General features: G+C 70.5%; 53 protein-coding genes (2 of these 53 only partly in view). 21 read left to right on the top strand and 32 right to left on the bottom strand.

The window, feature by feature from the left end:
- From ACLHRZ_RS00750 to ACLHRZ_RS00735, 4 genes are all read right to left on the bottom strand, one after another.
- On the bottom strand, positions 1-193 hold the beginning of the coding sequence (locus ACLHRZ_RS00750) for an RICIN domain-containing protein (protein WP_490416181.1). The gene continues 365 nt to the left of window position 1, outside the view; only the first 193 of its 558 coding nucleotides appear in the window; its start codon is at positions 191-193; its stop codon lies off the left edge, out of view.
- A gap of 192 nt (positions 194-385) precedes the next feature.
- Positions 386-1,039, bottom strand: a complete 654-nt coding sequence (locus tag ACLHRZ_RS00745) for an FAD-dependent monooxygenase (protein ID WP_490416443.1) — start codon at positions 1,037-1,039, stop codon at positions 386-388.
- 34 nt (positions 1,040-1,073) lie between these two features.
- Positions 1,074-1,784, bottom strand: a complete 711-nt coding sequence (locus tag ACLHRZ_RS00740) for an AraC family transcriptional regulator (protein WP_490416180.1) — start codon at positions 1,782-1,784, stop codon at positions 1,074-1,076.
- A 24-nt stretch (positions 1,785-1,808) separates the two neighbouring features.
- Positions 1,809-2,243, bottom strand: coding sequence for a MerR family transcriptional regulator (locus ACLHRZ_RS00735; protein ID WP_490416442.1), 435 nt, complete (start codon positions 2,241-2,243; stop codon positions 1,809-1,811).
- Positions 2,244-2,312: 69 nt separating this feature from the next.
- Between ACLHRZ_RS00735 and ACLHRZ_RS00730 the strand changes: the two genes are divergently transcribed.
- The 4 genes from ACLHRZ_RS00730 (at position 2,313) to ACLHRZ_RS00715 (ending at position 5,638) form a co-directional block, all read left to right on the top strand.
- On the top strand, positions 2,313-3,296 hold the full coding sequence (locus tag ACLHRZ_RS00730; RefSeq protein WP_490416179.1) for an SDR family NAD(P)-dependent oxidoreductase: 984 nt from the start codon (positions 2,313-2,315) through the stop codon (positions 3,294-3,296).
- Positions 3,297-3,374: 78 nt separating this feature from the next.
- Positions 3,375-3,848: a hypothetical protein gene (locus ACLHRZ_RS00725; RefSeq protein ID WP_490416178.1), complete on the top strand. Its 474-nt coding sequence runs from the start codon at positions 3,375-3,377 to the stop codon at positions 3,846-3,848.
- 43 nt (positions 3,849-3,891) lie between these two features.
- Positions 3,892-4,590, top strand: a complete 699-nt coding sequence (locus ACLHRZ_RS00720; protein WP_490416177.1) for an esterase/lipase family protein — start codon at positions 3,892-3,894, stop codon at positions 4,588-4,590.
- Between the two features lie 49 nt (positions 4,591-4,639).
- Positions 4,640-5,638 carry an NAD-dependent epimerase/dehydratase family protein gene (locus ACLHRZ_RS00715; protein ID WP_490416176.1) on the top strand — a complete coding sequence of 333 codons (999 nt, stop codon included), beginning with the start codon at positions 4,640-4,642 and terminating at the stop codon, positions 5,636-5,638.
- Positions 5,639-5,653: 15 nt separating this feature from the next.
- Here ACLHRZ_RS00715 and ACLHRZ_RS00710 read toward each other — a convergent pair whose 3' ends face one another.
- The gene (locus ACLHRZ_RS00710) at positions 5,654-6,493 is read right to left on the bottom strand and encodes a DUF4344 domain-containing metallopeptidase (protein ID WP_490416175.1); all 840 of its coding nucleotides are present in this window, start codon (positions 6,491-6,493) and stop codon (positions 5,654-5,656) included.
- A 60-nt stretch (positions 6,494-6,553) separates the two neighbouring features.
- On the opposite strand from ACLHRZ_RS00710, the gene ACLHRZ_RS00705 reads away from it, so the two are divergent.
- Complete coding sequence (locus ACLHRZ_RS00705) at positions 6,554-6,883, top strand: hypothetical protein (RefSeq protein ID WP_490416174.1); 330 nt, start codon at positions 6,554-6,556, stop codon at positions 6,881-6,883.
- Between the two features lie 82 nt (positions 6,884-6,965).
- On the opposite strand, the gene ACLHRZ_RS00700 is transcribed toward ACLHRZ_RS00705, so the two are convergent.
- Positions 6,966-7,286, bottom strand: coding sequence for a GatB/YqeY domain-containing protein (locus ACLHRZ_RS00700; RefSeq protein WP_490416441.1), 321 nt, complete (start codon positions 7,284-7,286; stop codon positions 6,966-6,968).
- Between the two features lie 162 nt (positions 7,287-7,448).
- Between ACLHRZ_RS00700 and ACLHRZ_RS00695 the strand changes: the two genes are divergently transcribed.
- Complete coding sequence (locus ACLHRZ_RS00695; protein ID WP_490416173.1) at positions 7,449-7,883, top strand: MarR family winged helix-turn-helix transcriptional regulator; 435 nt, start codon at positions 7,449-7,451, stop codon at positions 7,881-7,883.
- 743 nt (positions 7,884-8,626) lie between these two features.
- Complete coding sequence (locus ACLHRZ_RS00690) at positions 8,627-10,504, top strand: ricin-type beta-trefoil lectin domain protein (protein ID WP_490416172.1); 1,878 nt, start codon at positions 8,627-8,629, stop codon at positions 10,502-10,504.
- Positions 10,505-10,546: 42 nt separating this feature from the next.
- Here the strand turns inward: ACLHRZ_RS00690 and ACLHRZ_RS00685 are convergent, their stop codons facing one another.
- Positions 10,547-11,209 (bottom strand): TetR/AcrR family transcriptional regulator, encoded by a 663-nt coding sequence (locus ACLHRZ_RS00685; protein ID WP_490416171.1) that lies wholly within the window; start codon positions 11,207-11,209, stop codon positions 10,547-10,549.
- A 26-nt stretch (positions 11,210-11,235) separates the two neighbouring features.
- Here ACLHRZ_RS00685 and ACLHRZ_RS00680 point away from each other — a divergent pair, with 26 nt between their 5' ends.
- Together ACLHRZ_RS00680 and ACLHRZ_RS00675 are read left to right on the top strand one after the other, a co-directional pair.
- Positions 11,236-12,120, top strand: a complete 885-nt coding sequence (locus ACLHRZ_RS00680) for an amidohydrolase family protein (protein WP_490416170.1) — start codon at positions 11,236-11,238, stop codon at positions 12,118-12,120.
- 42 nt (positions 12,121-12,162) lie between these two features.
- On the top strand, positions 12,163-12,318 hold the full coding sequence (locus tag ACLHRZ_RS00675) for a hypothetical protein (protein ID WP_490416169.1): 156 nt from the start codon (positions 12,163-12,165) through the stop codon (positions 12,316-12,318).
- 12 nt (positions 12,319-12,330) lie between these two features.
- On the opposite strand, the gene ACLHRZ_RS00670 is transcribed toward ACLHRZ_RS00675, so the two are convergent.
- From ACLHRZ_RS00670 to ACLHRZ_RS00640, 7 genes are all read right to left on the bottom strand, one after another.
- A complete protein-coding gene (locus ACLHRZ_RS00670; protein WP_490416168.1) occupies positions 12,331-12,954 on the bottom strand; it encodes a LysE family translocator in 624 nt (207 codons plus the stop codon).
- Between the two features lie 102 nt (positions 12,955-13,056).
- Positions 13,057-14,157 carry a calcium:cation antiporter gene (locus ACLHRZ_RS00665; protein WP_490416167.1) on the bottom strand — a complete coding sequence of 367 codons (1,101 nt, stop codon included), beginning with the start codon at positions 14,155-14,157 and terminating at the stop codon, positions 13,057-13,059.
- Positions 14,158-14,263: 106 nt separating this feature from the next.
- Positions 14,264-14,488, bottom strand: a complete 225-nt coding sequence (locus ACLHRZ_RS00660) for a ferredoxin (protein ID WP_490416440.1) — start codon at positions 14,486-14,488, stop codon at positions 14,264-14,266.
- A gap of 22 nt (positions 14,489-14,510) precedes the next feature.
- Positions 14,511-15,602 (bottom strand): cytochrome P450, encoded by a 1,092-nt coding sequence (locus tag ACLHRZ_RS00655; RefSeq protein ID WP_490416166.1) that lies wholly within the window; start codon positions 15,600-15,602, stop codon positions 14,511-14,513.
- A gap of 66 nt (positions 15,603-15,668) precedes the next feature.
- Positions 15,669-16,964, bottom strand: a complete 1,296-nt coding sequence (locus tag ACLHRZ_RS00650) for a lanthionine synthetase C family protein (RefSeq protein WP_490416165.1) — start codon at positions 16,962-16,964, stop codon at positions 15,669-15,671.
- Positions 16,954-20,010: a lantibiotic dehydratase gene (locus ACLHRZ_RS00645; RefSeq protein ID WP_490416164.1), complete on the bottom strand. Its 3,057-nt coding sequence runs from the start codon at positions 20,008-20,010 to the stop codon at positions 16,954-16,956. Before ACLHRZ_RS00645 ends, ACLHRZ_RS00650 begins: the two co-directional genes overlap by 11 nt.
- Positions 20,011-20,156: 146 nt before the next feature.
- A complete protein-coding gene (locus ACLHRZ_RS00640) occupies positions 20,157-20,288 on the bottom strand; it encodes a hypothetical protein (RefSeq protein WP_490416163.1) in 132 nt (43 codons plus the stop codon).
- Positions 20,289-20,523: 235 nt separating this feature from the next.
- On the opposite strand from ACLHRZ_RS00640, the gene ACLHRZ_RS00635 reads away from it, so the two are divergent.
- Both ACLHRZ_RS00635 and asnB read left to right on the top strand, forming a co-directional pair.
- Positions 20,524-21,525, top strand: coding sequence for an NAD(P)/FAD-dependent oxidoreductase (locus tag ACLHRZ_RS00635; protein WP_490416439.1), 1,002 nt, complete (start codon positions 20,524-20,526; stop codon positions 21,523-21,525).
- Between the two features lie 63 nt (positions 21,526-21,588).
- A complete protein-coding gene (gene asnB / locus ACLHRZ_RS00630; protein WP_490416162.1) occupies positions 21,589-23,445 on the top strand; it encodes an asparagine synthase (glutamine-hydrolyzing) in 1,857 nt (618 codons plus the stop codon).
- A 181-nt stretch (positions 23,446-23,626) separates the two neighbouring features.
- Here asnB and ACLHRZ_RS00625 read toward each other — a convergent pair whose 3' ends face one another.
- The 3 genes from ACLHRZ_RS00625 to ACLHRZ_RS00615 all read right to left on the bottom strand — a co-directional run bounded on the left by ACLHRZ_RS00625 (position 23,627) and on the right by ACLHRZ_RS00615 (position 25,782).
- The gene (locus tag ACLHRZ_RS00625) at positions 23,627-24,427 is read right to left on the bottom strand and encodes a glycine betaine ABC transporter substrate-binding protein (protein ID WP_490416161.1); all 801 of its coding nucleotides are present in this window, start codon (positions 24,425-24,427) and stop codon (positions 23,627-23,629) included.
- Positions 24,424-25,407, bottom strand: coding sequence for an alpha/beta hydrolase (locus ACLHRZ_RS00620; RefSeq protein WP_490416160.1), 984 nt, complete (start codon positions 25,405-25,407; stop codon positions 24,424-24,426). The genes ACLHRZ_RS00625 and ACLHRZ_RS00620 overlap by 4 nt, the downstream gene beginning before the upstream one ends.
- Positions 25,408-25,482: 75 nt before the next feature.
- On the bottom strand, positions 25,483-25,782 hold the full coding sequence (locus ACLHRZ_RS00615) for a hypothetical protein (protein ID WP_490416159.1): 300 nt from the start codon (positions 25,780-25,782) through the stop codon (positions 25,483-25,485).
- Between the two features lie 130 nt (positions 25,783-25,912).
- Between ACLHRZ_RS00615 and ACLHRZ_RS00610 the strand changes: the two genes are divergently transcribed.
- The 4 genes from ACLHRZ_RS00610 to ACLHRZ_RS00595 all read left to right on the top strand — a co-directional run bounded on the left by ACLHRZ_RS00610 (position 25,913) and on the right by ACLHRZ_RS00595 (position 30,086).
- A complete protein-coding gene (locus ACLHRZ_RS00610) occupies positions 25,913-26,839 on the top strand; it encodes a LysR family transcriptional regulator (protein ID WP_490416158.1) in 927 nt (308 codons plus the stop codon).
- A 264-nt stretch (positions 26,840-27,103) separates the two neighbouring features.
- Positions 27,104-29,242, top strand: a complete 2,139-nt coding sequence (tap, locus tag ACLHRZ_RS00605) for a telomere-associated protein Tap (RefSeq protein ID WP_490416157.1) — start codon at positions 27,104-27,106, stop codon at positions 29,240-29,242.
- 10 nt (positions 29,243-29,252) lie between these two features.
- The gene (gene tpg / locus ACLHRZ_RS00600; RefSeq protein ID WP_490416156.1) at positions 29,253-29,807 is read left to right on the top strand and encodes a telomere-protecting terminal protein Tpg; all 555 of its coding nucleotides are present in this window, start codon (positions 29,253-29,255) and stop codon (positions 29,805-29,807) included.
- A gap of 78 nt (positions 29,808-29,885) precedes the next feature.
- Positions 29,886-30,086 carry an SCO3870 family protein gene (locus tag ACLHRZ_RS00595; RefSeq protein ID WP_490416155.1) on the top strand — a complete coding sequence of 67 codons (201 nt, stop codon included), beginning with the start codon at positions 29,886-29,888 and terminating at the stop codon, positions 30,084-30,086.
- Between the two features lie 81 nt (positions 30,087-30,167).
- On the opposite strand, the gene ACLHRZ_RS00590 is transcribed toward ACLHRZ_RS00595, so the two are convergent.
- From ACLHRZ_RS00590 to ACLHRZ_RS00580, 3 genes are all read right to left on the bottom strand, one after another.
- Positions 30,168-30,506 carry a hypothetical protein gene (locus ACLHRZ_RS00590; protein ID WP_490416154.1) on the bottom strand — a complete coding sequence of 113 codons (339 nt, stop codon included), beginning with the start codon at positions 30,504-30,506 and terminating at the stop codon, positions 30,168-30,170.
- Between the two features lie 74 nt (positions 30,507-30,580).
- On the bottom strand, positions 30,581-31,246 hold the full coding sequence (locus ACLHRZ_RS00585) for a hypothetical protein (protein ID WP_490416153.1): 666 nt from the start codon (positions 31,244-31,246) through the stop codon (positions 30,581-30,583).
- 154 nt (positions 31,247-31,400) lie between these two features.
- Positions 31,401-32,663 carry an MFS transporter gene (locus ACLHRZ_RS00580; protein ID WP_490416152.1) on the bottom strand — a complete coding sequence of 421 codons (1,263 nt, stop codon included), beginning with the start codon at positions 32,661-32,663 and terminating at the stop codon, positions 31,401-31,403.
- 86 nt (positions 32,664-32,749) lie between these two features.
- On the opposite strand from ACLHRZ_RS00580, the gene ACLHRZ_RS00575 reads away from it, so the two are divergent.
- The gene (locus ACLHRZ_RS00575) at positions 32,750-33,349 is read left to right on the top strand and encodes an ArsR/SmtB family transcription factor (RefSeq protein ID WP_490416151.1); all 600 of its coding nucleotides are present in this window, start codon (positions 32,750-32,752) and stop codon (positions 33,347-33,349) included.
- A 79-nt stretch (positions 33,350-33,428) separates the two neighbouring features.
- Here the strand turns inward: ACLHRZ_RS00575 and ACLHRZ_RS00570 are convergent, their stop codons facing one another.
- The 4 genes from ACLHRZ_RS00570 to ACLHRZ_RS00555 form a co-directional block, all read right to left on the bottom strand.
- Positions 33,429-34,388, bottom strand: coding sequence for a carbohydrate kinase family protein (locus ACLHRZ_RS00570; RefSeq protein WP_490416150.1), 960 nt, complete (start codon positions 34,386-34,388; stop codon positions 33,429-33,431).
- 137 nt (positions 34,389-34,525) lie between these two features.
- Positions 34,526-35,311: a hypothetical protein gene (locus ACLHRZ_RS00565; RefSeq protein ID WP_490416149.1), complete on the bottom strand. Its 786-nt coding sequence runs from the start codon at positions 35,309-35,311 to the stop codon at positions 34,526-34,528.
- Positions 35,312-35,495: 184 nt separating this feature from the next.
- Positions 35,496-39,002, bottom strand: a complete 3,507-nt coding sequence (locus tag ACLHRZ_RS00560) for a S8 family serine peptidase (RefSeq protein WP_490416148.1) — start codon at positions 39,000-39,002, stop codon at positions 35,496-35,498.
- A gap of 232 nt (positions 39,003-39,234) precedes the next feature.
- The gene (locus tag ACLHRZ_RS00555; protein WP_490416147.1) at positions 39,235-40,527 is read right to left on the bottom strand and encodes a hypothetical protein; all 1,293 of its coding nucleotides are present in this window, start codon (positions 40,525-40,527) and stop codon (positions 39,235-39,237) included.
- A 148-nt stretch (positions 40,528-40,675) separates the two neighbouring features.
- Here ACLHRZ_RS00555 and ACLHRZ_RS00550 point away from each other — a divergent pair, with 148 nt between their 5' ends.
- Positions 40,676-40,810, top strand: a complete 135-nt coding sequence (locus ACLHRZ_RS00550) for a hypothetical protein (protein ID WP_490416146.1) — start codon at positions 40,676-40,678, stop codon at positions 40,808-40,810.
- Between the two features lie 77 nt (positions 40,811-40,887).
- On the opposite strand, the gene ACLHRZ_RS00545 is transcribed toward ACLHRZ_RS00550, so the two are convergent.
- From ACLHRZ_RS00545 to ACLHRZ_RS00535, 3 genes are all read right to left on the bottom strand, one after another.
- Positions 40,888-42,450 (bottom strand): nitroreductase family protein, encoded by a 1,563-nt coding sequence (locus ACLHRZ_RS00545; RefSeq protein WP_490416145.1) that lies wholly within the window; start codon positions 42,448-42,450, stop codon positions 40,888-40,890.
- 67 nt (positions 42,451-42,517) lie between these two features.
- On the bottom strand, positions 42,518-44,512 hold the full coding sequence (locus tag ACLHRZ_RS00540; RefSeq protein ID WP_490416144.1) for a TOMM precursor leader peptide-binding protein: 1,995 nt from the start codon (positions 44,510-44,512) through the stop codon (positions 42,518-42,520).
- Positions 44,509-46,308: an NAD(P)-dependent oxidoreductase gene (locus tag ACLHRZ_RS00535; RefSeq protein WP_490416143.1), complete on the bottom strand. Its 1,800-nt coding sequence runs from the start codon at positions 46,306-46,308 to the stop codon at positions 44,509-44,511. Before ACLHRZ_RS00535 ends, ACLHRZ_RS00540 begins: the two co-directional genes overlap by 4 nt.
- A gap of 154 nt (positions 46,309-46,462) precedes the next feature.
- Here ACLHRZ_RS00535 and ACLHRZ_RS00530 point away from each other — a divergent pair, with 154 nt between their 5' ends.
- Positions 46,463-47,422, top strand: coding sequence for a phosphotransferase family protein (locus ACLHRZ_RS00530; protein ID WP_490416142.1), 960 nt, complete (start codon positions 46,463-46,465; stop codon positions 47,420-47,422).
- Positions 47,423-47,560: 138 nt separating this feature from the next.
- Here ACLHRZ_RS00530 and ACLHRZ_RS00525 read toward each other — a convergent pair whose 3' ends face one another.
- The 3 genes from ACLHRZ_RS00525 to ACLHRZ_RS00515 form a co-directional block, all read right to left on the bottom strand.
- On the bottom strand, positions 47,561-48,223 hold the full coding sequence (locus tag ACLHRZ_RS00525; protein WP_490416141.1) for a class I SAM-dependent methyltransferase: 663 nt from the start codon (positions 48,221-48,223) through the stop codon (positions 47,561-47,563).
- 83 nt (positions 48,224-48,306) lie between these two features.
- Positions 48,307-48,789, bottom strand: coding sequence for a hypothetical protein (locus tag ACLHRZ_RS00520; protein WP_490416140.1), 483 nt, complete (start codon positions 48,787-48,789; stop codon positions 48,307-48,309).
- A gap of 55 nt (positions 48,790-48,844) precedes the next feature.
- A complete protein-coding gene (locus ACLHRZ_RS00515; protein ID WP_490416139.1) occupies positions 48,845-49,024 on the bottom strand; it encodes a hypothetical protein in 180 nt (59 codons plus the stop codon).
- Positions 49,025-49,661: 637 nt separating this feature from the next.
- Between ACLHRZ_RS00515 and ACLHRZ_RS00510 the strand changes: the two genes are divergently transcribed.
- On the top strand, positions 49,662-50,981 hold the full coding sequence (locus ACLHRZ_RS00510; protein ID WP_490416138.1) for a tetratricopeptide repeat protein: 1,320 nt from the start codon (positions 49,662-49,664) through the stop codon (positions 50,979-50,981).
- A gap of 366 nt (positions 50,982-51,347) precedes the next feature.
- Here the strand turns inward: ACLHRZ_RS00510 and ACLHRZ_RS00505 are convergent, their stop codons facing one another.
- Together ACLHRZ_RS00505 and ACLHRZ_RS00500 are read right to left on the bottom strand one after the other, a co-directional pair.
- Positions 51,348-52,133 (bottom strand): hypothetical protein, encoded by a 786-nt coding sequence (locus tag ACLHRZ_RS00505; protein WP_490416137.1) that lies wholly within the window; start codon positions 52,131-52,133, stop codon positions 51,348-51,350.
- Positions 52,134-52,257: 124 nt separating this feature from the next.
- Positions 52,258-53,526 (bottom strand): chymotrypsin family serine protease, encoded by a 1,269-nt coding sequence (locus tag ACLHRZ_RS00500; RefSeq protein ID WP_490416136.1) that lies wholly within the window; start codon positions 53,524-53,526, stop codon positions 52,258-52,260.
- Between the two features lie 375 nt (positions 53,527-53,901).
- On the opposite strand from ACLHRZ_RS00500, the gene ACLHRZ_RS00495 reads away from it, so the two are divergent.
- The gene (locus tag ACLHRZ_RS00495; protein WP_490416135.1) at positions 53,902-54,261 is read left to right on the top strand and encodes a hypothetical protein; all 360 of its coding nucleotides are present in this window, start codon (positions 53,902-53,904) and stop codon (positions 54,259-54,261) included.
- Between the two features lie 179 nt (positions 54,262-54,440).
- On the top strand, positions 54,441-56,074 hold the 5' portion of the coding sequence (locus ACLHRZ_RS00490) for an alpha/beta fold hydrolase (RefSeq protein WP_490416134.1). It continues 421 nt past the right edge of the window; the window shows 1,634 of its 2,055 coding nt (coding positions 1-1,634); it begins with the start codon at positions 54,441-54,443; its stop codon lies off the right edge, out of view.

The raw sequence follows: 56,074 nt of genomic DNA, 5'->3' as shown, positions 1-56,074 counted from the left end.
GGCCGAAGTCGTTGGAGTCGTCGAGGCACCCGCCCGACCAGTGCGAGCCGATGATGTAGTCGTGTCCGACCTGCCAGCCGTAGGCCGTACCGCCGTCGGCGTGGGCAGCGGTGGCGCCGGTGAGAGTGGCTCCGCCGGCGACCGCCAGTGCGGCGGCCGCTCTTGTGAGGCGCTGTCTGAGTCTTTTGACCATGGTGCCCTCCTCTGTGAAGGCAGGGGCCCACGCTGACGAGCCGGGCCCCCTGCATCCGGTCGGGCCGTGAACCTACTCTTGGCCGGGGCATGCCTCAAGAGCCGAGGTGCGTCGAGATCCGGAACCGGAGCATCGGCCGCCGGATGCGTCGTGCAACTCCTCGACGTCCCCGGATACCGGTCGGGGCGCCGGCTAATTCAGCCCAGCGATGAACTCGCTCAGCAGACGGTTCGCCGAGCCGGACTTGAACAGGCGCGCAAGGTCCGCCCGGGCGACCTGGTGCCGGAACTCGCCCTGGTGCGTGGCGTCACCGGCGTTGTGTATCAATTCGGTCCACCATGTCGCGAACGCCTGGTAGTTCCACACATGACGAAGACACGTCGCCGAGTAGGAATCGAGCAGGGCCGAATCGTGATTGTCGGCCTGGTAGTGGATGACGGCGTTAGCGAATATCTCGGCATCGTGCAGGGCCAGGTTCATTCCTTTCGCGCTCATCGGAGGAACGATGTGGGCGGCGTCCCCGAGCAGATACAGTCGGCCGTGGCTCATCGGGCTGTACACCACGCTTCGCAATGGCACCAGTTGTGTGCTGGTGATCCGCCCCCTGGTGGCCATGGGTTCGCCGAAGCGGATCTCGAGCTCGTGCCAGATCTGTTCGTCCGCCCACTGTGACATGGAGCTGTCGAGCGGGCACTGCAGATAGAACCGGCTCGCGTGGGGGCCGCGGGCGAACTGCCCGGCGAATCCATGTGGATGCAGCGCCATCATGGACTGGTGGTTGGCGGGAACCTCCGCCAGAACGGTCAGCCATGCGTACCCGTGATCGTGGGAGTACCGGGTGAGGATCTCACTGGGTATGGCTGCCCTGCTCGCACCGCGGTCACCGTCGCAGCCGGCGACGTGGGTTGGCCCACCCCAGCCGGGTGGCCGTGTCGATGACCGCGTCCCCCTCGGCCAACCCGACCAGCGCGTGCTGGATACGCAGCAGGCTCCGCCACCGATGGAAGCTCATTCCCAACTCGGTCTGGAACAGGCGGCTCAGGGTCCGCTCGCTCGCCCCCACCGTCCGCCCGAGTTCCGCCAACGTCGAAGGGGTCGCGGGGTCGGCGTGGAGAAGGTCCGTGACTGCACGAAGACGGTCATCGGCCGACTCCGGAAGGTACAGGGCTTCATCGGCAACGTCGACGAGCTCGTCGACGGCCACCTCTCGAAGCCGGTCCCGCGCATCCGGCCGCAGCTCGCGACCGCTGGTGAGGACCAGCAGTACTTCCCGTAAGAGCGGTGACACGGCGAAGACCATGGGCCGGTCCGGCAACGAGGCGCACAATGCGCCGGAGACCTCCACCACCCGGACCTCCGTCCGCCCGTACGCGCGGTGATAATGCTCGAAACCAGGCGGCGTCCACGCGGCACGGTCGGGCGGGGCGACGCACGTGCCTCGCTCCGTCGTGGTGGCAAGGACGCCCGCAGAGGGGTACAGCAACTGCCCGTCGGTATGACGGTGGGGTGCCACACCGTCTCCATGAGCGAGCAGTCCGCGCTTGTCATCGAACGCGGTGACGAGCCGGGACTTCTGGTAGATATCGGGCACGGTATCGCAACTTCCCATAGCTACCTAGGCGTTGCCTCCGGACGTCGGGTCCCAGAGACCGCCGGCCTCGCCGCGGGCGAGGTGCTCGGCGTAGACGCCGACCTTCCAGGCGATGACCGAACGGCACTCCTCCAGCGCTGCGATCTGCGCATCGACGCGCTGCTGGTGTGCATCGAGGAGCTGCAGACGCTCCGCCTCGTTGCCCGGGCCCTGTCGCACCAGCTCGGCGAACCGCTTGAGGTCGGCCAGCGGCATGCCGGATTCCCGGAGCCTGACACAGATCTGCAGCCAGTCGACGTCGGGTTCGGTGTAACGCCGCAGTCCTCCCGCGGTGCGCCGGACCGGACCGACCAGCAGGCCTTCGCGCTCGTAGAAGCGCAAAGCGTGCACGCTGAGCCCGGTCCGCTCGGCCACCTCGCCGATGCTCAGCGGCTCTTCACGCACTCCGGTCGTCGACATGGTCATGCCGCCCAGCCTACGGCTTGTTCGACTTGATCTAGACCTCGCTCGAGATCGTAGCGTCGCGGCATGACCACCACTGAACAGCGGCCGCTCGGCTCGCCCTTCTCCGCCGCAAGCACTGCCGAGGCCGTCATGGCCGGCCTCGCCCTCTCCGGCACGACCGCCGTCGTGACCGGGGGCTACTCCGGACTCGGCCTGGAAACCACCCGGCGCCTGGCAGCCGCGGGGGCCCGGGTCGTCGTCCCCGCGCGCCGGCCCGGCATCGCCCGCACCGCGCTCGCTGACGTGGCAGGCTGCGAGGTCGTCCCCATGGACCTGGCCGACCCCGGCAGCGTGCGAACCGCCGCCGCACGGATCGGCGACCGCCTCGGCCGGCTCGACCTCCTGATGGCCGTCGCGGGCGTCATGGCCACCCCGGAGCGCCGCGTCGGACCCGGCTGGGAAAGCCAGTTCGCCGCCAACCACCTCGGACACTTCATCCTCGCCTGCGAGCTCTACCCGCTCCTGGCCGCCGCTGCAGCCACCGCCGACGGTGCACGCGTTGTCGTCAACAGCTCCGCCGGGCACGCCCTGACCGACATCCGCTGGCACGACCCGCACTTCCGCACCGGCTACGACAAGTGGCTGGCCTACGGCCAGGCCAAGACCGCCAACGCCCTGTTCGCCGTGCACCTCGACGCCCTCGGACGTGACGACGGCGTCCGCGCATTCGCCCTCCACCCGGGCAAGATCATCACCGGCCTCCAGCGGGAGATGATGCTCCAGGAGCAGATCGACCGCGGCTGGGTGGACGAACACGGCACCGTGACCGGAGCCGACTTCAAAACATCGTCCCAGGGCGCCGCCACCGGTCTGTGGGCGGCCACGTCCCCGCTCCTCGACGGCCGCGGCGGGCTGTACCTCGAAGACTGCGACATCGCGCGCGTCTCCGCCCCCGACGCACCTATGGACGACGGCGGCGTCCGCGCATACGCCGTCGACCCCGGCGCGGCTGCACGGCTCTGGGACCTGTCCGTCGCGGCGACCGGTGCCGTGCCCATCGCCCGATGACCGCATGCTGCGACCGGCCGAACGCCGTCTAGGGTTGAGCGTGCCGACGAGATCGCAGGGGGAGTAGAGGGAGAGGCCGTGGAGATCACCGTCCAGTGGATACGGACGTCCTGGACGAAGGAGTCCCGAGGAGGCGAAGCCGCCGCACGCAGGAACGCGGCTCCCGTCGGCTTCGCGCTCCCCGCCATGACGCCCTCCCTCGCACACGTCGTGCGCATGCACGAGCGAGACGACTTCGCGCCCTACGACGGCCAGGAGGACCTGCGCAGGGTCAACGTCCAACTCCGCGAAGCCGACGGCCGGCTGCGCGTCCAGCCCCGTGTGGAGCCCCTGTGTGCCATACCGCCGCGGCCGCGCAGGCCCCCGGCCGTTCACCTCGTTCCCGGACAGTGGATCCGGTGGCAGCTCAACTACCGTTTCAGCAGTACGTCGGGGATGCAGGACTGGTCGTACTGGATGGACACCTTCAACATCGCCTACGGTCCGGTGGCCGCAGACGTGTTCCTGTCGGAGCCGACCGTGTACGTCGACGAGCGCGGTCCGGTCCGGTGACTCCGCTCCGGAACACCGGCAGGCCCCGAGGAGTTGTACGCGCATGCGCAGACGCCACGGAACCGCCATCGTCTCAGCCTTCTTCGCCCTCTTAGCCTCCTTAACCCTCGCCACTGCAGCCCCGCCCGCGCAGGCGGCCGCAGCGCCGAATCCGGTGATCTTCATTCACGGGCGCAACGCCGACCCCGGTGTCTGGGGGCGGATGCGGGCGGACTTCACGGCTGCCGGATACCCCGCCGACCGCCTCTTCGCCTGGAGTTACGACACCTCGCAGTCGACGAACGAGGTTCTTGCCGCCCGACTGTCCGCCTATGTCGACGACGTGCTCACGCAGACGCACGCGTCGAAGGCCGACATCGTGGCCCACAGCCTCGGCAGCCTGCCGTCCCGCTGGTACCTCGAATTCGGCGGCGGCACCGCGAAGACCGCCCACTGGGTCTCGCTCGCCGGCCCGAACCACGGCACGCAGACCGCCTGGCTCTGCGCGCTCTGGGACCAGGGCTGCAAGGACATGACCCCGGACTCCTACGTCCTGCGCCACCTGAACCAGGGTTCCGAAACACCCGGCCCCACCCGGTACGCGACCTGGTGGTCCTCGTGCGACGAACAGATCACGCCTGCCGCGAGCACCGAACTCGCCGGTGCCGCCAACACCCGCACCGCCGCCTGCCTCCGGCACAACGACTTCCTGACCGACCCCGCGGTCTCCCGGGGCGTACGCGACTTCCTCGCCACGCCGTAGCCGTAGTCATGAACAGGCAGCCACAAACGAACAGAAGGAGAAGAAAGGTATGGAAACGGTGAGACTGCTGCTGCTCGGCGGCACCGACTTCGGAGGCCGCGCCGTGGCGGAGGCCGCGCGGGACCGGGGCTGGGACGTGACCGTCTTCCACCGGGGCCAACACCCCGCGCCGCCCGGCGTGCACGTCCTCAACGGTGACCGCACCGCCCCGGACGGGCTCGCCTCCCTGGCCACCGGCACGTGGGACGCGGTCGTCGACACCTGGACGTCCGCCCCGCGCGTCGTACGCGATGCGGCCCGGCTGCTCTCCGGCCGCGTCGGCCGTCACGTCTACGTCTCCACACGCTCGGTGCACACCTGGCCCATGCCGGCGGGCCTGGACGAGAACGGGCCGGTGGTGGACGGCGACCCGGACGCCGAGTCGGCCGACTACGCGACCGACAAGCGCGGCGCGGAACTCGCCGTGCTCCGGGAGTTCGGCGACAGGCGCAGCCTCCTGGTCCGCGCCGGCCTGATCCTGGGCCCCTGGGAGAACGTCGGCCGCCTGCCGTGGTGGCTGTCCCGGATCGCCCGCGGCGGCCGCGTCCTGGCACCGGGCCCGCGGTCGACCCCACTGCAGTACGTCGACGTCCGCGACATGGCCACGTGGATCCTCGACGCCGTCGAAGCGGAACTCCACGGCCCGTTCAACCTCGTGAGCCCGCCGGGACACACCACCATCGGCGAACTGCTGGACGCCTGCGTCCAGGTGACCGGCTCGGACGCGGAACTGGTGTGGACCGATCCCGAAGTGATCGAGAAGGCCGGCCTCTCCGGCTGGAGCGACCTGCCCGTCTGGTGCCCGCCGGGCAGCGAGGGCCACGAGGCCATGCACTGCGCCGACGTCTCCCGGGCCCTGGCAACGGGCCTGCGCTGCCGCCCGGTCGCGGACACGGTGAGGGACACGTGGGCTTGGCAGCAGACCCTCCCCACCGGGAGCGTGGGGTGGCCGGGCGTCGGCCTCACGGAAGAGGCGGAGGCGAGGGCGCTGGCCCTGCACCGAAGCTGACACGGTCAGGCGACGTCAGGCGGTGTGGGGTGCGAGGAGTTCGTCCCAGCCGTGCCGCAGAGCGCGGTACTCGTCCCGGCACCGCCCGGCCCGTTCGCTGCTCAGCAGCCGGCCGTCGACGAGTTTCACGTCCCGCTCCGGCCCCGACGCCACGGAACCGTGCAGATAGCAGCGGTAGTTGGCGGCACGCACCGCGTCCGGTGCGTGCTCGTCCGAGGAATCGTCCTCGTCGTCGGCCTCGTCCTCGGGACCGGCGTCCTCCTGCGCCTCCCAGGCGTAGTTGTCGGCGGCGGCGAGCAGTCCCGCCCGGCCCTCGGCGCCCTGCGGGATCATCCGGTAGGCCGCGAACCGGTCGGCGACGTCCTCCTCCGACCCGTCGAAGTCCAGCTCCAGCGTGTCGACGAGCGCGTGGGCGGCCTCGTGGTAGAGCGACTCGGTGACGACGCCCGCCGTCCGCACGTCGGGCTCGGAGGCCCCCGCCTCCTGGAAGGACGCGCGCACCCGGCCGACGTACTCGTAGCACAGGACGATCCGGCGGGTGTTCGGGTCGTACTCGGGGTAGTCGTCCTCGCCCCTGCAGCTGCGGTTGACGATCTCGATCCGCTCGGGCAACTGCAGCGCGCCGTTGAGGTCCTCGGCGACCCGCTCCGGCAGCGCGCGCGTCCGCAGGAACGCCCGCTCGTCGGCTCTGCCGGGTGCGGGGACCTTGTACGAGACGGACACGCCGCCGTCGGGACCGGCGGACGCGCCGCCGCAGCCCGTGACGAGGAGCGCACAGGCGGCCGTGACGGCGAGAACGCGGACGCGCCGGACACGGCCCGACCTGTGGGGAGCGGCCCCGGCGTGATGAGACATGAGGAAGACTTTGCCTGACGGCGGGCCGCCTCACGAAATCCGGCTTTCGGTGGTTCAGGTGTGCCGCAGTGTCGTGGTGGCGATTCGTGGACGGGGACGGGCGAGGTCGCGGTGCTGGGCCTCGAGGACCTTTCGCCGAACGACCAGGCGCGCATCATGTCCGAGGTGCTCGGCCGCCCGATCCGCTGCGAGCGGCAGACGCTCGACGCAGCCCGCACCGCACTCACCGGACACAGCAACGGGGGCGCGTACGTACAGGGCTACCTCGACATGATGGGTGCCAAGGACGACGGCTTCGATGACGGAGTGCGGCGCACTCCACAGTCCGCGAGTCCGACGACGTTCCGCACGTGGTGCGAGCAGGTCCTCAAGCCGGCGGTCCAGGCGTGAGCATCGTAACCGCCTTCATCGTCGGGGCATCCCGGCCCCAGGGCTCGGCCTGGATTCGTCTCCGGGGGCGTCATCGGTTCGCTTATGCGGTACAGGGATCTTCGAGGAACCGGAACAGCACGGCGGCCTCTGCACGCAACTCGGCTGCCCGGTCGGCGTGTGCAGGAGCCGTCAACTCCGCTGCAGCGTCCAGCCGTTCCCTGGCCTCGGCCCGCACGATCTCCACAACGCTGCGCTCACTCAGCTCGCGCCGCACCGCCTCGGTGGCACCCGCACCGACCGGCGAATGCTCCAGGGCCGAGCCGCGCAGCTCCGCCTCGGCCACGGGCACCGCCTCGGCATTGTCCAGCGCGGCGAGGGCCGAACGCAGCACCCTCACCGTGACCTTGTCGCGGGCGCGCATCGCTTCCGGCAGCGCTTTTCGTATACGAACACGCAACGGCATGTCGTTGATCATAGGGAGGCGGTCCCGGATCGACAACGGAATACCGGCACGGTCTCCGCCAACCCGGGCCCCCGTCCCCGGGTTTGCCCCCGATGCGACGGAACCGTACGATCCGGAACCGTGAAATCCGAGTCCGTTCCGTCGGAGCGGTCCGCGCTGCTCGCCCTGCAGCGGGCGACCCATGCCACGCTCCAGCTGATTGCCGCCGAGCTCGTCGATCTCGATCTGACCGCTTCCGAGATCAACGCCCTCGCCAACCTCGCCGACGGACGCGGCCGTACCGTCTCCGAGCTCGGCGCCGCCGTCGGCACCCGGCCCACCACGCTGACCGGCGTGCTGGACCGGCTGGAACGGCGCGGGCACATCACCCGCGGCACCCGCGCCGGGGACCGGCGCTCCGTGTTCGTCGAGCTGACGCCCGACGGGCGTCTGACCGCCGACACCGTCCAGCAGACCCTGGCCGATCTGGAACACCGCGCCCTGGGCAGGCTCTCCGCCGCCGAGGTGGCCGGCTTCCACGCCGTCCTCCGGGCCCTGACCAAAGTGTCCGCATGAGCACACACCCGTCCGCGTTGTCTGTGTTCACGGAGCTGATGCGTGAAGCGGTGGCCGGAACGGCCTGCTTCGGCCACCGCCGGCACGTCCGGCCGACCTGGTCGGCGGTCCGTACGTACGGCACGGCCGCGGCCGTGCCGATGAGTCGGGCGTGGGTTCGCCATCCACGCGGGCCGGTCTCGGCGGTCGGCCACGAAGCCGAAGGAACTGGCGTGATCCCCACCGGCGGCTGCGGAGGTGCAACGCATCAGTGCCGCCGGTCGGCCGCTCTCCCGGAGCGCGGGGACGAGGCCCTTCCCGGCAGATGACGTGCCCGCCCACTTTGAGCCAAGTGCCCGGGGACGCCAGCGGGATGAGGCGGTCCGGGAGGACCATCTGCGTGGAACCGGACGCAGGCGCCGGTCCAGGGCAGTGCGGCCCGCGCGCTCCCGGTCTCACCTGCCGGCCGTCCAACAGCCGGCACGGTCCCGGGCGCTGTGGGAACGGCCGGATACCGATGACGCGGTGAACCGCGCGCGGCCGGGCTCCGTTCACCCCCGACTGACGGGCCGACGGCTGCTGGAGCGGCGGCCCGTGAACCACCCGCACGACAGCGGATCGGGAGCATCCCCGGCCTCACTGCTGCCGATGCGGCAGCTCGGTGCCGTCGCGGGAAGTCCGCGGCGTTGGCAGTCCTCCGGGCCGCCCGGGCCCGGGGACCGACGTGAGAGGTTCTCTCCTTGACAAGACACAGCCATTTAGCGATGCGGGACCACGGGCGGCGGTGGATCACCGCCCTGGTCGCCGTGCTCAGCGGGCTGGCGGCGCTGGTCACCGTGCCGCTGACCGCCACCGTGGCATACGCGGTGAACGGTGACGGCAGTTCGCCGTTCGCCACGTACAACATGCACGGTTCGGACAACGGTTCGCGGTGGACGTCGGAGGTCCAGCGGCTGGTCGCGAACAATCAGGTGGTGATGCTGCAGGAGGCGGGTGCCGGGCCGCCGCTGCCGGCGCACGACAATGACCGCAGAGAGTTCCTCCAGATCCGGCTCACACCGAACCGCAACCCCCAGCCCAGTTCCGTCCAGCGGGTGACCTGGCCGGGCGGCCCCAACGGCAGCAACCGGTACGTGTACTACCTGCAGACCGACCCCCGCCGGATCGCCGGCACGACCCAGGACATCTGGGACGGCGGCCAGATGAACCTGGCGACGGTCACCGACACCCCGGCCGACCAGGTCCGGGTGCTGGAGAACGCCTTCTACAACCCGGACCCCAACGCCCCCAACAACCGCTACCGGGCACGCCCGTTGCTCGGTCTGCGCTTCGGGAACACCTGGTACTGGAACACCCACGCCCGCGGCGAGGACGTGACCGGACGACAGGGCTTGCCCGGACTGCTCGACCGGGTCCGTGACTTCGCGGCCAACGACCCGGCGGGCCAGAACCGCAACTGGGTCCTGGGCGGCGACTTCAACGTGAACATCCTCAACCGCACCAACGACCAGGCCCGCAACCAGACCCTGCACCTGCGAGGCGACGAGACCCTGCTGCGCACCGGCCGGCCGACCTACATCGGCGGCGACGAGCCCAGCGAGCTGGACTACGCGGTCACCCGTGGCCTGCCGGGCGGGTTCACCGCGACCATTCCGGGCGGCGGCGGATCCGACCACGTGCCGGTGCTCTTCACCCGGACCCCGCCGCAGGCCCAGCCGCCGCGTCCGTCCCATGTCTTCCACAGCGTGCTGGCCACCCCGACCGGGCGGCTGCTGCAGGAGAATCCGGACCGCTCCATCGCGGTCGGCGACGCCCGCTACAACGGCAACCAGACGTGGGGCATGTTCACCACCGACGCGCTCACCCACTACCTCCAGAACATCGGCACCGGCGACTGCATCGCTCTGGCGCCCAGTGCCCGCCGGGACGCGGCCTCCTCCCCGATCGTGGCGGGCAAGTGCGAGGACCCGCGGGCCCAGTGGACGATCAGCCACCTGGAGGACGATGCGGCACCCGACCAGGACAGCGGCGGCCCGCAGCGCTGGCGCAACGTGGCCGACCCCGGACTGTGCCTGACCCCCTCCGACAACGCGGTGAGTGCCACGCCGTGCACCGAGGACCCGGCCCAGCGGTGGTGGGACAGTCCCGCCTCCACCCCCGCGAGCTGGCAGACCACCGGCGACAACGTCCGCCTGGAATCCGCGTTCCTGGGCGGCCGGCTGCGCCGGGCCGGCAGCGTCCCCGGGACCTTCACCTACACCGCGCCCACCCCGCCCCGCTGGTGGTGGATCTACTGGCTGTTCTACGAGAAGCAGGACTTCGGCTGGAACATCCAGCGCATCAGCCCCAACGACAACCTGGTCCGCATCAAGAGCCTGAACGGTGACAACGTGTGCCTGGGCAGCAAGGACGTTCACGCCGCCACCCAGACGGACGCCTTCCTCTACCGGTGCGACGATTCCCGTGACGTCGCCGGGGCCGGGCAGCGCTGGCTGGCCGAGGCGTACGCGGACGGCAGCGTCCGCTACCGCAACGAAGCCAACCACCTGTGTCTGCTGTCCCCCGACGGCGACCGTGGCCGCGTCACCCTCTATTCATGCGAGGACATTCCCGCCGAACGCTGGAATGTGGTCAGTCCCTGAAATCCTGAACCACCCGAAGGCCGACCCGTAAGGGCATCCAGGCTATGCCTCGGCGGCAAGGCGATCGAGCCATTCACCGAGGAGGTGTTGCTCGGCGCTGCTCAGCGTTGTCTGTTCGGGCAGGAGGGTACGCAACGCTCGGGCGGCGCCGGCAGGGCTCGCGTCGTGCACGGCGGGTTTCTCGTTCGTGACGGCGGTGACCATCGACTCGCGCATCGCGGTCAGCAGGGCCGGGTCGCGTTGATCGTCGGGGAGCGAGAGCCAGGTGAGCACGGCGCCGCGTGCGGTCGCGTGGATCAGGGCGGCCGCGAGTTTCTCCTCGACGCGCAGCCGGCCGCCGGCGGCGAGGCGGCGGATGCGTCCCGTCAGGATCTGCATGCCGGCCGCGAACGCCGCTGACGTTGTGCCGCGTTTGGGCTCGCCGTACATCAGCGCGTACAGCGCGGGGTTGGAGAGCCCGAACTCGACGGCGAGGTCCCATCCCGCGCGCAGGTCCTCGACGGGGTCGCGTGGATCGGTGTCGAGGTGCTTGGCCGCCAGGAACGTGGCGTAGCCGTGCTCGGCCACCGCCTCGAGCAGCCCGTCCTTGTCGCCGAAGTGGCGGTAGATCACCGGCGGTTGCACCCCGGCTGCCAACGCCACCGCGCGGGTCGTCAACGCCTCCCGCCCTTCGCGTGCGAGCAGGTCCGCAGCGACCTCGACCACTCGCCGGCGAACGGCGGCTGGCCGACATGGACGACCAGGGCCTGGACGTCGCGGTGCTGTCCCTGGCCTCACCCGGCGTGCAGAACCTCCCGGCCGCGGATGCCATGAGCGTCGCACGTGAAGCCAACGACGCCCTGGCCGACGTCGTCAACAGCAACCCGGACCGGTTCCAGGCGTTCGCGGCCATCCCGACGCCGGCGCCCGAGGCCGCCGCGGCGGAACTGGAGCGCGCGGTCACGCAGCTCGGCTTCCGCGGCGCAATGCTCTACGGGCGCACCGGTGACAAGCTGGCCGACGCCCCGGAGTTCGACGACCTCTACGCCACTGCCGAACGGCTGCGAGTCCCGCTGCACTTCCACCCGCAGACCCCCGTGCCCGCGGTCCTGGACGTGTACTACTCCGGCTTGGGTCAGGTCGGCATGGGACTCGCGACCGCCGGTCCGGGCTGGTACTACGACCTGGGCGTGCAGTACCTGCGGATGATCTTCTCCGGCGTGTTCGACCGCCACCCCGGGCTGCAGGTCATCGCGGGGCACTGGGGCGAGGTCGTGCTGTTCCACCTCGACCACATCGGGATCATGGCGCACAACGCGAAGCTCGAGCGGCCGCTGGCCGCCTACTTCCGCGAGAACTTCTGGGTGGCCGGCAGCGGCACGGTCAGCGAACGCTACCTGCGATGGACGGTGGAGGTCGTCGGCACCGACCGCATGCTGTACTCGACCGACTACCCCTACACCTTCGGGACGCGGCTCGGCGGGTTCCCCTTCCTCGACACCAGCAGCGGGATCGCCCGGTCATTCCTCGAACAAGCACCCTTCACCGAGGCGGAGAAGGCCGCTGTCGGCTCCGGCAATTGGGAGAGACTGACGGGACACCCCGCAGCCCACCACGGACACCAGCAGCCGGCTTGATGCGCGCCTGGCATGAAGTACGCGTGCAGGACTGTCCGGAAAGTGTGTCCCCGCTCCGAACTCGACAAAGCCCTCCTCGTCGCCCACGAGGGCGACCAACCCCCGGGAAACGTCCTTATGGACGCCTGGCAGACGGCCGAGGCCGCGCTGGACTTCACGTCGGTGGCCCTGCCGGCGTTCGCCCTCACCGCGAGCTGACGGGTACGGGACCTACGCCGTTGCGACGCGTATCGCGACTCCCGCGAGCACCACACCCATCACCGTGCGCTGGGTGCGCAGCCAGGACGGACGTTCCTGCAGGAACCCGGCGATGGTTCCGGCGGTGAGGGCGATCAGGCCGTTGACGGTGACCGCGATCGCGATCTGGACCAGCCCCAGCTCCAGGCTCTGTGCCGACACCGACCCGCGTCCCGGGTCGACGAACTGGGGGAGGATCGAGACGTACATGATCGCGATCTTGGGGTTGAGGAGATTGGTGACCAGCCCCATCGTGAACAGCTTGCGGGGCGGGTCCGGCGGCAGCGGCTGCGGGGTGAAGGCCGACGTGCCGCCCGGCTTGAGAGAGCACCACGCCAGCCAGCCCAGGTAGGCGGCCCCGGCCAGTTTGAGAACCGTGTAGAGGGCGGGCACGACGGTGAGGAGCGTGGCGAGGCCGGCGGTCGCGGCCAGCAGGTAGAAGAGGAACCCGGTGGCGACGCCGAGGAGTGATATCAGTCCTGCGCGTCGCCCCTGGGTCACGGATCTCGACACCAGGTAGAGCATGTTGGGCCCGGGGGAGAGCACCATCCCGAACGCCACGATCGCGATGCCCGTCAGTGCCTGCGTGCTGATCATGGGAAGAAGCATCGGCTGCCACGACCGTGCAGCACCAGCGCGCGGTTCTTCACCGTGGGATGAAGCAATGCTGAATCCACGTCACACCGGTGCTGCTGCGGCTCACGGGCTGACGGCGAGCACGATGTAGGCCCCGAGGAGCGAGAGGTGCACGCCGCCCTGGAGCGGGGTGGCGCGGCCCGGGATGACGGTGAGGGTGCCGACGACGACCGTGAGGGTCAGCAGGACCATGTGCGTCGCGCTCAGGCCGAGGAGCAGCGGGCCGTTGAGCCAGACCGAGGCGACGGCGACGGCCGGAATGGTCAGTCCGATGCTCGCCATGGCCGAGCCCAGCGCCAGGTTGAGGCTGGTCTGCACGCGGTCGCCGCGCGCGGCCCGGACGGCGGCGATCGACTCGGGCAGCAGGACCATCAGCGCGATGACGACGCCGACGACCGATGCGGGCAGCCCCGCCGCCGACACCGCCGACTCGATCGTCGGCGAGACGACCTTGGCCAGGCCGACCACGGCGATCAGCGCGACGAAGAGCAGGCCCAGGCTGACCAGGGCGGCCCGTGCGGAGGGCGGTTCGGCGTGGTCGTCGGTGTCGATGACCTCGCCCTCGGCCGTCACCGGCAGGAAGTAGTCCCGGTGCCGCACGGTCTGCGTCGCCACGAACAGCCCGTACACGACCAGCGCGGCCAGCGCGGCGAAGACGAGTTGCGGAGGGGAGAAGCGGGGGCCCGGGGTGCTGGTGGTGAACGTCGGCAGGACCAGGCTCAGGCCCGCCAGCGTCGCCACCGCCCCGAAGGCGGCTCCCGTTCCCTCGGGGTTGAACACGGCGACCCGTCGGCGCAGTGCGCCCACCAGCAGGCACAGTCCGACGATGCCGTTGCAGGTGATCATCACGGCGGCGAAGACGGTGTCGCGGGCCAGGGTGCTGCTTTTGTCGCCGCCGTCGGCCATGAGCGTCACGATCAGGGCCACCTCGATGACGGTCACCGCGAGCGCCAGCACCAGGGACCCGAACGGCTCCCCGACCCGGTGCGCGATCACCTCCGCGTGATGCACGGCGGACAGCACGGCTCCCGTCAGCGCGCACCCCACGAGGATCAACAGCCCCGCCGACAACGACTGCCCCCAGGACAATGCCAGGTCGACGGCCGCCACCACTGGCACGTACACCGGCCATTGCGAAACAAACGAGCGGAACTGAGCATTCATGCAGTAAGCGTCGCATATCCCCTGGTCATGACCATCTGTGACTTACTGACCACCGGTCATCTATCACCGTGCACCCGCAGCGGTCGATGAAGCGGTGCCCACAACATCACGGAGTGTCGTTGTCGTGGATGGGGCGGAGACGCCGCACATGGATGGCTGCGGCGGGACACAGGTACGCGGCCTCCTCCACCGCTTCGTACTGATCCGGCGAGGGCGCCGGTTCGAGGAGCGCGACGATGCCGTCCTCGTCCCGCTGGTCGAAGACCGCGGGCGCGATCATGACGCAGCTGCCGACTCCCATGCAGCGTTCCTGATCCACGGCGACCCGCAGCTGCTTCTCGGCGCTCATCGCGCTACCACCGCACCGGGAGAGATGTCACGCCGCCGACGAATCCTCCGCTCCGGTATCGGATGTCACGCTCCGGCACGCCGAGCCGCAGTCCGGGGAAACGGCCGAAGAGGGCCGGAAACGCTGTTCTGAGCACGGTTCGGGCGAACTGCTGCGCCAGGCACTGGTGAATGCCGTGGCCGAAGGCCAGGTGTCGGGTCGCCGGGCGCTCCACATCGAACTCCTCCGCGTCCTGCAGGAAGTTCGGGTCGTGGTTGGGGGCGACCAGCGCGGGAACGAGGACATCGCCCGGTTTGATCTTCTGTCCGCCGACGGTCAGTTCGCGAGTGGCCCGTCGCGGCGTCGCGTGGTGAATCAGGGACTGGTACCGAAGAATCTCCTCCACGGCCGTACGACGGACATCGCCCTCGTTCCGCCTGAGTGCGGCAAGCTGGTCGGGGTGCTGGAGCAGCAGCAACGTACCGAGTCCCAGGCTGTGTGCGGTCGCCTCGAATCCGCCTATCAGCAGGAAACAGCCGACACCGATCATTTCCTCGTCCGTGACGGCATCCGAATGTTCGTGAACCAGCTTGCTCAGTATGTCGTTTCCCGGGTTCTGCCGGCGCTCGGACAGCAGACCGGCGATGTAGCCGAGCGCCTCCTGGTAGGCCTTCGCGCGGCGTTCACCAGGCAGTGTCAAATCGAAGAGGTCTTCGCCGATGCGTCGAAGCTCGGCCTGCTCCTGGCGGGGCACGCCGAGGAGCTCCCAGACGGCAGATGAGGCAACAGGCAGCGCGAAGTGCCGGATGAGGTCGGCCGGTGGCCCCACCTGCTCCATCTCGTCGAGTTGCGCCGCGATCGCCTCTTCGAGCCGCGGCTGCAGCGCTTGGATGCGCTTGACCGTGAACTCGCGGGTGAGGAGACGGCGGATGCGCGTGTGGTCCGGCGGGTCCATCGACACCAGAACCCCGGGCTGCCCTCCGCCCACGCCGGTCCCGTCGGGGCTGATATTGCTCACGTCCGGGCTGGCCAGCACTTCCCGTACGGCGTCGTAGCCCGTGACCAGCCAGGTGTCACGCGATGCGCCGTGCGCGGACCCGCTTGCCCTCTTGAGCACGGTGTTCTCCGTCCTTCGGCGAGAAATCGGTCTTCTTGGACATGGGGGAGAGGATCGGTCCGGCTGTCAGCGGACCAGGAATACGCTGCTCCAGGGGGTCTTCGTACGGGCGTGGACCGCGTAGGTGTGCAGGGCCAGCGCTGTTCCCGCGGCGCCGCAGAGCAGGCCGGGGTCGTCCGAGACCGGTCCGTCCGGGCCGCTCCAGCGCGCCCGGAATCCGAAGACCGCGTCAGGGTCGTGGCGGGCGATGACCTTGCGGGCCATCCGGTCGGTGGCCGCCTCCAGACCGGGGTCCGACGCGTCCGCGGCCATGCGCTGGGCCACGTGCAGCAGCCCGCCCCAGCCGTGGCACAGACCTGTGTCGTGGTTGCGGTGCTCCTCGACCGCGTCGAGTGCGCTGCGCAGGACGTCCGTTGCCGAGGTGCACAGGGTGGGGCAGCCCAGGGTGCGGCCCGCTGCGTACAGGGCTGTGGAGATGCCCGAGACGCCGGAACACCAGCCCGGCAACAGCCCGGCCGAGGACGCGGACGACGACGGGGCACCGGGGTGCGGCCGACGGGGTGGACCGTTGCCGAGACGCTCCAGGAGCCAGGCGGCCAGGTGCTCCGTTGCCTCGATCTGGCCGGGGCGGTGGACGCCGCGTTCGGCGGCGGCGCAGAGGAACCCGAGCAGGCCGGCGATGCCGTGCGCCGTTCCGAGGCGGAAAGCGTCGTTCGGGACACCGGGGGGCGGGGTGGCGGCCCACGCCGTGGCGCCGGGGCGGTTCCCGCGGGGGAGGGCCAGGGCGATCGTGCTGTCGACGGCTCGGCCGACCGCATCGCTCTCCAGGGGCGTTTCGTGCAGAAGGTAGACGGCCTGCCCGGTCATGCCGTGCAGAAGGTCGTACTCTTCTGCAGCCGGAGCCGCGTCGGACGTACGAGCGTGTCCGAGCAGGCGTGCGGCTTGCGCGGTGACCAGCCCGGCTGTGTGCGCACGAATGCGTCCCCGTGCCTCGGCATAGCCGTCCTCGGCCCGGGAGGCCATGCGGCAGGCGAAGCCGACGGCGGCCGGGCCGGTGAAGAGGCCCTGGAGGAAGGGGGAACGGGCCGGGCCGAGGGCGGAACCTGCCGCGCGCAGGTGCGCGTGGGCCGCGGGCCGGAAGTCCGTGTCGTGCAGGGCGAGTTCGGTGAACAGCAGGGCGATGCTGGCGTGGCCGTCGAAGAGAGGCCCGTGAGCCTGCTCCGGAGTGCGGGTGCGCGAGCGGACCAGCTCGGGATCGCTGAGCCGGTCCGCGATGTCCCGGACGATCTCGGCCGCCCGTACACGCAGTGCGGTGCTGCCGGAGGTGTGGTCGTCGGCCGTGTCTGTGATGTCAGCGGTCATCGGGAGCCTTGTGGTGCTTGCGGGCGCGGCGGCTGTGCAGGAGGTCTCCGAGCAGGGCGAGACTCTCCTGCTCCCGTTGGGCACCGGAGACGAGCCGGTTGTGGTGCATGTGCATCAAGGGCATCAGGACGCGCACGGGTGCCTCGGAGGCGTCGTGGCCGGTGGCACGCAAGGCCTCGCCGTAGGCGGTGAACGCCGCGGCGCGCTCGTGCCAACTGCGGACGATGCGTTCGCCACCGGGTACCTGGCGCAGGGCCTTCCAGCTGGGAGGGTCCTCGGCCAGCGGTGTGATCAGGGCGCGCTGCCTGCGCAAGGCTGCTCGGTCGGGATGGGAGCGAGGACCGGGCAGTGCGGAGAGCACGTCGGTGGAGCCGGTGAAGGCCTGCGCGAGGTCGAGGTGGCTCAGACAGCTCAGCACGGTGGTGTCGAGGAGAAAGGACGGGTCGGCGAGGACCTGGAGCTGCTCGAGTACGGCCAGGCTGTCGGCGTGGAAGGCGGCTTCGGCCGCCTCGATCACGTCCGGTCCGCCGTAGCGGTTGGTCTCGGGCGCGTACTCGTCCAGCAGCAAGGTGCGGGCGAGGCCCCGCTCGCGCAGGTCGGCCGCCCATGCGCCGAGGACCGGCAGCAACTCGCCGGTGGCCACGCCGGGGCGGGGGCGGAACCGCAGGCGCAGATGGGGATCGGGATCGGCGTAGCGCAGGAAGAACCAGCGGTCCGCGGAGTCGGACACCTCGTCGAGCAGACGCGGCAGACGGCGGGTGAGGATCTCGTCGTGCCGGGCGCTGGATGCGTACAGCTTGGCACTCAGCCAGCCGGTGCCGTGCGGGTGCGGCCGTGCGTCGGGGGCGAGGGAGGGACGGTTGCGGCGCGTGGTGGGCGCGGGGGCGGGCTTGGCGGGTCTGTCGGCGTGCAGCGGGATGACCAACTCGCAGGCGCGGGGGGAGCCGCCGAGCCAGCCCGAGGTCTCCTGGGTGAGCCCTGCGGCCTCGTGCAGGGTGCTCTGCGGGGCATGGCGCAACTCCTCCCGCAGCAGCCGCAGATGCATCGGTTTGCGCAGATCGAGCGGCAGGCGCCGGTCGCCCGTGCCGACGTGGATCCGGTCGGGGACGTCCCAGGCCGCACGCCAGGCGTCGACCTGCGCGCGCCACTCGTCCCAGGTGCCGTCCTCCGGGGACAGGAGCCGGCCGTTCCAACGGGCCGGGGACAGGACCGTACGGCCGTACCGCACGCGGGGCAGCCGGGGCAGATCGGCGGCGGGGCCCCAGCTCCACATGTGGAAACCCGTGCGGCCGGCGGTGGCTCCGATGGCGTGCAGGAGCCGTACGGCGGGGTGTTCGTGCTTCGTGTCGAGCATGTCCAGGGAAGCGGGCAGTACTTCACGGCCGAGTGCGCGGGAGTAGAGGTACAGCCGGTCGTGGTGGCAGCCCACGTACAGGTCGCGCACGCTGAGACGGTCCGGCTCCTGGGGGTGGAAGGTGCCGATGTGGACCGTCGGCATTCCGTGGGTGCCGGTGCGGGCCACGTTCCGATGCCGGTGTGCGCGCGGGGAGAAGTCGAGGGCGACGCGCACGGCGTCGGGGGTACCGCGGCGGGCTTCCCGGCGGCAATGTGCCGCCACCGGGTCGCCCAAAAGGTGCGCGAACCGACCGTTGAGGGCACCCGCCTGATGACTGCCGGATCCCAGTACGAGCAGGAAATCCCCGGCGTCCACGGCCTCGGGGGAGGCGGCCGAGAGTGTCGCCAGCACGTCCATGGATGCGGGTGGTGCGCCCTTGCCGCCCACGGCGAGCCGGTCGAGCCATCTCCGGTCGAGGACCACTTCGGCGTGCCCGTCGCGCACGGCGCTCGCGGCGAGCTCGGCCAGTGCCGCGTTTCTGAGCGGGAGTTGGGTGAATGGCCGGTTCGTCCCGTCTTCCTCGGGCAGCGGACCCAGGCCGCGTTCGGGGTCCACGACCTCGGTCAGGCGCACCAGGCGCGCACTTCCGTAGCGCTCCGTGAAACGCCGTACGTACGTGTCCAGGCCGGGGAACTGGTATCCCGGCGGGGTGATGCCCCACAGGACACCGACCGCCCGGGCCGCTTCGTCCGCGACGGCCCGGGGCAGTGTGATCCGGGCGTCGAGGGCGACATCGACATGCAAGTACTGGTTGCTGTCCTGGACTTGACGCATGCCGTTGACGATGGCGCGCAGTTGTTGGGCGCCCTGCCCGATCGGCGACGAGGCGTAGTCGGCCATCGCCTCCCGCAGGGCTCCCAGGGCGCGCACATGCTCGGCGTCGGGAGTGAGCTTCTCCAGGCGCTCCAAGGCGTGGTCGAGGGGGGAGACAGAGCGCATCGGGGGGTGCAGCTCGGTGAGCAGGAACCCGTGGGTGACGAGGGAACGCACCATGCCCTCCGCGAGCGCACGGGGCCGTTCGGGGCAGGCGGCGTGGAGCCGGTCGACCAGCTCGGCCAGAACGACGGGAGACTGTGCCGCCTCCATCACCAGGGCGACTGCCGCGGTGTTGCGGACCGACGTCTCGCTCCTGCCGCCCTGAAGCGGCAGTACCAGCCTGTCGCCCCGCACCTCGGACAGCGGATGGGCGCGTACCTGCAGACCCTCCATGAGCCGGGGGTCGGCTTCCCGTGCGCTCAACACCTCGTGCAGCCATGCCGCGTCGGGTCGTACGGCCTTGCGGTGCCCTTCGCCGACCCTGACCTCCGTCGGCCCTTCGCCGACCGGCGCGACGCCGGCGAAGAGGCCGAAGGGCACTGAACGGCCGGTCATCCGCAGGTGGTAGCGGAGCAGGGAGAGCAGGGCGCGGCGTGCTTCGCGCGGGGAACCGAACTCTCCTCGTGCGACCTGGTGAGCGGCCTCGGACAGCGAGGGCGAGGCAAGGTGCAGCGCTTCCCGGAACACCGGGTCCGCCAGGGCGGCCCTTCCCGCCGCCGCCGGCTGTCGGCCCGATGCGTCCGCGGCGCAGGGGTCGTCGTCGCAGGGCCACAGGCGGCTGTGGGGCAGCACCGACATGCGGGCCACCACGGGACCACGGGCGAAAAAGCGCATGTGTCGATCGGGCTCCTCGGCCTGCAGGGCCTTCCGGTCCGGGACGGGCAAGCGCCCCGGACCGGAAGACCCGGTACATGTTACGACCGCCGCTCAATTCCCGGGGCGCCCCGCGGGGCTGTGCCTACGGGAACGCCTGGCCTTGGTCAGAACGGGCAGCACTGGCAGCCGATTCCGGTCGGAGCCTCGGGGCCTTGATTTCCGGCACCGGAATCCGACTGCAGGTCCGCCGTCGTACCGAGGTCGAGGTCGAAGTCCGCCAGTTCAATGCGGTCCATTTGTCCTTGCCACCTTCCTGGTTCTGCCTGTGGGTATCCCGAACGACCATGGGATCCTGTCGCGAAGAGCACGCTATCCATCCGTTCGCTGCCGACCAAAGGGTCTTTGGTCTAATGCGCGCAGAGATTCGCATCGAAAGATGCAGCCACGGTCAACTTTCGTTTATCCACCTCGCAACCCCAAGGGGCGGACGCCTGATGGAAATCGAATCAGGGTGTGTGGATCCGCATGCTTATGATGAATGCGGAGGTGGCTGCAGTGATTTCTCGCCTGATGATTCCTGAATTCTTCGATGTCGCGGTGATCGGCGGCGGCGTGGCAGGCCTGAGCGGAGCCTTGACGCTGGCCCGGTCCCGGCGTTCCGTCGTGGTGGTCGACTCGGGCGCCCCGCGCAACGCCCCGTCCCCGGCGGTCCATGGCCTGTTGGCCCTGGACGGGGTCCCGCCGGCACAGATCCTGGAGCGGGGAAGGGGTGAAGTGGGGCGCTACGGCGGCCACTTGGTGAACGGTGAGGTCACCGCGGTGACGCGGGACGAGACGGGCCTGTTCACGGTGACGTTGGCCGACGGCGACGCGCTGCGTGCCCGGCGGCTCCTGGTGGCCTCCGGCCTGGTGGACGAGCTGCCCGAGGTGAAGGGGCTGGGCCGGGGCTGGGGCACGCACGTGCTGCACTGTCCCTACTGTCACGGCTGGGAGGCTCGCGACCGGGCCATGGGGGTGATCGCCACCGGCCCGTTCTCGGTACAACAGGCACTGCTTTTCCGGCAGTTCAGCGAGGACGTCACGTACTTCACCCACACCAACCCGGCGCCGGCCGCCGAGGAGCGGGAGACGCTGCTCGCGCGCGGCATGCGCGTGGTGGACGGCGAGGTGGTCGCTGCGGAGTGGGACGGCGACCTGCTCACGGGCGTACGGCTGGCTGACGGCAGCCGGTTCGGCCGCGAAGTGCTGGTGGTCTCCTCGCGGTTGGCGGTTCGCGCGGGCTTCCTGAGGCCGCTGGGGATCGAGCCGGTGGCGCACCCCTGGGGCATCGGCGACCACATTCCCTCTGATGACAACGGACGAGTCGAGGTTCCCGGTGTCTGGCTGGCGGGCAACGTCGGGAGCGTGACCGACCGGGCGGCAGCGGCGTCCGCGGCGGCGGTCTCGGCTGCCGCCCAGATCAACGCCGACCTCCTCGCCGAGGAGACCCGAGAAGCGGTCACCGCCTACCGGTCGGCACGCGCCTCCTCCTGAAGCGCCTTTCAGTGCCTTTCAACGCGAGTCAGAGCAGAGACGAGCCAAGGGAGACAGCCCCGCATGTGCGGCATCACCGGCTGGGTCGACTACGACCGCGACCTCACCGCCGAACGCAGGACACTGGATGCGATGGCCGAGACCATGGCCTGCCGCGGCCCGGACGCCGGCGGGCTCTGGCTCGACACCCACGCCGCTCTCGGTCACCGGCGCCTGGCCGTCGTTGACCTCGAAGGCGGCAGGCAGCCGATGGCCGTGCAGAGCGATGGCCACACCCTACTGGTCACCACGTACAGCGGCGAGGTGTACAACTACCGCGAACTGCGCAGCGAACTAAAGACGTTGGGGCACTCCTTCCGCACCGACAGCGACACGGAGGTCGTGCTCCACGCCTACCTGGAGTGGGGCGAGGACTTCGTCGACCGGCTCAACGGCATGTACGCCTTCGCCCTGTGGGATCCGCGCGCGAAGGAACTGCTGCTGGTCCGCGACCGGATGGGCATCAAGCCGCTCTACTACCACCCGACGCCGAGCGGTGTCCTCTTCGCTTCGGAGCCGAAAGCGATCCTCGCCCACCCCTCGGTACGCCCGGCCGTGGATGCCGAAGGCCTCGCCGAGCTGCTGACCATGAACAAGACACCGGGGCACGCGATCTACCGCGGTATGAAGGAGGTCCTGCCCGGACACGTCGTACGGGTACGCAAGAACGGACTCACCACCCGCCGCTACTGGGCGCTGCAGGCCCACGAGCACACCGACGACACCGGGACCACCGTGGCCCGGATACGCGAGCTGCTCGAAGACATCGTCACCCGCCAACTGGTCGCCGACGTACCGCTCGCCACCCTGCTCTCCGGCGGCCTGGACTCCTCCGCCATCACTGCGCTCGCGCAACAGAGCCTGCTCGGCCAGGGCGCGGGCCCGGTGCGTTCCTTCGCCGTCGACTACGCGGGACAGACCGAGAACTTCACCGCGGACACCGTCCGCAGGACCCCGGACACCCCGTACGCGCACGCCCTCGCTGAGCACGTGGGCTCCCGCCACACCGACATCACGCTCGACAGCGCTGCGCTCGTGGACCGTGTGAGCAGGGACGCCGTGCTCAGGGCGCGCGACCTGCCCAACGGCTTCGGCGAAGGCGACACCTCCTTGTACCTGCTGTGCAAGGCGATCGCGGAACACTCGACGGTCGTGCTGTCGGGCGAGGCGGCTGACGAACTGTTCGGCGGCTACCTGTGGTTCCACGTCCCGCAGCAGGTGCACGGCAACACCTTCCCCTGGCTGCCGCCCGTACCCTCGGGCGGCGACACCGGCACCGCGCCGCGCGGCCCTCGCGAGGCCTTCTTCGACGCGGGGCTGCTGAACAAGATCGGCCTGGCCGCGTACCGCGCCGACCGCTACCGCGACGCCCTCGCCGAGGTGCCGAGGCTGCCCGGCGAGTCCGCCGGGGAACGGCGCATGCGCGAGGTCTGCCATCTGCACCTCACGCGGTACACGCAGATGCTCCTGGAGCGCAAGGACCGCGTGAGCATGGCCGCAGGTCTGGAAGTCCGTGTTCCCTTCTGTGATCACCGCCTCGTCCAGTACGTCTTCAACACCCCCTGGGCGATGAAGACGTTCGACGGCCGGGAGAAGTCGCTGCTGCGCGCCGCCACCCGCGACCTGATGCCCGAGTCCGTGGCCGACCGCGTCAAGAGCCCGTACCCCAGCATCCAGGACACGCGCTACAACGAGGCACTGCGCGAGGAAGTACGCACCCTCCTCGATGATCCCCGGGCCCCGGTGCACGAGCTGCTCGACACGGACGCCGCGCACACGGCCCTCGACTCCCGGAACGGCAGCGGACTGCGGCTCAGCAACGAGTTCATCCTCGCCTTCAACACCTGGCTGCGGGATTACGACGTCGCCCTGGAACTCTGAGCGCATCCGCTGGACTCGCCCGGTTCCTGGCCGCAGACGCATGCCCGGCCCTTCGCTCGTCGGCTGCGGAGGTTCGTCGACGAGGGCCCTTTCACCGTCGGCAGTGTGCCGGCGGCGTCCCAGCCGAGCACGCGGGGTCATGGTGGTTCCAGGACAGGCGTCTGGTCGGGTGAAGTGCGAGCTACGGAAGCAGTTGCGGCCGGGCGGCGAGGTAGCGGTCGGCCGCCTGCAGAGGGGTGAGGCCGTCGGCGTTGATCCAGGTGTCGAGTTCCTCGACGCCGTCGATGCCCAGACAGAGGGCGTCGAGGCGGGCCAGTGCCTCGGGACCGATCAGGCCGAGGCGTGCCCGGCGGATGACGGGGCCGGCGGCGTCGACGGTGCCGAGCAGGCCCTTGGGCTCGGTCAACGGGCGCAGGCCGTGGCGGCGGTTGAGGTACTGCGGTCGCCACAGCGGGATGACGAACCATTCCCGGTCGGCGATCCCTTGCTCGACCCGGGCGATGAAGCCGGCTTCGGTGCCGGGCGTGAAGGTGTAGCCGGCGCGGTCCAGTCCGTAGGCGTTGATCATCCGGGCGGAGAAGCGGCTGATGCCGGCGCCCGGGTCGATGCCGTCGATGGCGCGCGTCATGCGGGCGGACACATCGGGCCGGGCCAGGTCGGCGACCTCACGCACCGCGTCGGCCGGCACGTACGGCGGGACCGCCCACACGCAGTAGGGGTGGTAGTGGGGCGCGAGCAGGTGCGCCTGGTCCCGGTAGGCCGACAGATAGGTGTCGTGGCTGGAGGGCAGCCAGGCCGAGACCAGGACGTCGATCTCGCCGTCGGCCTGGAGCCGGAAGAGCTGCTCGTGCGGGGCCTCGATGCTCTCGACCCGGTGGCCGTGGGCCTCCAGCACGCGGCGGGTGACGGCCGCGGTGGCACGGTGGAAGGACAGGGCGATGTTGCCCACGGTGATCGCGGGCCGGGAGGCCGGAGTGTTCACGCGGCCTCCTGCCGCGGCTGGAGCGCCTCGCCGAGGGTGGCGACGATCTGCGTCAGCGCGGCGCGGGCGGCACCGGTTCCCCGCAGGGCGTCGAGGACGACGAAGCCGTGGATCGTGCCCTGATAGCGCACGCAGGTGACCGGCACGCCGGCCGTGCGGAGTTTTGCGGCATACGCCTCCGCCTCGTCCCTGAGAACGTCCGCTTCGGCGGTGATCACCAACGCCGGTGGCAGTCCGGCCAGTTCCTGGAGGCCGGCGTTCAGCGGTGCCGCGGTCGGCTCGCTGCGCCGGGCCGGCTCGGGGACGTACTGCTGCCACAGCCGGCGCAGGTGGTCGGCACTCTGGAAGTACCCCTGGGCGAACCGGCGGTAGGAGGCGGTGTCGCAGTCCGCCGACAGGGGCGGGTGGAGGAGCACTTGGTGGCGGAAGGAGAACTCGCCGTGTTCCTTGGCCAGCAGGGTCAGGGCCGCGGCCAGATTGCCGCCGGCGCTGTCGCCGGCCACGGCCATCCGGGTCGCGTCCAGGCCGTGGCCGAGGCCGTGGTCGACCACCCAGCGGGCCGCCTGGCGAGCCTGCCGGAGGGCGGTGGGATAGGGCGCCTCCGGGGCGAGGTCGTAGTCGACGAAGACCACGGCCGCCCCCACCCCCGCCGCCAGCTCCCGGATCAGCCGGTCATGGCTGACCGCACTGCCGGCGACCCACCCTCCGCCGTGCAGGTACACGATCACCGGCAGCGGAGCCGGGCCGGGGGCGGCCGGCCGCACCAGCCGAATGCGGACCGCACCGTAGCGAACGGGCAGGGACAAATCCTCGATGTGGGCATCGGGGCGCTCGACCGGGCCGGACTGGGCCAGGTCCAGCCGGGCGCGGATCTCCGACAGGGGCAGTCGGCACGGGTCGGGCCCGGCCGCCACCTGATCGGCGAGGGCACGGGCGGCCGGGTCGAGCACCGGCACGGGCGGCTCGGACGGATGGGTCATGGAAGGCTCCTCCAGGGTTGAGAGGGCGACGGCCGGGCACCCCGAAGCAGCGGTGCCCGGCCGTCCGGCGGTTCGTCAGGCCTGCGGCAGCTGCAGCGGAACCAGCGGAATGACCGACTCGGTCTCGATCAGACCCGCCGCGACCGCGGGAAAGGTCGCGATGATCTCGCGCGCAGCCTCGACCGTGGCGGCGGCCAGGACCAGCGCTGCACCGACGCAGTCCGTGCGGTGGTAGCCGTGCACGATCACGCCCTGGTCGACCAGTTCCCGGGCCCGGGCCAGCTCGGCATCGATGACCTGTGCAAAGTCCTCCTCGGTGGCGTGCTGCGCAGCCTTGAAGACCGCGAGAACACTGGCGCCCGATTCGTTCGACATGGGGACAGCTCCTTGGTGAGGGAAGCTGGCGAGAACTCGGCACTGCCTCGCCGGACATGACCCCCATCCTGCGGAGCGGGCCCGCCATGTGTCCAAGGACTGTTTTCTATACACCCCATAAGCTGAGCGCATGCCTACTCTGCGCCAGCTCGAATACCTGGTGACGATCGTCGACGAGGGCTCCTTCACCCGCGCCGCCGAACGCCTGCACATCACCCAGCCCGGCCTCTCGCACCAGTTCCAGGCCCTGGAACGCGAGATCGGCGGCCCACTGCTGGAACGCCTGCCCCGCACGGTGCGCCCCACCCCGGCCGGGCGGGTCATGCTCCCCCACGCCCGGGCCGCCCTCGCCGAGGCCGGACGCGCCACCACCGCCGCCCGCCGGGCCGCCGGTCTCGCCACCGGCGAACTCCACCTCGCCACCCTCTACTCCATCAGCTACGGCATGCTGCCCGCCGCCCTCGGTACCTGGCGTCAGCGCCACCCCGGCGTACGAGTCCGCCTGTTCGAGCACCGCCACGCCGAAGAACTGGAGGCGGCCATGAACGCCGGCCGGGCCGACATCGCCGTCGGACCGCCGCCGTCCGGCTGGGAGGGACCGGTCCGCCACCTCGGCACCGAGGACTTCCTCGTCGTCACCCGCACCGACGACCCTGCAGCCGGCTCCGCCCACGCACCCCGCGTCCACCTGACCGACCTCGCGGAGCGGGAATGGGTGCACTTCACCCCCGACAGCGGCCTGGCCGACATCCTCGACCAGGCCTGCGCCGCAGCTGGCTTCCGCCCCCGCGTGGCGGTCCGCACCGAACAGGCCCCCGCCGCGGCCAACTACGCCGCCACCGGACTCGGCCCCACCCTCGTCCCCGCCAACACCATCCCGCCCCACTTCAACGGAGCCGTCCTGCGCCCGGACCCTCCGGTCAGCCGCCCCCTGACCGCCTACACCCGCACCACCCCCGACCCGGTCACCGCGGCTTTCCTGGAAGCCCTCGCGGACCAGGACCTGCTGACCCCTCGCCATGTCCGAAGGCGCCTCGGCCCGGCCAAGACGAGTTGAGGCGACTACAGCGGGCAAACGCCTTGGCTCAGCCCGTCCGGTCCCACATCAAACGGATCAAGTGGGGGGCAGACGGCCGGTGGTGGGGTGCGGCGCGGGCTGACAGCTGGAGCCGGCATCGCGCGGGCGATGGCACCGCATCGCGTTGGACACGCCCAGCGACATCATGTCCGTCATCATGGCGCGAGGCAGCCGCATCGAGAAACGGACGCGTTAAGTACGCGAAAAGTCCGCGGGTTGGTAGGGTGGGGGCAGGAGGTGCTCATGTCCGAGTTGTTCGACGCGGTCGACGCGCTGATCGCGGGCCACGCCCCGCTGCCCCCGCCGTCGGAGCGGGAACGACTCCGCAAGGCCCACGGGCTGACGCAGGAGCAGGTCGCCAAGGCCCTCACGGCCCGGCGGGCGACGGTGGTGTCGTGGGAGTCGGGCAAGACGGAACCGAAGGGGGAGCAGCGCGAGGCGTACGCCCGGCTGCTGAACAGGCTCACCGAGCTCTACCCGCCCACCGCCTCCCCGGATGCCGAGGCCACGGCGCCGGCAGCCCCGGCCGCAGCCCTGCCGGTCCCCGAGCAGCCCGCCGGACCGGCGGCGGCACCAGCGGCGGCCCCGAAGGCGGCCCCGGCGGCGGCCGCCCCGGCGGCGAAGAAGACGGCGTCACGGAAGCCCACCGCCACCACCGCCCCCGCAGCGCCTGCCACCGCACTGCCTCCCGTCGACCCGCGGTTCACGGGCGGGCCACTGGCCGTCATCGACGCCGTCGACCAGGACGTCACCGCCTACGGCGTCGGCGGCCTGGTCGCCGACGTCCCCGCCAAGTCCCTGCCCTCCCTGATCGAATGGACCCTCGCCGAGGCCCGGCTCGGACAGCCGCGCCTGCACCGCTCGGGCAAGGACGGCGACCCTCTCCTCGTGCTCACCGCCGCAGCCGCCGAACGGTACGGACTGCCGGTGCGCCTGGAGGGCGAGGAACTGCGCCGCACGATGCGGCTGCCCGACGACCACAAGGCCCTCGCGCAGCTGGCGAAGGCCGGCTGGCAGCTCACCGCGCGCGGCTTCGGCCCATGGGCGCGCATCTACCGTCCGGCCGAGGGCTCCCAACGCCACTGCGTCCAGCTGTGCCTGGTCTCCTGGGACGCGCTCGACGCCCGGCACTGGGGCGGGGCCGCGCAGTTGCCCCCGGCCGAACTGGCCCACCTGCTGGGCACGTACGCCACCCGCGTGATGACCCCGCGCGGTTCCACGGCCGTCACCGGCCTGGAACTGATGACGGCCCTGCACCCGCCGACCCGCGCCGTGAAGGACGAGGCGAGCGGGAAATGGGTGGGGGAGCACAACCCGGGCTCCCTCGGCACCGAACCGGTCGCCTGCGCACCCTGCGAGGCACCGGACGGACACCCGCTCCTGGCCGGCCTGCCGCGCTTCCACCAACGCGGCTCCGCCGAAATGCTCGTGGAGGAGGCCTACGACTGGGCGCGCCCGATGACCGACGAGGAGTGCCTGCTGCCCTACGTCGTCGGCATCGACGTGAACATGGCCTTCGCGGCGGCCGCGAACGGCACCGTGGTGGGCCTCGGCGCACCCGTGCACGTAAAAGACCCCGCATTCGACCCGAAGACGCCCGGCTCGTGGCTGGTCGACCTCTCGCACGTCGAGCTGGACGAGCGCCTGCCCTCGCCGTTCACGCCCGGGGGCGAGCGCCCCGAGGGCCCGGCCTGGTACGCCACGCCCACGGTGGCGTACGCGGTCGAGCTCGGCCACCAAGTGCAGCCGGCCGAGGCGTACCTCCGCCCGGAGAACGGCCGTTACCTGGATGCCTGGTACGGCAGGCTGCGCGACGCCTACGTGACCACCATGGCCGACCTGGGCGTGAGCACCGACATGGAACCGGCGGCCTTCCTGGAGGCGATGGCCCGGCACAAGCAGGCCGACCCGCACCTGCCCATCGTGCTGTCGGCGGTCAAGGCCACCGTCAAGGGCGGGATCGGCAAGCTCCGCGAACGCCCGCGCGGCAGCGGCTGGCGCCCCGGCCGGCCCTGGCCCGCCCTGCAACGCCCCACCTGGCGGCCGGACATCAGGGCTGCGGTCATCTCCAAGGCGCGCATCAACATGCACCGCAAGATGCTCAAGCACGCCGCCGCCACCGGCCAGTACCCGGTGGCAGTCCTCTCGGACTGCGCCGTGTACGCCGCGAACGGGCCCTCCCCGCTGGACTTCCTGCCCTATAAGGAGGGCAGGCCGCTTCCGGGCGGCTTCCGGCTCGGCGTCTCGCCCGGAATGGTCAAGCACGAGGGCACCCAGACCACGCTGTGGGCCGAAGGCGTGCGCGAGGAACACGGCCACGATCTGAACATCGCGCGGTACATCAAGGACGGCCGGATCAACGCCTCGGACGACGGAGAGTAGGACAAGGGCGATGGGCAAGCTCGGCGACAGCCTCGACAAGGCGGTGCAACAGACGTTCACCCGCCCGATCCCCAAGTCAGCTTCTGCGCAGATGCGTTACCTGGTCAAACAGCTCAAAGGCACCCGCCAGGTCGCGCAACTGCTCGGCATCTCCCAGCGGACCGTCGAACGGTACGTGGCGAACCAGCTGAAGAGACCCCGCAAGGACCTTGCTGCACGCATGGAGAGGGAAGTGCGCAGGCGCTGGCAGCCGCAGATCAGGGCGAAGGCGAAGAAGCAGGCCGCCACCACTGACGGCCTTGTCATCGACGCCCGGGCCCGCTTCGGCTTCACCGCAGCCCCGGGCACCACCGACGACGCCCGGCTGCGCAGCATCACCCAGGCCCTGCCACCGCAGTACGCGGCCCGCCTCTTCGACGCCCAGGACCAGGGTGCCACCGAGCAGCAACTCCTCGGCATCGCCGCCGAAGGCCTGCAGGAGATCTACTTCAAGGACCGCGGCCGCCGGGCCCAGGGCCTGCTGGTGGAGTTCACGGACGTGGACTACATCGACGTCGAACTCTGACCTCCGGGTGACCCCCAGGTAGAGTCGGTGGTGATCAGTTCGATTCGCTGATCTCGCTTCATTGATGGGGGACATGGAATGAAGAAGGTGCCCTTCGGAACCCTGTGCACTGCGCTCGTCGTGCTCGGGACCGCGTTCGGATTCCTTGCGGTCCGCTTGCGCGCAGAAGGCTATGAGTCGTACGTCCAGTACGTGGCCTTCACGTCCGTGATGATGTACTTCACCGCGGTCATGACTGCAGTGACGTGGTACCGCGCTCGGCGGAGCCACTGGGGCTGAACCCTTCGAGTGCGGCTGCGGGCGCCGGGGCGGATGCCTTGGCGCCCGCGGCTGTTCGGGGCCCCGTCCGTCGGGGGTTCCTCAACCTGCTTCAGGCGAGTCGAACCAGCAGATATGGACGAAGTCCGTCGGATTCGTATACGACTTCATTCCTTGGGAGATGCGTCGAAGTGTCTCTTCCTTGGAGACCCTCCAGGGGATGAACCCCTCCCGCGTTCCGGAGGTCAAGTCCCCGACGGCGACGCCACGGTCGATCAGGTCCGCGACCAGTTCGAGGGTGGCGGCTTGTACTTGTTCTTCCGAGCTTTCGTCCCCGGCGACAATCTCGGCCGAGTCTCTCAGCGGGATGAAGTGAAGCAAGAAGCGTGTGTAGTCAAGGAGATACTCGAACTCCTCGACATATGTTTCGTCTCTCCTCATTTCGCCCTCCCCTTTGTGATGTCGTAGCGCCCGCCAGTGGTGGCGGATGTGTGGATCGGCCCGGACGCCTCGGGCTATGCCGCCGCAGCCCGGCCGGCGCGGTACTGGATGTGCAGGCCGGCGGACACGCGTCCGCGCGTGCGGCGCCGGTGCCAGGGGCCCGAGGGCAGTTCGACGCAGAAGTGGTGGGCTTCGTCGTCGCGCAGGAGCGCGGTCTCCTCGGCGACGAGGCCGTGGACCGTGGCCGCCGTCGTGCGGAAGGCCGTGGTGCTGCCGATGACGAAGAGGGTGTCGGCGGCCCGGTCGAAGAGGAGGTGGTCGCGGAAGGCGTCCGTCCCGTGAAGGGGGTGGGGCCGTACTGCCTCGTCACCGAAATCGGACGCGGGGAGTTTCACCGTGTGCGGCTGCCCGGCACCGAGCCGGGCTCGTACGGCTTTCCAGCGGGATGCCGGGAACTGCAGGCGGTGGTGCACCAGGACGAGGTCCAACGGTGCCGCCTGGTGGGGCGTAGCCTCCGGCGGGGCCGGATTCCCGCGCATCGGCACGTACACCAGCGACCGCGGCGAGCGGGCCGCGAGGCCCCACGCGGCGACCAGTTGCTGCGACGCCTCGCGGTCGACGTACATGTCGGCCGACCAGCGGTCGTGGAGGTATCCGCCGCGCGCGGGCCGGTCCGGGCGGAGGACGCGGTACTCGTCCGCGCCGAGCCGTACACGGTGGATCCTCATGCTGTGCTTCACGGGAGAGGACCGTACGTCACAATCCGCCGTAAAGCACATTGAATATGGCGGACCGGGGCGACCGGCTTGCCGGAACAGCTTTACGCACGGGACCGCTGGACGGGCACCACCCGGGCAGTGAGCATCCGTCGGCCGGGCAGCTCCCCGGCATTGCTCATCCTTCTTTCTGTGCGACATCGTTTTCGTGCCGTCGGCAATCCAAGCTCGCCTCGACGGGACCGCGCCGGCGTGGGGCACAGGCGGTGACCGCCAGCAGCAGGGCTGTTGTCAGGCCGAGCGTGCCCGCCGTGAGGAGCTGCACCCGGTAGTCGAGGGTCGCGACCATGGCCGTGCCCGCGAGGAGGGCGAGCCCGGTCGGGGCGAAGAGCAGAGTGTTCGCGGTGGCCGCGACGCGGCCGAGGAGTTCGTCCGGTGTTTCCTTCTGGACTGTGGTCAGTGCGCTGATGAGCGGCCAGGGCAGGCCCAGGCCGATGAGCAGGCTGCTGCCCAGTACAACGGGGACGAGACCGGTGAGCCGGGCCAGAGTCCCGAGGACGAAGAGGGCGAGCCCGACGACCGACAGGGTGCGTGCCGGAACGCGGCGCAGCAGCGCGCCGGCTGCCAGGCCGCTGACGACAGACCCGAGCCCTTGGGCGGAGTTGAGGACACCGGCGAATGCCGCGGGCCGATGCAGCCCGGTGTCGAGGAGTGCGTACGTAGCCGTGCTGCTGAGGCTCGATGCCGCCATGGCGCAGCCACCGGCGACAACCAGGGGACGCAGCATCGGATGTCCCCACAGGTAGCGGATCCCTTCCGCGGTCTCGGCGGTCCAGTTCTGCCGTGGCCGGTGCGCGGGCACGGGTTCACGCACTCGGACCAGGCTGAATGCGGCCGCGCCCAGGAGGAAGGACAGCGCGTCCAGCAGAGCGACGGCAGGTCCGCCGAGAACGGTGAAAAGACCGGCGCCGACCAGGGGAGCGAGCAGCTTGTTGCTCTCGATCGCGGTCCGGACCAGGCCGTTGAAGTCTCCGCGCAGTTCGCAGGGAACGGCGGATGCGATCAACGCCGTCTCGGCGGCGTCCATGAGCACCGATCCGGCACCCACCATGGTCAGTACGGCGAAGAGCAACCAGACGTCCTGCGAAGAACGCACGGCGAGCGGTGCCGACATGACCATGGCCAGGGCCGAGCTCGTGGCGATCAAGAGGGTGCGGCGGCGCATGCGGTCGGCCAGAGTGCCGATGAACGGTCCGGCCAAGGCGGGTGCCCAGGAGCAGAAGCCCACCAGGGCGGCGAGACTGTTGGAACCGGTGAGCTCCTTCACCCAGACTCCGGCGGCCAGAAGCATGGCCGAGTCCCCGAAGCCGGAGATGATCACTCCGGTCATGTAGAGGCGGGCATTGCGATCCCGCAGCACCGTGAACAGGCCCACGGCCATAACCCGCCCCCTTCACCGCGCCGTTGCCGGGCTTTCGCACCCTACCCCCAACAATTTCGTTGGGGGTAGGGTGCGGCCGTGGTGGCGTGCGCTTTACTGGCCGGGTGACCGATGCAGATCCCGTCCTGAGAGCGCTTGCCCATCCCGTGCGGTTGCGGATGCTCACGCTCATGTGGCCAGGACCGATGTCCGCTGCCGAGCTCTCCCGCGAGCTGGGCATCTCCCATGCCCTGGCCAGTCGGCACCTTCGGAGCCTGGACGCCGTCGGCCTGGTCGAACTGGCCGAGGAGCGCACCCGCCGCGGAGGGCGGGAACGCCGATACCGCACCGTCCATGGAACGCCGCTGTCCGACCGGAACGACGGGGCACAGTTGCTGGGAGCGGCCTTGGCCCACACGCTCAAGGAGCGCGTTGTGCGTCGGCACCCGGAAGGCAGCGGGGTGACGGTCGATGCGGAACTGTGGATGGAGCCGGAGACATGGGACCAGGCCCGGCGGAAGCTCGCCGACGTCGCGGCGGAACTCCACGACGCCGCCCGCCCGCCGCGCTCGCCCGGGACGGTGCCCGTGGGCGTGACCCTGATGGCCTTTCCCATGCGGGAGACGCCGCACGATCGCGCCCAGGGAGAGCCGTCACGGCCGACAGACTCCGCCAAAGATCTTGTTCATGAATCGACCGATTCCTGAACAAGATTGATGAGTGGCCGCTCCGGGTCTGAGCCGGCCCGCCGTGCTGGCCGCCCGTACGGGGCGCCCCGTCAGTTCCTCAGCCCGCAGAGGACAGGGCGAGTTCGGCAGCGTACGGCGGTTGGGCCCCCGCACGGGAACACGTGAGCGCGGCCGCGCGGGCCGCGAAGGTCAGGATGTCGTGCCATTGGCCGGCGTCGAGGCCGGGGGATGCGGTGAGGGCGCCGTGGCCGTCGATCCGGTGCAGCAGTGCGGCGTTGACGGTGTCGCCCGCGCCGATGGTGTCCACGACCGTCACCCGCTCGCCGGGGACGGACAGTTCACGTCCGTCGCGCGTGAGGGCCGTCAACCCTGCACCGCCGCGGGTGAGTACGACGGCGTACGGGCCCGCGGCCAGCCACTTGCGGGCCGCGCTCAGCGGGTCGTCTTCCGGGCCCGCGAGCCAGGCCGCGTCCTCCTCCGAGAGTTTGAGGAGGGTGACGTGCGGGAGCCACGAGCGGAAGCGGGCCCGGTAGGCGTCCGCGTCGGGGATGAGGCCGGTGCGGATGTTCGGGTCGAGGGCGGTGAACAGGCCGCGGGCGGAGGCGCGGTGCATCAGGTCCTCGTATGCGCTCGCTCCGGGTTCGAGGACGAGGGAGCAGGTGCCGAAGGAGACGGCGCGGGCCGTGTCGGGCAGGGTGTCCGGGTCGGTGAACAGGCGGTCCGCGGTGCCCTCGACGTGGAAGGAGTACGCGGCCGAGCCGCCGTCGCCGACGTGTGCCACGGCCAGGGTGGTGGGTTCGGGGCCGCGCTGCACCAGGGAGGTGTCCACGCCGTCCGCGGTGAGGCCGTGCAGCAGGGCCTGGCCGAAGTGGTCGGTGGACAGCCGGGAGCAGAACGCGGTGGGGGTGCCGAGGCGGGCCAGGGCGACGGCGGTGTTGTAGGGGCCGCCGCCGCGCTTGGGCAGCAGGGCGGGGAGGTCGCCGCCGGCGGGGCCGTCCTGTTCCCAAGTGCCTGCGGGAACGAGGTCGATGAGGGCTTCCCCGGCGACGATGATCATGGCGGAGTGGGGCCTTTCGGGAGTACGGCGGCGCCGAAATCGTCGGCGCGTTCCCCGAGCCTGCCACACCCTCGGTGGAGAACCGCCTTCTGCCGCCTGCCCGTTCGCGATGCGGGGGCGGCAGAAGGCGGGCTCGCTCAGGCGAGGGGGTTGCAGACGGGGATGCCGGCCCAGGTGATGTAGACGTACAGCTCTCCCTGCCGCGTCGTGCAGAAGGAGACCGTCTTGGCACCGAGGTCCGCCGCGGCGGAGGCGATCAGGGTGACGGGGAGCAGGCTGCCCAGGGAGGCGAGCGTCACGACGCCGGTGGCGATCTGGACGATGTCCTTGCTGATGTCCGCTCCGGCCTGGACCTTGCCGGTGACGAAGGGGTCCAGGTGGATCAGCAGGCCGAACCAGGTGATCTTGACGCTGATGCCCTGCACGATCTCCGTCTCGGACGACGAGGAGCTGCGCAGGCCGATCCCCGCTGCCGAGGGATCGACGGTGACGCCTTCGTCGTCCTGGCCGACGACGAGGCTCTTGCCGAGGAGGGCGTTCATGCGCTCGACGGCGGTGCCGGCCGCGTCGATCGCGCGCTGCCCGACGCCCGCGGCCTTGGCGCCCTCGGCGTCCAGCCGGTAGCCGTCGCCGTCGTGGTGCACGAAGGGGTCCAGGGCCTTGCGCTCTTCGGCGCTCAGCCAGCCGGCGCTGACGGAGTCCTTGGCGGTCTGCACGGTGTCGGCGGCCGGGGTCGCGGCGGCCGGCGTGCTCGCGGCCGCGGCCGGCAGGGCCGTCACGGAGAGGAGGGCTATCGCGGTGGTGAGGCCGAGGCCGGCTCTCAGGAACGAGGTCGGACGCATGGGGAGCTCCCGTGGGGGGTGACCGACGGCGGTGTCCGCCGCCGGGCGGGCGTGCGGGGCGGCGATGCTCCGCTGGGTCATTGAAATGCAAAAGGTTCGCCCTGAAAGGGTTATGTGGAAGCTATGACTCCGCAGTAACTTTCGGCAATGTGAAACAGGTGTGACGCACGTCACCCGGGAATCCGTGTGATCAGGAAGCGTGATCAGGAAAGCAGCCGAGGCCGCCCCGATCCGGGGCGGCCTCGGCGACCTCGACCGACGGGCGTCAGCCGATGGTGTAGCTGTACGGGATCGCCGCCAGCACCGAACCGGTGGTGCCGATCTGGTTGTTGGCGGTGGTCACCCCGCCCGGAGCCGTCACCAGGTACAGCACACCGTGCACGGTGCTGCCCGAAGGGCCGTGCGGAGTGACGGTGACCTGGAGCGAACCGGTGGCGCCCGGCTCGACGGCGACCGGGGCGAGTGCCGGGGCCGAGGCGTCGACCGCGGCCGTGAACGGGTCGTTGGTGCTGGAGGTCAGCGCCGGGTCGAACGCCAGGGTGTGGGCGTCGGCCGTGATGGTCGACGTGCCCTCGGGAGCACCGGCGGCCGGGAACGGGCCGATCTGCTGCACATAGCTGCTCCAGAAGCCCGGGACCACCGGCTGCCGGACGCTGCCGAAGTCCTTGGCGACCGAGACGGCGGAACCGTCCTGCGCCTCCTTGAGGTCACCGAAGACGTCCGGCGAACCGGCCGTGCCGCTCAACTCCAGCTGCGCGGGCGTCGAGGAGGCCGCGACCGCGGTCAACCGGTCGGTGCCCGGCGGCACCAGGAAGCTCGGAGTGACCGAATTCGGGTGCAGCGGCAGCGCGACGGTGGCCGAGGTGCCCTGCGGCACCAGCGGGAGGTCCACCATCGTGTCGGTGAGACGGGCGTCGGCGTGGACCATCTGCGTGGCCGCGGTGTTGTTGGCGTACGTCACCCGTACCGTGGCGGGCTTGTCGGCCGTCAGCCTGGTTCCGGCGCTGTCGGGCAGGCCGGCGGCGGTCGCCCGGTTCCGGTCGAGGCCGACGATGCCGTGGAACGGCTGGTCGAGCTCGGCGCCGCTGACCGGGTTGAGGACGTTCAGCACGAACCGCCAACGCCCGGCCACCGGATGGATCGCGGTGGCCGACACGCCCTTGGCGGTGCCGGTGGGGGCACCCGAGGCGTTGGTCAGCGCGTTGCTCTCGATGTCGATGGGCGTGCCGTCGGGGCTGATCAGCGCGCCCTGCACCAGCACGTTCGGGTCGCCGAGCGTCACACCGGCGCGGATGTCGCGGTGGCCGCCGGGCACGTCGAAGGCGTACGTGAAGGACTGCGCGGGCGAGACGTCACGGGCGTTGCCGCCGGTGATCGTGCCGGTGAAGCTGCCCTCCTTGCCGGAGAGCGGGACCAGGCTGCGCAGAATCACCGGGACGCTGGTGGTGCGGCCGTTCGAGCCGGCCACGGTGATCGACTCGGCGCTGTCACCGCCGGTCTTCGGGGTGGTGAGGTGCACGCGCAGCGTGGCGCTGCGTCCCGGCGCCACCTTGGTCACCTTCGGGCCGACCGAACCGTCCGGCACCGCGCGCTGGGTGGCGGTGTCCAGCAGTACCGGACCGGTGAAGCCCTTGCTGCCCTCAGGGGTGTAGAGGACGGCCGTCCACTCGCCGGCGACCGGGCGCGGTACGTCCACGATGCCGAAGTCGGCCGAGACCGGGCCGCCTTGGGGACGGGTGTTGGTCTCCAGCCTGCCCGACGGATCCAGCAGTGTCATCCGGACCACCGGGGTCACGGTGTTGGCGCCGGACTGCTGAGGCTTGCCCTGCCAGGCGATGGACGCGGCGAGCCGGTCGGCGCCCTGCGGCACCGTGAACTTCACCTCGTGGTGCACCCAGGCCGAACCGTCCGTCGCGTAGGCGAACTTCGGGTCGGCGGACGAGTCCAGCGGCACGGTCTGCCGGGAGTTCGCCAGCGGCGCGAAGGTACGGGTGGCGCCGGTCACGGTCTGCGTGGTGTGGCCGGTGTTGACCACGGTGACGTCGGCGGTGTGGCCGGAGCCCGGTGTGCCGGTGATGTCCAGCTGGCCGGTGGTGACGGCGACGGTGTTGCTCTGCTCGGCGCCCGAGGAGCTGAGGTACCCACGGGCGGCCTCCACGGCGGCCCGTACGTTCAGCAGACCGGCGCCCTGCTCCTGCGCGGGCAGGCCGAGGTCCTGGGAGGTACCGGTGAGGAACTTCTTGACCAGTGCGGGCGCCGGCGACCGGCCGTGGTGGCCGTCCCGGTAGGCCTGGATCACCAGGGCCGCCGCGCCGGCGGTCAGCGGAGCGGACTGGCTGGTGCCGCCGAACGGCTGGATCGCGCTGCCGGTGCCGTTGTAGTTGGTGCACTCGGTGAACACGCTGATCTTGGGCGAGCACAGCGCCCAGTCCGCCTCACCGGGCGCGACCAGGTCCACGGTGCGCCCGGCCTGGGTGAAGCCTCCGGAGGACAGCGCGGAGATCCGGTTGTTCGCCCAGGTGCCGTTGGAGAACTGCGCGGCCGCGTAACCGGTCTGCAGATAGCTCTGGTTGTCCGTCGAGGCCCCCGTGGCGATCACATGCGGGTCGGTGGCCGGGGTGCCGATGGTGCCGTTGATGCCGGCGTCACCGCTGGAGACGGTCACCGTCACACCGGCCGCGACCGCCTGGTCGTTGAACAGCGTGATGGTGTCGTGCGCACCGCTGTCCGGGGTGACGTTGCTGCCGAACGACTCGTTGAGCACGTCGACGTGGGCGACCGAGACGGCGTAGTCGATGGACTGCAGGATCGCCGAGTTGGGGAGCGTGGTCAGGCCACCGGCCTTGAGCGCCACCAGTGAGGCGTCGGGCGCGAAGCCCTTGATGCGGATGGTGCACCCGGCGGGCAGCGGGTGGGTGGGGTTGACGAACTTCGACAGGTCGTAGCTCTCCCGGCCCTGCGCCACCATCGCCGAGGCGTCACCGAACGCCTCGGCGGCACCGCTCGGCGCGTCCCAGCCGTCGCCCGTGAAGTCCTGGTGGTCGACGACCGCGTGCGTGCCGTCGGGGCGTATGAAGTCCGGGTTGTCCGGGTCCAGGCCGTCCGCGATGTAGGCGACCTTGACGCCCTTGCCCGTGGCGATCTCGTGGGCGCCGGGGCTGCCGGGGGTGCTCTCGACATGCGTCGAGTACAGCGCCTCGGGCTCCAGCAGCGGTTTGGACGGGTCACTGGGGCATATCGCGTACGGATTCCTGCCGTTGTCGCTGCCCTTGCCGTCGGTGCCCTTGGCCTGGGGCGCAACGGCCTTCGGACCCTTGGGGCCGCCCGGTGCGCCTGGTGCCCCCGGTGCGCCCGGAGCGGTGGCGCTCGGCGGGGTCACCTTCACCATGCCGTCCGGGACGACCGAGGCGACCGCGGGGTCGGCCGCCAGGGCCGCACGCAGTGCCGGACCGACCGTCGCGGAGAAGGCGTTGCCCACCACGAAGCTCTTGATGTGCGTGCCGCCGCCGGCCTTGACCTTCGCCAGCAGCGGCGATTGAGCGGCAGTGGCCTCGTGTTTGCGCGCCGTCAAGTGACCTGCATCGGCCGGGGTGTTGGAGAGCTGGTCCTTGAGGACCACGATCACGGATTGCGGCGCCCCGTCGCCCGAGGGCTCCTGGGCATGCGCTGCAGAGGTCGACTCGACGCCGTTCGCGGTGGTCCCGAAGGTCAGGACCAGGGATGCGGCAGCCAAGGTGACGCCTGCCAGCTGCGGTTTCCGCCAGCTGAACATCGACATCCTTTCGTCTGGACGAGACGTCGGGAGGCATGCCGGAGCCCACGCGTCCGATTGCCGGACGCGCGCGTGCTCCTGGAACACTCGTCCCGACAAGCTCACGCATTTCAGCGCATTGTCGATGTCCGGACAAGAGGGCGAACGCGCGGATGTTCCGCGGCCGGGTCTCTCGCGAAGTGGGCCCGTGTGCCGACCGGTTGAGGACCGCGCCTGTGGAACCGGGTGTGGCTCACGTCCTGCGGGAGGCGAGCACCACCTGTGTTCCCCAGCCGGGCCCGGAGTTGGAGACGACCGTGGTGCTGATGCGGCTCACCCAGCCGACCGGACGGCCGCCGAGGAAGCCGGCCGCCATGATGCGGTGCACCGGGCCGCCTGCGGGGTCCGCCAGTTCCTCCGGTGCCACGTACTCCTGCACCAGCCACCCCGCACACGCGGGGGAGGACACCGCCTCCCGCCACTGCTGGTCCGTACAGAACCGGCCGGCCAGCACCCCTTGGCTGCGCGCGCCGAACGGCGGCTTGAGGACCAGCGACTCGCGCCCGTCGAGGACCTCTTCGGCCGTCACCCCGTCCCCGAGCTTGCGGCTCCAGGGGATCAGGGACGCCAGCGCCTGCCGCTCGTGATCGTCGAAGAGGCCGGCGAAGCGCGGGTCGGACAGGACGGCCATGCCGAGTTTGTTGTCCCCGACGGCGCGGCCCAGCAGTCCGTTGGGCACGGCCATGCGGCCGTCGGCCATGGCCTTGCACAGGCCCTGCCATCCCGGGAGCCGGTCGATGAACGAGGGCAGGTCGTGCAGCAGGAAGCCGAGCACCGGCGGGCCGGAGGCGGTGATGTGCTCTCCCGCGGTCAGGTGCGCATCGATGCCCCGGAGTCGGGCCTGGGCCAGGATCTCGGCGATCTCGACGAACTGCTCGGCACCGGGATCGCAGACGATCGTCAGGGTGCCGGGCGGCTCCGCCTCCGCCGGTCCGCGCTCGGCGGCCAGCCGGACCAGGGCGTCGACGAACCAGGTCTCCCCTTCGACGGGGGACGGCACGGCGCCGCGGCCGCGCAGGGCCTCGGCGAGCCCGGGGTGGTGCGTGCGCCAGTGGCGCACGAGCAGGCCCGCACTGATGAGCCCGAGCGGACAGCCGCCGTTGAACTCCAGGATCCGCACGTCGCCGGTGCGCCGGCCCGCCAGATCGAGCCGGCAGTAGTCCAGCCCGCCCCGGGGCAGCGGCGGTTCGCGCAGGACCCACCGCCGGAGGAGCGGCGGGAGCCCGAGGAACGACAGCAGCTCCTCGTCGTCGCGACAGCGTACGGCCACGCGCTCCAGACAGGTCACGGCGAGCAACAGCCGCTCCTCCAACAGCGCCTGCGCGGCCGGGTCGAGGAGCGCAGCCTGCGGCCACAGCGGGAAACCGATGTGATCGCGCCATGTGTCGGGAGTGTGCTCCAGTGACAGCGGCAGATCCCCGTGCACCAGGGGGAGTTGGTCCGGACTCGGCGAAATGGCGGACTGGCGTGCGGAATTCGACGGCATAAGTACAGAACTCCTCACTTTGTCATGGTTGATTGAGTAATCAATGGTTCTGGGGTATTGAGGCCGGATCACTGCTGTCGGCTGCGTGGCTGTACCACGTACCATCGAAGGCCGAAATAGCGCTATCTGTCCACAAGAAGGGACCGCCATGAACGTGTCCGAGCAGATTGCCTTCGACCTCTCCGACCTGCCCGTCGAGGAGATAGCAGTGGCGGACCCCGCCGAGGCGGAAGCCGCCGAGCAGAAGTTCTGCGGCGGGCTCTGTGCGTGGTGCGGTAAGTAACGCACCCCGCAGACCACTCTGCCCGCGGGGCACGCAACAGCCCGCGGGCAGACGCATGCGGACGCGCCCGGGGCCCGTCACGGGCCGACCGGTTCCGGCCCGGCGACCGTACGGCGGTCCACGGCAGGGCCCGGCCGTGTCCGGCCGACGGGCAGAGCGGCCAGCACCTGCGAACCCTCGGCACACCCCGGGAACGCGGCCACGGCGCCGCCGCCCGAGTCCGAGAAGATACGCGCCGCCAGCCCCCAGCCCGCAGCGGCCAGCGCCGCACGCTGCAGGGCCACACCGGTACGAGCCTGCAGGATGCGGTACCAGCGGTCGCCCAACGCCGCCACTCTGTCCGCCTGTCGCGGATCACCGGTGACGAGCAGGGTGAAGGCGCTCTCCGACAAGGCCAGCCGTGTGGCACTCGCCGTCATGGACCAGCACAACTCCTCCAGCACCTGCTGGCCTCCGGCCGGCCGCACCACGTGCTCCGCACTCCCGTACGCATAGAGCCCCGGAGCCAATCCCTCGGCCTGGGACGCCAGGCAGTGCAGCCGGACCTCCCCGGAGCCCAGCAGCCTGTCCAGGTCACCGGCGCAGGGCGCGCCCGCGGCCGCGAGGACGGCACCGAGCGCCGCAAGGGGCGCCGGGTGCGGGAGGAACCCCCGCAGCGGTGACGGCAGTCGGCGCGCCGGGAGGCCCGCCCCCGCAGCCATCGGCGGCAGCCGAATCTCCGCACCGGACAAAGCAGAGGGAGCGGACGTCCCTGGCGCGCGGCCGGCCTTGGAGGGCAGCCGCATGGTGGCCCTGTGCAGCCTGGCGCTGACCGGCAGCCGCTGCGCAAGAGGGCGTCCCGCGACCGGCGCCACGGTCGCTGCACTAATGGTCCCGGCCGGAGACCGTGCCGGTGGCGCGTCCTCGTCGTGCGTGAACGTCACCACGGCCAGCGCGGCTTCTTCGCACCCCTCGGGCAGCCCGAGCAACGCGTTGACACGGAGGTCGTCGAACCACAGGTGAAGCGCTCCGCGCGCCCCCACGGCGGAGCCGGCCGCGAGGGCCTGGGCCGCCAGCACCCCCGCCTCCTGCGTCTGGAGCCGGTACCCGAACTCCCCGTATTTGACGCCGGTCCGCCAGAACACAGTGGTGATGACCAGCACGGTGGTGACCGGCGAGGCCGGGGGCGCGCCGAGGGCGCCGGTGAGCGCGACACGGTGGTCGCCAGGGCGGACCTGCTCCAGGGCGTGATGGACGGGGTCGTAGTGGCACAGCCCCTGCGCCTGCTGCGCCTCGCCGGGGGCCGCCACGTACACCTCCGTGGGATACCGCGCCCCGCCGGAGGGCGCCGGGCGGCCGACGGCTGCTGTCGGCGGGGCACCCACGGGACGGGTGGCCGGGGTGAGGGGATGCAGCCAACGCCCGCGCACCAGGCCGTGCGTCTCGCGGAGCAGCAGCGACAGCCTCCCCTGCGGGGTGCCGGGGTCGGGCGCGTGCCACGGCAGGACGGTGCGCGGCGCCCGGGCGTACCGCTTGCAGGCGGGCGACGTGTCCTGCGCGCCGGGGGAGCCACCGGTCGGCGCCGGCACCGGAGCCCTGGAGTGCGGCAGGTAGGCGGCCAGGGCGTGGCCGGGCTGCGATGGCGGCGGCAGGCTCGGCATGCGGGATCCTCCGGCGGATCTGGTCGGCGGTAGCTACTGCAACTGCTGGCTGCGGCAACCGCTGCTGTCACGGGAACGGATGGGGATGCGGGTTGAGCTCCGAGGGCTTGAGGTCATGGTCGCGGTGTCCGAGCAGCCGCGGGAGTGTGAACAGCCGGGGCAGGCCGTCGACCCTGCGGTGGCGGTGGCCGAAGGTCATCGGCAGCGTGCCCGGCACGATCACCTTGACGGACACCAGCCCGCTCGCGGCCTGCTCCGCGGTGGTCTGGTCGACCACGACGACGTCCATGCCGTGGGCGAGATAGCGGCCGGCCGCCTCCGCGAGGTCACCGTCCAGGTCCGCGAACGCGGGCCACGCACAGACGTCCGCCACCTCCCGGGTCGTGACGGGCATGCCCGGCACGGTCAGGAAGGACAGCCGGGCGGAGGCGTCGGGATGCCCGTACAACTGCGCATGGTCGCCCATCTCGCGCACCTCGTCCGGGGAGGCCGCCATCCGGGCCGCGCGCTGCGGATCGTAGCGGTCCGCCAGGCCGCCCACTGCGGAACCGACCTCCAGCAGGCCGCCCAGCAGGGCCTGTTCTGGGTCGATGTGCGCGGCGGCGCCGTTGAGGGTGCGGGGCCGGTGCGGGGAGGGCCGGGTGTCGCAGGCCATCACCCAGAACGCGGGAATGCGCTGCTCCGTCGGCACGAAGAACGCGGACAGCCGGTAGCCCGTCTCGTGCTGCACGCGTTCGACGAGCAGCGGGATGCGCCGGTCCCGGCACGCACCGAGGTCGACGCGGCGACCGGGGAGCCGGGCGTACCAGGTCAGCAGGAACGCGTCGCGCTCGGCGACCTCCAGCAGACCGTGCAGGACGGCCTCGGTCAGGCAACTCCCCATGGCGCAGCCGTTGGAGCACTCGTAGACGAACTCGTCCTCCCCCGAGCCGTAGTACGCGTAGGCGAGAGGCACGAGGACGGGCGCACCGGAGGCGAAGGAGTGGCCCCGCACCCAGGCCATCCGGGCATCCGGCCGGTAGCGGCGGAAGGGGAAGCCGGGCAGATCGTGGCGGCGGTCCGGATACAGGCCGAGGGTGGCAGGATCGAGCGCCTGCCCGGCGACCGAGGCGTAGGTCGCCCGCACCACCTCGCAGCCGGCCTCCGGGCGCTCGCCGGCAGCACGTTCGAGGGCCTCGGCGACGGCGGTGAGACGGGCGGTGGCGAAATCCAGGGCGCGGCCGAAGCCGTGGTTGCCGTTGGCCCCGCCTTCCGCCGGGGCGCGGGTGGCGGTGGCGACGACACATCCTCCTTGGATCCCGGCGGTGACACGAGTGGCCCGACCGGTGAGGGGATCCATATGACGCTGCGTCAACTCACCGTCGAGCGACCGAAGACGGTAGGTGGACGCGGTGGATTTGACGGTTCGGGCGGCTTGGGCACCGCCGGGGAACGACGGTGGTGACGGCCTGTCGTGCCGCGCGCCGGGTGTGCATGTGCCGCACCGGGGATCCGGCAGGACCGGGTGACGGGTGACGGCCCCGAACCGCCCGTCGAGGTGCAGCAGAGCGTGCAACGTGCGGGGCTCGCCGGTGCCGTGGACGATGCGCGAGACCTCGTCGGCGGCGAGTGCACCTGCGGCGCGGGCGGCCGGCGGGCTGACCGGCGCGCTGGGCAGGCCGTCGAGCATCGCGCCGTGCGCTTCACGCAGGGCCGCCACGGCCGCGCCGTCCTCCCGGTTCACCGCGCGGCGCTGAGCGGCGCACTCGGAACACCCGGGAACCCCCGGCAGCGACACGGGTCCCAGGAGGACGGCCCCGTGCTCGGCGTGAACGGGCAGCCAGGGGAGGCCGTGTGCGACGGTGTACCGCTGTGCCGTGGCCCGGGCGAGGGCGGCGGGGGTGTCGGTGAGGGTGACGACCAGGCCCGGGCGCGCTGCAGGCGGGCCCGTTACGGGTGACCGGCCGGTGACCAGCGTGCCGTCCGGGATCCGGGAGGCGAGTGCCCTGAGGAGGACGGCCAGTCGCGTGCCGTCGTCGAGGACGGACACCACCGGCTGTGCCGGGCCGTGTTCGCGGTTCACCGCAGGACGACCCTGGCGACGTGCGGCAGGAGCCGGGCGGTGAGCGGATCGGCGTCGAGCCGGACCGCGACGGGCCGGTGCCGGGCCGCGGCGAGCGCCTCCATGGGCGTGCGGTCGTGGTGCGGGGGAGCGGCCGGTGCGGAATCGAGCAGCGCAGGTGGTACGGCGATACGCCGTGGCCCCCACTCGGGCCGGTCCGCCGTGTGCGCCTGCCAGTCGAGCAAGGCGTCGCGCAGGGCATCGGCGACAGCCTGGCCACGCGTGGCGCCGACTGCCAGGACCACGTGACCGTCGCCGGTGGTGACGGCACAGGCGGGCAGGCCCGGCATGCCTGCCCAATGCACCGTGTACGCATGACGGGTGTGCTGCGCCCCGGTGCAGGTGCCCAGCAGCCGCCACCAGCGCCGCACTTGAGGGGCGAGAGCCTCGTCGTCGAGCAGCACCGGCACGAATCCGACCGGCTCGCCGCGGGCGAGGGCGCCGGCCAGGAGCGCTTCGCAGAGCGTGCCCGCTGCGGCGGCCACGGCTGCGTCCCAGTCCAGTGCCGCGGCCACCCCCGGCGGAACGCCCGTCCCGGGATCGTCGGATGCCGTTCCTCCCGCGAGCCAGCTGTAGGCCGCCATTGCCTTCAACACCGCCTGGGTGCGGGCCGATTCACGACTGTCACCGCAACCCACGGGGGCCGGCGGGGTGACGGAGCGGGGCAGGATGCCGTGCGGGTCGGTGACCTGAATACGGCAGGCCCACAAGGGGAGTTGGGGGAAGTCCTCCTCGGAGAAGGAGGTGAACACTCCGGTGCGGCTGTCCACGAGGACGTCGATGCGGTCCAGGAGCTCGTGCGCGTCGACCGGGCCGACGGGACCGGACGAGCCGGCCGACTGGGCGGCCGGATGAGGGAGACAGGGGTGGTCGCTGGTCTGCAACGTGTGCAGGTCGATCAGCGTGAACAGGGGCGCGGCCGGCGTGTCCAGTCCGGTGAAGTGACGGAAGGCGCCGAGGACGCTGTGGGAGGCGACCAGAGCGGGCACCGGGCCGGTCAGCCAGGGACCGGCCGACTTCGCCGTGGCGGTCGTGCGCGCGGCGCCCAACCGCCGCCAGCCGCCTTCGACCCGGGTCTCGGACGGCAGGCCGAAGGGGCTCAGCCATGCCTCGTCGCCGGTGGCGAGAATCTGCCCCAGGGGCAGCCCGGCCCGGCCGCAGACGCGGGCGAGTTCCCCCGCATCCTGATGCCGGCCGGTGGCGCACACATGCAGCACCGCGTCCATGCCGTCCAGCAGCGCAGCGGCGTCACGGGTGAGGACGACGGCGTGCTGCGCGGCGTCCCTGCGGCCGCGCACGGCGGCCTCCCGCGCGGACGCTTCCTCGTCGTGCAGCACCGCAACCCGCAGATCACGGCATCCGGCGGCCAGCGCCGCCTCCACCACGGCCCACGCCACCGGACCACCACCGGCCACCAGCAGCCGAGCCCTGCGGAACTGCTCGAACCGGTACTCCGCGGAGTCCGCGGCGTGCCGCACGAAGGCGATCTCCTCCGCGTACTCCTCGCACTCGGCACCGGTGAGCCCATGCTCGCGCTCCGGACCCGCATCGGTGACGAAGCCGTGCTGCTGGAGCAGGCCCACCAGATTGCGCACCATGTCACGGTGGGCCGGGGGCAACGCCGCGGTGAGGTCGTCAAGAGTGTGACGACCGGTCAGGAACGGTTCGAGCCGCGCCATCCAGTCGTACAGACTGCGACCGGTGAGGGTGCAGCTCCCGGTGTCGCCGTGGAGATACAGCCCTTGCGGACAGCGCACGTAGCGTACGGTTCCCCGCAGCTTCGGACGCACCTCCGCTCACCCCCGTCCGTGTGACGACTGAGGGCACTCCTACCCCTGGCCGCGCGGCGGAACGCATGGGGACGGGGGACGGATCGGGCCAAACTCACTGGACGGCCGATAGTCTCCCGTCATGATCAAGGACGAGGGTGCGGAGCAGAATTGGGACTCCACGCGGTCGTGGGCGGCGAAAGGCCTCGCTGCCGGGGAGCGAATAGAGGATGCCACGCGCCTGCGCGGCGGCTGGACCTCGGAAATGCGCCGCCTGAACATCTCCGGACCGGACGGGCGGCGCACCCTGGTGCTGCGGTCCTTCGTCAAGCCGTTCTATGTGCGGCACGCGGAGGGCCTCCTGTCACGCGAAGCCGCGATCCTGCGCCTGCTCGGTGAGACGGACGTGCCCGCACCTGCGCTCGTGGACGTGGACGCGACGGCGACCTGCTGCGACCATCCCTCCTTGCTGATGTCGCTGCTGCCCGGGGCCGTCCGTGTGGACGATCACGATGCCGAGCACCGTGCCGATCTGCTGGCCGCCCAGTTGCGTCGCATCCACCAGGTCGAGGTGACTGCGGAGACGCGACCGCGGACGTGGCAGCCCTGGACCTCCCCGGAGCGGGTGACGCTGCCCGAGCCCACGGCACGGCCGGAACTGTGGCGGCGGGCTGTCGACGTCATCCGGCAGGCGCCTCCCGCCCACGAACCCTGCTTCCTGCACCGGGACTTCCATCCGGGGAACGTTCTGTTCGACGGTGAGGGCGACGACGCCCGCATCACCGGCGTCGTCGACTGGGTGGAGACCTCGTGGGGCCCGGCCGACCTGGACGTGGCCCACTGCGCGACGGCCCTGGCCTTGCTCCACGGCGTCCCGATGGGCATGACCTTCGCGGACCGCTACGTCGCTGCAGGAGGACGGCTCGCAGGCGGTGACGCGGCGCACCTGTACTGGCGGCTGCTCGACGCGCTGGCCTTCGCCCCGGACGCCGAGAAGGTCGCCGTCCCTTGGCGTGAACTGGGCCGTCGGGATCTCACGCCTGCGCTGTTGGCCGGCAGGCTTGAGGAATACGTCTTGGCTCTCTTCGAGCGTTACGCGTGAAGTCCGTGGCGGCGGCACTGTTCGCCTTGATGTCGCCGCAGACGCGCCATGCTCTGCGTACGGCTCGTTCGTCCTTGACGACCAAGCCGGGGTCGATGGCTCTGAAGGCGGCTATGAGCGTCTTTGCCCGTGCCAGGATCACGCAGCCGCGGCGCGACCGATCAGGGTTCCGATGTGGCCCGGTTCCGGGGCGTCGATGACCTGAACGTCCGGGTCCTTGAATCCAGCGTCGAGCAGCAGGCCCGACCACTGCTCCGGGGTGTAGCTGTACCGGTAGGAGTACATGGCAGGGCCCGCGAACCCGCCCTTGTACATGCCCTGGGGGCCGTATGCGCCAGGGATGGCCGGGGGTTGGGAGAAGACCAGCACCCCGCCCGGGTTCAGCCTTTCAGCGACCAAGGGCAGGAGACGTTCCGGGTCCGTGAACCACACGGCTCCGAAGATCGAGTATGCGGCGTCGTATGTGTCCGTGTTGCTGCTCAGGTGGTCCAGGACTTCGGCGCAGACGAAGCGCGCCCCCAGAGAGCCCCAGCGCTTTGCGATGTTGGCGACCATGACGGGCGAGAGGTCCACGCCGGTCACCTTGACGCCCTGCTGTGCGAGGTAGGCCAGCGCCCGTCCGGTGCCGCACCCGAGTTCCAGGGCGGTGGCCGGCTCGGCCAGCAGCTCCGGACCGGGCCCGTGACCGGCGTACTGCGTCCAGCAGAAGATGGGGTCCGCGTCGGACACCGTGTCCTTGGTGCTGTTGGCGTAGGCGTCCCAGAGTTGACGTTCGTTGTCGATGTTGTGCGGTACAGGCACGGGAGTTCCTCTGAGTGCGGGGCGGGCAAGAGGTGCCCCCGCCCCTTTTGGGAGTCCGGGGGCGAGGGCACTCTAGCGCCGGGTCAGTGGCTGTCGGGGACCTTGTTGTCACATGGCGAGCAGGTGGACGCGTCCACCTCCCACAGTTCCTCGTCGATGGCGAACCCGTTGCGCCGGATGATCTCGGCCGTGCGCATCACCGTGCCGTCGCAGCGGCGTTCGATCAGCGGTGCATGGTGCTTGTACGTCCCGCCGTTGTACTCGTCGCACAGTGCGAAGTAGAGCGGAGTGTCGAGGATCAGTTGGTGCACCCCGATGTCCACGGTGTAGCCAACGCCCATGTCCACACCGGGTTTCTCCATGGCCGTGATCAGGTACGCGATTCCCTGGCCGAGGATGCGTTCGGCGAGGCTGCGGACGGCCACGCTGTCCCGCAGCAGAAGCCGCACCTCACGTTCCCAGAGGTCGGAGACGTTGACGTCCGCCACCAGGTGGGGGGCGTGTTCCTCTAACGCGTTGAGGATCGTGCGCGGATCACGAGTCCGCGTCGGGACTGATGTGCTCATCGTGCGTTCCTCCTTGACCGGAGTGGTGCACTGCACTTGCCGACCCACCCGGCCGTCACCGCCTTACGGGGCGTGCGACCGGGCGGGTGTCGGTGGGGGCTGTCATGTGACGCTCGGCAGTGTGATTCGTCAGGTCGGTGTCCAGCTTCTGCGAGCCGGCCTCGCCGCCGCGGGCCGTGACCAGCTGGACACACGTGAGGCGCTCCATCATGTGGACGGGGGCTTGGGCGGCCAAGCGCGGTAGGGACACGACCGGCGCTGCGTAGGGGTTGACGAGGGGCCGGGGCATCAGCACGCCGGCCCCCCGGTGGACTTCTCAGCGACGGATGCGAGCCCGGACCTGGTGACCACGAATCTGCGGCGTGCAGTCACCACCTGCCCCGGAATCTGTATGTCTCCGACTGCCGACAGCCTGACCGATGAGTCAGGCTTGCCGCGGTCGGCCCGGTGTTCGGCGCAGATGCAGTCGGGGTACTTCATCGTGCCCGGCGGGAGATCTGCGCCGTCTGCCGACTCTCCCAACTCACCGGCCTGGCATTCCAGCGGCTGGAACTTGGCGCTCTCCACCAGCAGGACGCCGCCCCTGCCCTGGGCGGCCATCATCAGGCCGAGGTGGTCCCGTGCCGTGCGGCTCACTGGTCCCCTCGCCAGGCCATTCGCGGCGCGGCACCTTCCCCGGTGGCGGGGGCGAACGGGCATCCGCGTACGCGATCTTCGGCCGGGGTGGTCTCTACGTCCACTAGCGTCCTCCGCTCTCTGCGATCTCTCCTGACCTCTACGCAACCGCGCGAACGTGTGCGGCGGTACCGTTGCGGCGGAGCTGCGGTTTTAAAGCGTTTAACGTGCCACGGGGCACGGGGAGTTGAGCGATCGTGTCGAACGAGCGTCTACAGGCTCTGTTCAAGGAAGCCGGCTGGAAGCTGAGCCAGTGCGCGCGGGCGGTGAACCTCGTGGGTGCGGAGGACGGCACCCCCTTGCGGTACAACGCGTCTGCGGTGCATCACTGGCTGACCGGGACAATCCCTCGGGAAGAGGTGCGCCCCTACATCATCGAAGCGTTCTCGCGACGCCTCGAACGCCAGGTCACCCATGCCGAAGCCGGCTTCGAAGTCCTGGTGGGCGACCAGGGACAACCGCTCGATACCCTGGTGGAACTGGTCGAACTGGGGAAGGACGACATGCTTCCTTCACGGCGGGGTGTCCTCGGCGCCGGTCTGTTCTCTGTCGCGCTGACGATCCCTGAGTGGCCAGACGTTGTAGGGCGCTTGGAAACCGTTCAGGTAGGCCACGCTCGCCGCATTGGGATGAGGGAAGTGGACGCGGTGGTGGCCATGACGGAGAAGGTGTCAGAACTGGATGATCAGTTCGGAGGACGGCACGCACGCCCTATGGCCGCTGCCTTCCTGGTCAACACCGTGGCTGCGCACCTGCGGGCCGACGCTTCCGAGGCTGTCCGCAAGGCGCTTCTGTCTGCGACAGCCGACCTCTTGTACCTGACGGGGTTCATGGCTGTCGACGAGGGATCTCACGGTCAGGCCCAGCGGTACTACTCGCTCGCCCTGAAGTACGCCGGGGCCGCCGAGGACCACCTGACCTTCTGCACCACGTTGCGCGGCATGAGCCTCCAGGCAATTGACCTCGGACACACTGCCCATGCCATGCGGTTGGCGGACTCTGCCGCCGCGGCATCACCGTCGGCAGGGCCACGAATGCGCGCGTTTCTCGCCGGCCAGCAAGCCCATTCCTACGCGGTCGACGGTGCCCGAGCGCAGGCACTCGCCTACATCAAAGAGGCGGAAGCCGCCATGGACAAGGCCGAGTCGAGAGCCAAAGCCTTCGGCAGCTATGCGCCGTCATCCTTGGCCTACCATGTCTCGCAGGTCCGATACGGGCTCGGCGACAAAGCCGGGGCAATCGAATCTCTGAAGGAATCGGATCGGCTGCGTGACAGCCACTATCGGCGAAGCAGCGTTCGCTACAATGCCTTGCTAGCCGAACGGCAGCTGGAATTGGGCCACTTGGAAGAGGCCTGCGCAACATGGGGTCGCGTGTTGGACGACTACCCTCTCGTGCAGTCAGGAAGTGCGGACATCAAGATCCAGAACATGAAGGCGCTGATTCGCCCCTACCTCCGCAACGCAGCAGCTCAGCGACTGTACGAGCGCGCGCAGGCCGTGACCCTTCCGGCGTGACTCGATCACGTACGCGACCCCCGCTGTAACAGATACCGTCTGACAGCTTGAACTCCGCAACTCAGCAGGGCTCCGACAGAGAGATGGTGACCGCCGCGGCAAACTGGTTGGCGTTGACCCTGCCTGGCGAGTGACCCAGCACCGGCACGGGGCCAACACCCAGATGTCGGTGGAAGGCGGCGACATCGGCTATGTAGTCGTCCCATTCATAACTGTTGGCACGGTCGGACTCTCCGTGCTCGGACAGCGAAAACTATGACTGAACAGCGATTCATGCACAGCCCGTTCGCTTCAGAGGGGAGCCCTCACTCAAGACAAGCCGCACCCATCATGGCGGGCTGGCAGGCCAGCGGCCCGCCCGAGACTTCACTGTTCGGGGCCGTGGTCGAGCTGTTGGGCGATCCGCAGCAATTGGTTCGTGGTGAGCTGCGTGTCCTGAGTAGACACAGCGAACGTGTACCTGCCGTTGGACCATTTCAGGCAGCGGGCACCTGAGTGCTCTTGCAGATGGGCCGGGTGCCCGCTGACTGACGCGGTGGCGCTGTGAGCGTCATCCGGCGTTGCCTCGGCGACCTGTGCGATGGCCAGCGAGGGGCGTGTCGGGCCGTTGCGGTAGAACCGCGTCCAAGCAGGGCCCTCTGCTCTGAAGTACGGCGAGGGGAGACAGTGTTCGTCGGCTGGGGCGTCGGACTCGTCGTTGATGTCTTCGGTGTGTTCGTAGCCTGCGGGGAGGTACCCGGGGGTGGCGAGCTGGGAGCTGTCGACCGGTGTGATGGTGGCGCCGGTGCTTGCGTCGACGAGCCGCCGGGTGCCCAAGGGCGCCGCGAGCGTGGTTGTGACCTGTTTGTCGGAACTCTTGCACTGGTGCTGGAGATCGGCGCTTCCCTCCTTCAGCACCAATGTGACCGTCATCGTGGATTCCCGGGCCTGAAGCTGCGGGCGTACCTCGTGGCAGGGGGTCCATCTGACGGGTGTGGTGAGCGTACGGCCGTCACTGCTGACCAGTACGTTGCCGGATACCGCCCCGTCGTACCGGCGATCCTGGCGGTGTTGTTCACTGAGCCACCACGCGGTCGCGACGGTGATGACGACGGCCAGTGTGCCGCCGATCCATAGAGCGCGTGTGGCGCGCTTGAGCTGCTGCGGGTCCACGATCATGCTCCACGGTCGGCGGTGACGCTGCGCGGCCCGAGCCTGGCAGCTTTCGGCAGGTTGAGGAAGAGCCCGGGCCGGCGCCGTGGAACCGGCACCGACCCGGCCCGGCCTGCTGGTGGTGTTACGTGGTGACGAGCGTCCACTGCAGGGCGTGCAGTGTCTGCGAGATGGGCACGTAGTACACGCCCCCAAGACACCAGGGCTTTCTCTGGTGTCCGTCGAGGACGGTGTCTTCGTTCAGGTCCGACGGGCAGGTCACCGTCTTGTCGAGGGCGGTGATCGTTCCCCGCGCCTCGTCGGTGGTCCAGTTGTTCGCGCCGACGAAGACCGGGCCGCCGCTGTCACCGTTGACCGCGGCCACGCCGTGCGACGGCCAGTCCAGTGCGTACCCCAGGTCGGTGATGGGGCGGTATCCGCCGTCTGCTCCCGTGACACCCACGTCGACGGACTTCAGCACGACGTTGCAGTGCACGCCGCCGTTCGCGCCGTTGGTGCACACGTAGTCTCCGGCGAAGTTGTGCCCGTACCCGGAGACGGGCTTGGAGTAGCCGTCGGTTCTGTTGGCCGCCCCGTCGTACAGGAATGGGCTGGCCGGGTTGTGCAAGGCGATGCCGATGGTGTCCACGGAGGCGTTGCTCTGCAGCCGGTCGCTCACTCCGACGTCGTCACCGCCTTCCCAGGTGCGCCAGTACCCGTCGCTGCCGTCGCAGTGCTTCGCTGCGGTGAGCATGAAGCTCCCGTACCGGTCCTTGACGGCGAATCCGCTGGAGCAGATGCCCCCGGAGGGGTTCTTCAAGGCGGAACCGCCGTACCACGGAGGCGAATCGTGCTTGCGAATCCCCTTGTCCGCCGTCGGCCCGAAACGCAGTTGGGCTTTGCCACCGGTAGACGGTGGGTCCTCGCTCAACGGCTTGTACGCTGCAGTGGTGTTGATGCCGGTGAGCCGGTCGGTGAGGGCCTTGACGTCATTCGACCTGTTCAGGCGCTCAGAGTGGGCCAGCGGGTCCACGCGATCCCGCTGACCGACACCACGGTCCTCATCGTAGGTGATCTCCAGACCGCTGCCGTCGTTGGCACCCGCGATGCTCGTGATACGCAGCGCGCCCGTCGAGGACGACGGCCGAAGGGGCATCGGCTTCCCACCCTGGAGAAGCTTGTTGCGGGCCTCATGTAGTTCGGACTTGGAATACCGGGCCGGCACCACTTCGGCCGTCACACCGCTGGGAAGGTGAGCGAGAATGCGCTGCACCCGCTCAGGAGGCGTGCTCTTCCAACGGAGCCGCAGGTGATTGTGCTCGGGGTCGATCTCGACCTCGGTGAAGCCTGGGATCTTGGCCCGGTCGTACTCGGAGAGACCTCCGGTGATGTCTCCGGCGACTTTGTCGAGCACGCGCTGCTGATTCTGGAACGCGATCAGGCGTGGGTCCGTCCCGTGCTGAGCATGTGCTCCGGCCGTGGGTTTGACCTTGCCCCCCTGGTGCGGTGGTGCGTCGGCCGATGGCGAAGCCGCGATCAGTGGAACGGACGCGATCACGGCTGCGATAGGAAGAACTGCCGCTCTCCATCTGCTGCTTCTGTTCTGCCTCTTCACAGGCTTCTCCCCCCTGGTTGGCCTGGTGGACGCGGGACAGCCTGCTGCTAGTGGGACCAGAGTGGAACGAGGGATCCGGCCATTCCGCTGCGACGCGTCGTATCTCTTCCGCGACGCCTTCGACGGGTCGACAACCTCCAGCTGTTCGCCGACGTCCCCGAAGAGGACATCCTGATGGCGATCACCGAAACAGCCGACGAGAACTGGTGGGCCGCCAGCCGCGTCGTCAACCCCACCATCGGCTACGACGACAATGCGTCGACTGCGGGCTCGTTGTGGTTGGTCGCGAAGTTCCCCGCGCCCTTTTGGGGCGCGATCATGCACCGTACTTCGCCGAGCCCGCCCAGTAGCAGCTTTGGCCTGACGAATGCCTTATCCGTAAGGAAACAGGGCGGGCTCTTCCCCGTGGTCCTGGCGAGCCTGGGACCGGAGCAGTGGGAGGAGGTAGCGGAGGCTGTCGTGCCCGCGTCGGTGGTGCTCCGTAGAGGGGCGGGACGGCGCCTGCCTGTTCGCCCCCGTCGGGGCGGCGGATGACTGCCGCCGCGCTGGATCCTAGTGCGCTCTGCCCTGGGCAGCCGTGCGCGACTTTCCGGACTGCTCCACTGGCGACACCACCGCCCATGCACAAAACTGCTGAGTGCTCACCGAGCCGCACGAGTTGATGGACCGGTCCGGAGCCGCGCCGCGCAGGTGCCTCGTCACAGGAGGGCGGTATGACCGTCACGTCCCGTCGAATCACTGGTTCGTTGGTCTGCCGCAGTACCCTCGCCGCCCTGGTACTGGCGTTACTCGTCGCGATGAAGGCGATACCCGCCGGGGCGTACACGCCCAGCCCCGTGCTCCGGCTCGGTTCCCTTCAGCTCGGTCCGTGCAACGACGGGGAGCCGGCCGGCTGGTGCGGTACAGCGCAGGTCCCGCTGGACCGTGCCACCCCCGGCAGCCCGGCCCTGGGCATCGGGTTCGAGTGGGTACCGGCCACCGGGCGTCCCCAGGGCACCACGGTCGTGGTCGACGGCGGCCCCGGCTGGTCTACTAGGTATTCTCGCGCTGCGTACCTGGAGCTGCTGGGGCCGCTCCGGGCACGCCGCAACCTGCTCATGGTCGACCTGCGCGGTACCGGGCACTCCCAGATCCTGAGCTGCCCCGAGCTGGAGCAGTACAAAGGCCAGCCTTCCGGCCGTGATTTCGCCCGTACCGTCGGCGCCTGCGGTGAGCGTCTCGACCACACCTGGCGGCGCCCCGACGGCGGCTGGATCCATGCCTCGGAGTCGTTCGGGACCGCCGACGCCGCGCAGGACCTCGCCGACCTCCTGTCCCAACTGCACCTGACCGGCGTCGACTTGTACGGAGACTCCTACGGCAGCTGGTTCGCCCAGGTCTTCGCGACCCGCCACCCGGCCCTGCTCCGTTCGCTCACCCTGGACGCCACCTACGAAGTCTTCGGCCTCGACCCCTGGTACTCCAGCAGCGTCACCACCGCCCGCAGGGCCTTCGCCCTCGCCTGCCGGCGTTCCCCGGCCTGCGCCGCGCACGGATCCGCCGACGCCTGGCGCACGGTTTCCGCCCTCGCGGCCCACCTGCGTGCGGCGCCGCTCCGCGGCACCACCACCGGTCTGGACGGACAGCCCACCACCAGCACGGTCACCGTGACCACCCTGGTCGACCTGATCAACGACGCAGGCTCCGACCCGGCCGTCTACCGGGGCCTGCAGGCCGCCGCCGAGGCCTTCCTAGGCCACGGAGACGCCGCTCCGCTGCTCCGTCTGGCCGAACAGACCATCGCGTCCGACGGCACCAACCTGCCGCCTCCCGCCTTCTCCGACGCCCTGTACTTCGCGGTGGCCTGCACCGACTACCCGCAGCTCTTCTCCATGAGCGGCACGGGCGACCAGCGCGCCCGCCGGCTCCGGAGTCGTATCGCCGCTCAGTCCGACGCCACCTTCGCTCCCTTCACCGCCGCCGAGTGGACGACCGTCAACGCCTACACCAACACCTACGACGGCTGCCTCGACTGGCCCGCGCCGCAGCGCGCCCGTACCCCCGTCACCGCCCGGCCGCCCCGGGTGCCCCCGACGCTGCCCGTCCTCGTCCTCGGCGGCGACCTCGACTCGCTCACCCCCGCTGTCGGCGGCCAGCACGTCGCGGCTCAACTGGGGCCCTCCGCCCGGTTCGTGACCGTACCCAACCTCACCCACATCACCGCCATGCCCGACCGGACCCGGCCGGGCCCGGAGGCGTGCGGCCAGTCCCTGTACCGCCAGTTCGTCCGTGCCCCCGCCGCCCTGGCGCGCCTGGACACCTCCTGCACCCGGCACACCCCCGCGATCCCCGTCCTCGGCGCCTACCC

The organism is Streptomyces sp. AM25 (genome assembly GCF_058146165.1).
This window is presented reverse-complemented; position numbering and strand designations above follow the sequence as displayed.

What these genes read in the sequence shown, in the direction of transcription:
- ACLHRZ_RS00635 (WP_490416439.1), top strand. Translation starts at nt 20,524, where the DNA reads ATGATGAATGCGGAGGTGGCTGCAGTGATTTCTCGCCTGATGATTCCT.
- tap (WP_490416157.1), top strand. Translation starts at nt 27,104, where the DNA reads ATGTCCGAGTTGTTCGACGCGGTCGACGCGCTGATCGCGGGCCACGCC.
- ACLHRZ_RS00555 (WP_490416147.1), bottom strand. Translation starts at nt 40,527, where the DNA reads ATGCCGTCGAATTCCGCACGCCAGTCCGCCATTTCGCCGAGTCCGGAC.
- ACLHRZ_RS00690 (WP_490416172.1), top strand. Translation starts at nt 8,627, where the DNA reads ATGCGGGACCACGGGCGGCGGTGGATCACCGCCCTGGTCGCCGTGCTC.
- ACLHRZ_RS00550 (WP_490416146.1), top strand. Translation starts at nt 40,676, where the DNA reads ATGAACGTGTCCGAGCAGATTGCCTTCGACCTCTCCGACCTGCCCGTC.
- tpg (WP_490416156.1), top strand. Translation starts at nt 29,253, where the DNA reads ATGGGCAAGCTCGGCGACAGCCTCGACAAGGCGGTGCAACAGACGTTC.
- ACLHRZ_RS00620 (WP_490416160.1), bottom strand. Translation starts at nt 25,407, where the DNA reads ATGACCCATCCGTCCGAGCCGCCCGTGCCGGTGCTCGACCCGGCCGCC.
- ACLHRZ_RS00680 (WP_490416170.1), top strand. Translation starts at nt 11,236, where the DNA reads ATGGACGACCAGGGCCTGGACGTCGCGGTGCTGTCCCTGGCCTCACCC.
- ACLHRZ_RS00560 (WP_490416148.1), bottom strand. Translation starts at nt 39,002, where the DNA reads ATGTTCAGCTGGCGGAAACCGCAGCTGGCAGGCGTCACCTTGGCTGCC.
- ACLHRZ_RS00710 (WP_490416175.1), bottom strand. Translation starts at nt 6,493, where the DNA reads ATGTCTCATCACGCCGGGGCCGCTCCCCACAGGTCGGGCCGTGTCCGG.
- ACLHRZ_RS00670 (WP_490416168.1), bottom strand. Translation starts at nt 12,954, where the DNA reads ATGATCAGCACGCAGGCACTGACGGGCATCGCGATCGTGGCGTTCGGG.
- ACLHRZ_RS00530 (WP_490416142.1), top strand. Translation starts at nt 46,463, where the DNA reads ATGATCAAGGACGAGGGTGCGGAGCAGAATTGGGACTCCACGCGGTCG.
- ACLHRZ_RS00545 (WP_490416145.1), bottom strand. Translation starts at nt 42,450, where the DNA reads ATGCCGAGCCTGCCGCCGCCATCGCAGCCCGGCCACGCCCTGGCCGCC.
- ACLHRZ_RS00590 (WP_490416154.1), bottom strand. Translation starts at nt 30,506, where the DNA reads ATGAGGAGAGACGAAACATATGTCGAGGAGTTCGAGTATCTCCTTGAC.
- ACLHRZ_RS00665 (WP_490416167.1), bottom strand. Translation starts at nt 14,157, where the DNA reads ATGAATGCTCAGTTCCGCTCGTTTGTTTCGCAATGGCCGGTGTACGTG.
- ACLHRZ_RS00720 (WP_490416177.1), top strand. Translation starts at nt 3,892, where the DNA reads ATGCGCAGACGCCACGGAACCGCCATCGTCTCAGCCTTCTTCGCCCTC.
- ACLHRZ_RS00495 (WP_490416135.1), top strand. Translation starts at nt 53,902, where the DNA reads ATGGCGATCACCGAAACAGCCGACGAGAACTGGTGGGCCGCCAGCCGC.
- ACLHRZ_RS00645 (WP_490416164.1), bottom strand. Translation starts at nt 20,010, where the DNA reads ATGCGCTTTTTCGCCCGTGGTCCCGTGGTGGCCCGCATGTCGGTGCTG.
- ACLHRZ_RS00735 (WP_490416442.1), bottom strand. Translation starts at nt 2,243, where the DNA reads ATGTCGACGACCGGAGTGCGTGAAGAGCCGCTGAGCATCGGCGAGGTG.
- ACLHRZ_RS00650 (WP_490416165.1), bottom strand. Translation starts at nt 16,964, where the DNA reads ATGACCGCTGACATCACAGACACGGCCGACGACCACACCTCCGGCAGC.
- ACLHRZ_RS00595 (WP_490416155.1), top strand. Translation starts at nt 29,886, where the DNA reads ATGAAGAAGGTGCCCTTCGGAACCCTGTGCACTGCGCTCGTCGTGCTC.
- ACLHRZ_RS00520 (WP_490416140.1), bottom strand. Translation starts at nt 48,789, where the DNA reads ATGAGCACATCAGTCCCGACGCGGACTCGTGATCCGCGCACGATCCTC.
- ACLHRZ_RS00565 (WP_490416149.1), bottom strand. Translation starts at nt 35,311, where the DNA reads ATGACCCAGCGGAGCATCGCCGCCCCGCACGCCCGCCCGGCGGCGGAC.
- ACLHRZ_RS00640 (WP_490416163.1), bottom strand. Translation starts at nt 20,288, where the DNA reads ATGGACCGCATTGAACTGGCGGACTTCGACCTCGACCTCGGTACGACG.
- ACLHRZ_RS00715 (WP_490416176.1), top strand. Translation starts at nt 4,640, where the DNA reads ATGGAAACGGTGAGACTGCTGCTGCTCGGCGGCACCGACTTCGGAGGC.
- ACLHRZ_RS00570 (WP_490416150.1), bottom strand. Translation starts at nt 34,388, where the DNA reads ATGATCATCGTCGCCGGGGAAGCCCTCATCGACCTCGTTCCCGCAGGC.
- ACLHRZ_RS00730 (WP_490416179.1), top strand. Translation starts at nt 2,313, where the DNA reads ATGACCACCACTGAACAGCGGCCGCTCGGCTCGCCCTTCTCCGCCGCA.
- ACLHRZ_RS00610 (WP_490416158.1), top strand. Translation starts at nt 25,913, where the DNA reads ATGCCTACTCTGCGCCAGCTCGAATACCTGGTGACGATCGTCGACGAG.
- ACLHRZ_RS00615 (WP_490416159.1), bottom strand. Translation starts at nt 25,782, where the DNA reads ATGTCGAACGAATCGGGCGCCAGTGTTCTCGCGGTCTTCAAGGCTGCG.
- asnB (WP_490416162.1), top strand. Translation starts at nt 21,589, where the DNA reads ATGTGCGGCATCACCGGCTGGGTCGACTACGACCGCGACCTCACCGCC.
- ACLHRZ_RS00700 (WP_490416441.1), bottom strand. Translation starts at nt 7,286, where the DNA reads ATGCGCGCCCGCGACAAGGTCACGGTGAGGGTGCTGCGTTCGGCCCTC.
- ACLHRZ_RS00580 (WP_490416152.1), bottom strand. Translation starts at nt 32,663, where the DNA reads ATGGCCGTGGGCCTGTTCACGGTGCTGCGGGATCGCAATGCCCGCCTC.